At 60.4% G+C, this 57,671-nt stretch carries 48 protein-coding genes and 2 tRNA genes (2 of these 50 running past the window's edge); 33 read left to right on the top strand and 17 right to left on the bottom strand.

Translation table 11 applies throughout. The annotated features are described in order from the left end of the window. The 3 genes from NW851_RS00775 to NW851_RS00765 all read left to right on the top strand — a co-directional run. Positions 1 to 2,075, top strand: the 3' portion of a protein-coding gene (locus NW851_RS00775; protein ID WP_414336578.1) for a spermidine synthase. It extends 88 nt beyond the left edge of the window; the window shows 2,075 of its 2,163 coding nt (coding positions 89–2,163); its start codon lies beyond the left edge, outside the window; it ends in the stop codon at positions 2,073 to 2,075. 136 nt (positions 2,076 to 2,211) lie between these two features. Continuing rightward, positions 2,212 to 2,835: an NADPH-dependent FMN reductase gene (locus NW851_RS00770; RefSeq protein WP_414335151.1), complete on the top strand. Its 624-nt coding sequence runs from the start codon at positions 2,212 to 2,214 to the stop codon at positions 2,833 to 2,835. A 179-nt stretch (positions 2,836 to 3,014) separates the two neighbouring features. After that, on the top strand, positions 3,015 to 5,894 hold the full coding sequence (locus tag NW851_RS00765; protein ID WP_414336577.1) for a GAF domain-containing protein: 2,880 nt from the start codon (positions 3,015 to 3,017) through the stop codon (positions 5,892 to 5,894). Between the two features lie 10 nt (positions 5,895 to 5,904). On the opposite strand, the gene NW851_RS00760 is transcribed toward NW851_RS00765, so the two are convergent. Then, entirely contained in the window at positions 5,905 to 6,876 is a 972-nt protein-coding gene (locus tag NW851_RS00760) for an energy-coupling factor transporter transmembrane component T family protein (protein ID WP_414335149.1), read from the bottom strand. Positions 6,877 to 7,032: 156 nt separating this feature from the next. Here NW851_RS00760 and NW851_RS00755 point away from each other — a divergent pair, with 156 nt between their 5' ends. The 3 genes from NW851_RS00755 to NW851_RS00745 all read left to right on the top strand — a co-directional run bounded on the left by NW851_RS00755 (position 7,033) and on the right by NW851_RS00745 (position 10,169). Continuing rightward, on the top strand, positions 7,033 to 8,196 hold the full coding sequence (locus NW851_RS00755; RefSeq protein ID WP_414335148.1) for a GuaB3 family IMP dehydrogenase-related protein: 1,164 nt from the start codon (positions 7,033 to 7,035) through the stop codon (positions 8,194 to 8,196). Between the two features lie 34 nt (positions 8,197 to 8,230). After that, a tRNA-Val gene (locus NW851_RS00750) sits at positions 8,231 to 8,302 on the top strand. 286 nt (positions 8,303 to 8,588) lie between these two features. Further along, positions 8,589 to 10,169: an iron uptake porin gene (locus tag NW851_RS00745; RefSeq protein ID WP_414336575.1), complete on the top strand. Its 1,581-nt coding sequence runs from the start codon at positions 8,589 to 8,591 to the stop codon at positions 10,167 to 10,169. A 127-nt stretch (positions 10,170 to 10,296) separates the two neighbouring features. On the opposite strand, the gene NW851_RS00740 is transcribed toward NW851_RS00745, so the two are convergent. Next, a complete protein-coding gene (locus tag NW851_RS00740) occupies positions 10,297 to 11,136 on the bottom strand; it encodes a DUF6671 family protein (protein ID WP_414336574.1) in 840 nt (279 codons plus the stop codon). Between the two features lie 67 nt (positions 11,137 to 11,203). Continuing rightward, complete coding sequence (locus NW851_RS00735; protein ID WP_414336572.1) at positions 11,204 to 12,910, bottom strand: SulP family inorganic anion transporter; 1,707 nt, start codon at positions 12,908 to 12,910, stop codon at positions 11,204 to 11,206. Between the two features lie 306 nt (positions 12,911 to 13,216). Here NW851_RS00735 and gyrA point away from each other — a divergent pair, with 306 nt between their 5' ends. The 3 genes from gyrA to NW851_RS00720 all read left to right on the top strand — a co-directional run bounded on the left by gyrA (position 13,217) and on the right by NW851_RS00720 (position 18,401). After that, positions 13,217 to 15,772, top strand: a complete 2,556-nt coding sequence (gyrA, locus tag NW851_RS00730; RefSeq protein WP_414336571.1) for a DNA gyrase subunit A — start codon at positions 13,217 to 13,219, stop codon at positions 15,770 to 15,772. Between the two features lie 238 nt (positions 15,773 to 16,010). After that, a complete protein-coding gene (locus NW851_RS00725; protein WP_414336569.1) occupies positions 16,011 to 16,337 on the top strand; it encodes a DUF760 domain-containing protein in 327 nt (108 codons plus the stop codon). A gap of 63 nt (positions 16,338 to 16,400) precedes the next feature. Beyond that, a complete protein-coding gene (locus NW851_RS00720; RefSeq protein ID WP_414334832.1) occupies positions 16,401 to 18,401 on the top strand; it encodes a hypothetical protein in 2,001 nt (666 codons plus the stop codon). Here NW851_RS00720 and NW851_RS00715 read toward each other — a convergent pair. Both NW851_RS00715 and NW851_RS00710 read right to left on the bottom strand, forming a co-directional pair. Then, positions 18,398 to 19,351 (bottom strand): carboxypeptidase-like regulatory domain-containing protein, encoded by a 954-nt coding sequence (locus NW851_RS00715; protein ID WP_414336567.1) that lies wholly within the window; start codon positions 19,349 to 19,351, stop codon positions 18,398 to 18,400. The genes NW851_RS00720 and NW851_RS00715 overlap by 4 nt on opposite strands. Before the next feature lie 108 nt (positions 19,352 to 19,459). Then, the gene (locus NW851_RS00710) at positions 19,460 to 21,433 is read right to left on the bottom strand and encodes a carboxypeptidase regulatory-like domain-containing protein (protein ID WP_414336565.1); all 1,974 of its coding nucleotides are present in this window, start codon (positions 21,431 to 21,433) and stop codon (positions 19,460 to 19,462) included. A gap of 146 nt (positions 21,434 to 21,579) precedes the next feature. Between NW851_RS00710 and rpmJ the strand changes: the two genes are divergently transcribed. The 15 genes from rpmJ to NW851_RS00635 all read left to right on the top strand — a co-directional run bounded on the left by rpmJ (position 21,580) and on the right by NW851_RS00635 (position 33,944). Beyond that, complete coding sequence (gene rpmJ, locus NW851_RS00705) at positions 21,580 to 21,696, top strand: 50S ribosomal protein L36 (RefSeq protein WP_011433187.1); 117 nt, start codon at positions 21,580 to 21,582, stop codon at positions 21,694 to 21,696. Positions 21,697 to 21,929: 233 nt separating this feature from the next. Continuing rightward, on the top strand, positions 21,930 to 22,313 hold the full coding sequence (rpsM, locus tag NW851_RS00700; RefSeq protein WP_414334835.1) for a 30S ribosomal protein S13: 384 nt from the start codon (positions 21,930 to 21,932) through the stop codon (positions 22,311 to 22,313). Between the two features lie 63 nt (positions 22,314 to 22,376). Next, positions 22,377 to 22,763 (top strand): 30S ribosomal protein S11, encoded by a 387-nt coding sequence (gene rpsK / locus NW851_RS00695; RefSeq protein ID WP_414334836.1) that lies wholly within the window; start codon positions 22,377 to 22,379, stop codon positions 22,761 to 22,763. Between the two features lie 144 nt (positions 22,764 to 22,907). Further along, on the top strand, positions 22,908 to 23,912 hold the full coding sequence (locus tag NW851_RS00690) for a DNA-directed RNA polymerase subunit alpha (protein WP_414334837.1): 1,005 nt from the start codon (positions 22,908 to 22,910) through the stop codon (positions 23,910 to 23,912). A gap of 91 nt (positions 23,913 to 24,003) precedes the next feature. Then, a complete protein-coding gene (gene rplQ, locus NW851_RS00685) occupies positions 24,004 to 24,354 on the top strand; it encodes a 50S ribosomal protein L17 (RefSeq protein WP_414334838.1) in 351 nt (116 codons plus the stop codon). A 9-nt stretch (positions 24,355 to 24,363) separates the two neighbouring features. Continuing rightward, the gene (gene truA / locus NW851_RS00680) at positions 24,364 to 25,206 is read left to right on the top strand and encodes a tRNA pseudouridine(38-40) synthase TruA (protein WP_414336562.1); all 843 of its coding nucleotides are present in this window, start codon (positions 24,364 to 24,366) and stop codon (positions 25,204 to 25,206) included. 44 nt (positions 25,207 to 25,250) lie between these two features. Beyond that, the gene (rplM, locus tag NW851_RS00675) at positions 25,251 to 25,706 is read left to right on the top strand and encodes a 50S ribosomal protein L13 (RefSeq protein ID WP_414334840.1); all 456 of its coding nucleotides are present in this window, start codon (positions 25,251 to 25,253) and stop codon (positions 25,704 to 25,706) included. Next, positions 25,703 to 26,116, top strand: a complete 414-nt coding sequence (gene rpsI / locus NW851_RS00670; RefSeq protein WP_414334841.1) for a 30S ribosomal protein S9 — start codon at positions 25,703 to 25,705, stop codon at positions 26,114 to 26,116. The genes rplM and rpsI overlap by 4 nt, the downstream gene beginning before the upstream one ends. Before the next feature lie 77 nt (positions 26,117 to 26,193). Next, complete coding sequence (gene rpmE / locus NW851_RS00665) at positions 26,194 to 26,418, top strand: 50S ribosomal protein L31 (RefSeq protein ID WP_414334842.1); 225 nt, start codon at positions 26,194 to 26,196, stop codon at positions 26,416 to 26,418. A gap of 64 nt (positions 26,419 to 26,482) precedes the next feature. Then, positions 26,483 to 27,565, top strand: a complete 1,083-nt coding sequence (gene prfA, locus NW851_RS00660; RefSeq protein WP_414334843.1) for a peptide chain release factor 1 — start codon at positions 26,483 to 26,485, stop codon at positions 27,563 to 27,565. Between the two features lie 79 nt (positions 27,566 to 27,644). Further along, positions 27,645 to 30,278, top strand: a complete 2,634-nt coding sequence (gene acnB, locus NW851_RS00655) for a bifunctional aconitate hydratase 2/2-methylisocitrate dehydratase (protein WP_414336558.1) — start codon at positions 27,645 to 27,647, stop codon at positions 30,276 to 30,278. 54 nt (positions 30,279 to 30,332) lie between these two features. Further along, positions 30,333 to 30,626, top strand: coding sequence for a PepSY domain-containing protein (locus NW851_RS00650; protein WP_414334845.1), 294 nt, complete (start codon positions 30,333 to 30,335; stop codon positions 30,624 to 30,626). 179 nt (positions 30,627 to 30,805) lie between these two features. Continuing rightward, positions 30,806 to 31,246 (top strand): Hsp20/alpha crystallin family protein, encoded by a 441-nt coding sequence (locus NW851_RS00645; protein WP_414334846.1) that lies wholly within the window; start codon positions 30,806 to 30,808, stop codon positions 31,244 to 31,246. A gap of 246 nt (positions 31,247 to 31,492) precedes the next feature. Next, a complete protein-coding gene (locus NW851_RS00640; RefSeq protein ID WP_414336555.1) occupies positions 31,493 to 32,614 on the top strand; it encodes an ABC transporter ATP-binding protein in 1,122 nt (373 codons plus the stop codon). 61 nt (positions 32,615 to 32,675) lie between these two features. After that, positions 32,676 to 33,944, top strand: a complete 1,269-nt coding sequence (locus NW851_RS00635; protein WP_414336044.1) for a class I SAM-dependent methyltransferase — start codon at positions 32,676 to 32,678, stop codon at positions 33,942 to 33,944. Between the two features lie 124 nt (positions 33,945 to 34,068). Here NW851_RS00635 and NW851_RS00630 read toward each other — a convergent pair whose 3' ends face one another. Then, positions 34,069 to 34,914 (bottom strand): hypothetical protein, encoded by an 846-nt coding sequence (locus tag NW851_RS00630; RefSeq protein ID WP_414336554.1) that lies wholly within the window; start codon positions 34,912 to 34,914, stop codon positions 34,069 to 34,071. Positions 34,915 to 34,932: 18 nt separating this feature from the next. Then, on the bottom strand, positions 34,933 to 35,520 hold the full coding sequence (locus NW851_RS00625) for a hypothetical protein (protein ID WP_414336553.1): 588 nt from the start codon (positions 35,518 to 35,520) through the stop codon (positions 34,933 to 34,935). A gap of 401 nt (positions 35,521 to 35,921) precedes the next feature. On the opposite strand from NW851_RS00625, the gene NW851_RS00620 reads away from it, so the two are divergent. Together NW851_RS00620 and NW851_RS00615 are read left to right on the top strand one after the other, a co-directional pair. Beyond that, the gene (locus tag NW851_RS00620; protein WP_414336551.1) at positions 35,922 to 37,442 is read left to right on the top strand and encodes an FkbM family methyltransferase; all 1,521 of its coding nucleotides are present in this window, start codon (positions 35,922 to 35,924) and stop codon (positions 37,440 to 37,442) included. Further along, positions 37,439 to 38,548 (top strand): hypothetical protein, encoded by a 1,110-nt coding sequence (locus tag NW851_RS00615; RefSeq protein ID WP_414336550.1) that lies wholly within the window; start codon positions 37,439 to 37,441, stop codon positions 38,546 to 38,548. The genes NW851_RS00620 and NW851_RS00615 overlap by 4 nt, the downstream gene beginning before the upstream one ends. Here the strand turns inward: NW851_RS00615 and NW851_RS00610 are convergent. The 4 genes from NW851_RS00610 to NW851_RS00595 form a co-directional block, all read right to left on the bottom strand. Then, on the bottom strand, positions 38,545 to 39,384 hold the full coding sequence (locus NW851_RS00610; RefSeq protein WP_414336548.1) for an FkbM family methyltransferase: 840 nt from the start codon (positions 39,382 to 39,384) through the stop codon (positions 38,545 to 38,547). The two genes, NW851_RS00615 and NW851_RS00610, sit on opposite strands and share 4 nt — an antisense overlap. 17 nt (positions 39,385 to 39,401) lie before the next feature. Beyond that, a complete protein-coding gene (locus NW851_RS00605; protein ID WP_414336546.1) occupies positions 39,402 to 39,917 on the bottom strand; it encodes a class I SAM-dependent methyltransferase in 516 nt (171 codons plus the stop codon). A 15-nt stretch (positions 39,918 to 39,932) separates the two neighbouring features. Next, the gene (locus tag NW851_RS00600) at positions 39,933 to 42,881 is read right to left on the bottom strand and encodes a tetratricopeptide repeat protein (protein ID WP_414336544.1); all 2,949 of its coding nucleotides are present in this window, start codon (positions 42,879 to 42,881) and stop codon (positions 39,933 to 39,935) included. Positions 42,882 to 43,026: 145 nt separating this feature from the next. Then, a complete protein-coding gene (locus NW851_RS00595; RefSeq protein ID WP_414336542.1) occupies positions 43,027 to 44,781 on the bottom strand; it encodes an Ig-like domain-containing protein in 1,755 nt (584 codons plus the stop codon). 467 nt (positions 44,782 to 45,248) lie between these two features. On the opposite strand from NW851_RS00595, the gene NW851_RS00590 reads away from it, so the two are divergent. The 5 genes from NW851_RS00590 (at position 45,249) to gatA (ending at position 48,625) form a co-directional block, all read left to right on the top strand. Continuing rightward, positions 45,249 to 45,548, top strand: a complete 300-nt coding sequence (locus NW851_RS00590) for a ferredoxin (RefSeq protein ID WP_414336541.1) — start codon at positions 45,249 to 45,251, stop codon at positions 45,546 to 45,548. Between the two features lie 249 nt (positions 45,549 to 45,797). Next, positions 45,798 to 46,466 carry a Uma2 family endonuclease gene (locus tag NW851_RS00585; protein WP_414336539.1) on the top strand — a complete coding sequence of 223 codons (669 nt, stop codon included), beginning with the start codon at positions 45,798 to 45,800 and terminating at the stop codon, positions 46,464 to 46,466. Continuing rightward, a tRNA-Ala gene (locus NW851_RS00580) sits at positions 46,457 to 46,529 on the top strand. Before NW851_RS00585 ends, NW851_RS00580 begins: the two co-directional genes overlap by 10 nt. A gap of 81 nt (positions 46,530 to 46,610) precedes the next feature. Next, on the top strand, positions 46,611 to 46,928 hold the full coding sequence (locus NW851_RS00575; RefSeq protein WP_414336537.1) for a hypothetical protein: 318 nt from the start codon (positions 46,611 to 46,613) through the stop codon (positions 46,926 to 46,928). A gap of 182 nt (positions 46,929 to 47,110) precedes the next feature. Beyond that, a complete protein-coding gene (gatA, locus tag NW851_RS00570) occupies positions 47,111 to 48,625 on the top strand; it encodes an Asp-tRNA(Asn)/Glu-tRNA(Gln) amidotransferase subunit GatA (protein WP_414336535.1) in 1,515 nt (504 codons plus the stop codon). A gap of 11 nt (positions 48,626 to 48,636) precedes the next feature. On the opposite strand, the gene psb28 is transcribed toward gatA, so the two are convergent. From psb28 to NW851_RS00545, 5 genes are all read right to left on the bottom strand, one after another. Next, positions 48,637 to 48,951, bottom strand: coding sequence for a photosystem II reaction center protein Psb28 (gene psb28, locus NW851_RS00565; protein WP_414335669.1), 315 nt, complete (start codon positions 48,949 to 48,951; stop codon positions 48,637 to 48,639). 232 nt (positions 48,952 to 49,183) lie between these two features. Then, positions 49,184 to 50,350 (bottom strand): glycerate kinase, encoded by a 1,167-nt coding sequence (locus tag NW851_RS00560; RefSeq protein WP_414336533.1) that lies wholly within the window; start codon positions 50,348 to 50,350, stop codon positions 49,184 to 49,186. A gap of 35 nt (positions 50,351 to 50,385) precedes the next feature. After that, positions 50,386 to 50,934: a hypothetical protein gene (locus tag NW851_RS00555; RefSeq protein WP_414336531.1), complete on the bottom strand. Its 549-nt coding sequence runs from the start codon at positions 50,932 to 50,934 to the stop codon at positions 50,386 to 50,388. Beyond that, positions 50,921 to 51,307: a thioesterase family protein gene (locus tag NW851_RS00550; protein WP_414335664.1), complete on the bottom strand. Its 387-nt coding sequence runs from the start codon at positions 51,305 to 51,307 to the stop codon at positions 50,921 to 50,923. The genes NW851_RS00555 and NW851_RS00550 overlap by 14 nt, the downstream gene beginning before the upstream one ends. Positions 51,308 to 51,325: 18 nt before the next feature. Continuing rightward, positions 51,326 to 52,840, bottom strand: a complete 1,515-nt coding sequence (locus NW851_RS00545; protein ID WP_414336530.1) for a hypothetical protein — start codon at positions 52,838 to 52,840, stop codon at positions 51,326 to 51,328. A gap of 121 nt (positions 52,841 to 52,961) precedes the next feature. On the opposite strand from NW851_RS00545, the gene NW851_RS00540 reads away from it, so the two are divergent. Continuing rightward, on the top strand, positions 52,962 to 55,097 hold the full coding sequence (locus NW851_RS00540) for a tetratricopeptide repeat protein (protein WP_414336528.1): 2,136 nt from the start codon (positions 52,962 to 52,964) through the stop codon (positions 55,095 to 55,097). A gap of 411 nt (positions 55,098 to 55,508) precedes the next feature. Here the strand turns inward: NW851_RS00540 and pyk are convergent, their stop codons facing one another. Then, positions 55,509 to 57,380: a pyruvate kinase gene (pyk, locus tag NW851_RS00535; protein ID WP_414336145.1), complete on the bottom strand. Its 1,872-nt coding sequence runs from the start codon at positions 57,378 to 57,380 to the stop codon at positions 55,509 to 55,511. Between the two features lie 169 nt (positions 57,381 to 57,549). Between pyk and NW851_RS00530 the strand changes: the two genes are divergently transcribed. Next, a protein-coding gene (locus NW851_RS00530) for a hypothetical protein (protein WP_414336143.1) crosses the window boundary here: on the top strand, positions 57,550 to 57,671 show its 5' portion. The gene runs 121 nt beyond the window's last position; 122 of the gene's 243 nt are visible here — the first part of the coding sequence; it begins with the start codon at positions 57,550 to 57,552; the stop codon falls past the right edge of the window.

Here is a 57,671-nt window from a genome sequence, read left to right as displayed (position 1 = left end):
TGTGGGGAGGATCCCCCCTGGTGTGGAACACCTGCCTGGCTTTTTTCCAGGTCACCCTGCTGTTGGGCTACCTGTGGGCAGACCGGCTGGGGCGTGGGTTGCATCCCAGGATGGGCGTGCTGATCCAGGGGATCTTGCTGCTGATGGGGCTGAGGCTTTTACCCTTTCAATTTGGGCTCTGCCTGCAGCCGGAAGGAGCGTGGCCCCCTCTCGCCCTCTTGGCAGACCTGGCTTTGGGAGCTGGGGTGCCGCTGTTTCTCCTGTCGGCGACGGCGCCATTGCTGCAACGGGGGTTGGCGGCAAGAAAGGTCGCGGAGCAACAGGGGCTGCGGGATCCCTATTTTCTCTATGTGGCCAGCAATGCCGGCAGTTTGGCCGGGCTGCTGGGTTACCCGCTGCTGCTGGAGCCCCGGCTGTCTTTGGCTGGGCAAACTCACCTGTGGACGGGATCCTACGCGCTGGTGGCAGCCCTGGTGCTGCTGAGCGGGGTGGGGCTGTTGGCGTCAGCGGCCCAGAGCACTGTGGGGGATCCCGACCCAGGATCCTTGGCAGTCTCCTGGGGAGAGCGCTGGCGCTGGGCGGGGCTGGCTTTTTTGCCGGCAGGCCTGTTGGTGGCGGTCACCACTTTGCTGACCACCGACGTGGCGGCGGTGCCCCTGTTGTGGGCCATCCCCCTGGGGATTTATCTGCTGACATTCATGCTGGCTTTTGGGGGTATCTACCCCAGGAAGTGGATGTTGGGAACAACGGCTCTTCTGGCCTGCGGGGCAGTGGGGGCCCAGGTCTTGGGCTGGGTGAGGCCCGGTTTTTTGCTGCTGCTGCATCTGGTCACCTTTGGGCTGGTAAGCTGGGGCTGCCACAGCCAGTTGGCCTGCCGGCGCCCGCCGGTGGAGCAGTTGACGCAGTTTTACCTGTGGTTGGCTTTGGGGGGGAGCTTGGGGGGGATGTTCTCTGCCCTCTTGGCCCCGCAGGTGTTTGAGACGGTGCTGGAATATCCTCTGCTCTTGGGGGTGTCGCTGGCCGTGCTGGGGGGGCGGGTGGGCCTGTGGCTGGGGCTGGGGTTGCTCTTGCCCTTGCTGCTGTTGCGCTTTCGCCTGCCGGCGCTGCTTCACCGCGGCTCCGCCGTGGGCTTAGCCTTGGGGTGGGCGGTGCTGGTGTTCACAGGAGAGGGCAAGAGGGGATGGCTGCGGCGGCTGGGGACGATGGCGGGGTTGGTTGTGCTGCTGGGGCAACCCTGGCTGATGCCGGGACTGCAGGTGGTGGCCAGCCAGCGCAGCGCCTTTGGCCTCAACCGAATCGTGGAATACCAGACCGAGCAGGGATCCTTCCGCAGCCTTCTGCACGGCACCACCCTACACGGCAGCCAAAACCTGGATCCCCAAAAGGCCCTGCAGCCGCTGACCTATTTCGCCCGGTCTGGGCCGGTTGGGCAGGTGTTTGCGGCGTTTAGAGCTCAGGCTGCGGCTCTCCGGCCCGCCATTGCGGTGTTGGGGCTGGGGATCGGCACGTTGGCCGCCTACGCCCAGCCGGGGGATGAGTGGACGTTTTTCGAGTTGGATCCCACCGTGGCCGACTGGGCGGGCCGCTACTTCTCCTATCTCGATTGGGCCAGCCAGCAGGCGCAGGTACAGGTCATCCTCGGCGATGCCCGCCTCAGCCTCCAGAGGATCCCAGCGGGCAGCTATGACTTGATGGTGATGGATGCCTTCAGCTCCGACGCCGTGCCGGTGCATTTGCTGACCCTAGAGGCCCTGACCCTCTACCTAAGCAAGCTCAAGCCCCAGGGTTGGCTGCTCTTCAACATCACCAACCGTCACCTCAACTTGGCCCCCGTGTTGGCCGGCCTGGCCGGATCCCTGCAGCTCCAGGCTTGGCAGCAGGCCCACCGGGATCTGTCCTCTGACCAGCAACAAGCAGGGCTGGCCCCCTCCCACTGGGTGCTGATGGCCAACAACCCTGGAGCTCTGCAGGGCTGGCAGCCCCTTCTGCCCCAAGCCGGAGATCCGGTCTGGAGGGATGATTTTTCCAACCTGCTGCAGGTGATCCGTTGGCCCCAGATCCCCAGTTCCGAGTAGGAATCGGACTGTTCGACCCTTGGGCGAATGCACCAGCCTTAGGCAGCCCCGCAGCTCAAACAATCTTTACAACGCAGAGTTGGTATGAGTTATGATTGTTTGAAACGTAACTAATGCCTGCTCAGGAGCTCAGCTCATGTCTCCTTCAACTTTGCAAGCCCTTACTGTCAATTCGCAAGCCGTCATGGCTGAAGCCTCTGGGGCTCGTTTCGTGGCCATCGGCGGCAGCTTGCGGCCCAATTCCTTGACTTATCAAGCGCTGGAGGTGGCGCGGCGCGAGTTTGAGAAGCTGGGGATCCCCTTGCACATTCTCGATCTGCGGCAGATGAAGCTGCCCTTTGCGGATGGCTCGGAATCCTACGCGGACTATCCTGATGTGGCGCTTTTGCAGGCGACCATGAAGCAGGCGGATGGGATCCTCTTGGCCAGCCCGGAGTACCACGGCGGCATCAGCGGCAGCCTGAAAAATGCCCTGGATCTGTTGCGTTTTGAGCACCTGGAGGGCAAGGTCTTCGGGTTGATCAGCGTTTTGGGCGGTGAGAGCAACAGCAACACCCTCAACCAGATGCGCTTAATTGTGCGTTGGGTGCATGGCTGGGCGATCCCGGAGCAAATCGCCATTGGTCGGGCTTGGAGCGCTTTTGACGAGCAGGGCAATCTCAAAGACGAGAAGCTACAACAGCGCTTTCAACACTTTGTCCACAGCTTGGTGACCCACACCCACAAGTTGCGGGGGATCCCAGTAGTAAGGCCTTCCTGAATACCTGCAGGCCCTGGCTGCCCCTGTTGCTACCCAGCCCCTCAGCGGGGGGTTATAGTTATTCCCAGCCAGTGCAAGTCCTTTGCATGGCTCTTTAGCCAACTTTTTGGCAAAGAAGAGGAGGAGTTGAGAAGGTTTTATAGGGCATTGGCTAACCTGCAGAATCAATCCACACGGGTATGGTTCAGTCTGTTCCCCCTTATTCCGATAGAGCTGGATCCCTGTCTCCCTGGGTAGCTCTGCAAGTAACCTTGCAACAGATGCGGGAGCAGAGCGATGCCAACGCCCTCATTCAGCTCACGCTGGAGTATGTCAGGGCGGTGTTTGGGGCGCCGCTGATCTGGCTTGCTCTTTACGACTATGCCAATCACCAGTTGGTGGGCCAAGGGGGGGTGACCCTGCGGGAAGACGATCAAGCGCTCTTGCGAGCTCTGTATCCCCTGCAGCCGGGGGAGATCCTGGAGCAGGTGGTGATCGAACAGCGGCCCATCAGCGTGCCCGATCTTTCCCAGGAGCCGCGCATGGGCCTTTGGCAGCGGGAGGCCAGGCGCCTGGGCGGGATCCAGGGCTGCTTCATCTATCCCTTCTCGGCGGTGGGGCGGCGGCGCTGCCTGGGGATCCTGATGCTGGGATCCCAGATGTGGGGAGTTACCACCCGCGAGGACGAAAAGGCCCTGCTGGGGATTTTGCTGGGGCAGTTGGCGGCCTCGCTGCAAGAGCTAGAAAACGCTTGGCAACAGCAGACCGAAAAGCGCCTTGAGGATCTACTTCTGAGGTTGGGAACGGCGATGCGCCAGGCGGGATCCCTGCAGGAACGGGTCAGCCTGGTGAGGCAGGAGCTGCAGACGTTCCTGGGCGCCGTCCATATTCAGGTGTACTGGCACGAGCGCAGCCAGGGGCGGTTTGTTCCCCATGGAAGCGCCGCTAGGCCCAGCCAGCCACCCACTCCTGCCCCCATGTCCAGAGAGGCCAAAGCGGGAGCAGCGTCGCCAAAAGATGGCGGCCTTTCTCTGCGGGAATTGGGGGACATGTACTACACCCTCACCGATGGCCAGGTGGTGGTGGGCGGCACGGGGACGACCCGCTCTGAGGTTCCCCCCAAGCTGATGCAGCAGTTGCGGGCTCAGGCGGTTTTGGCGGCCCCGATTTTGCTGGAGAGGGATCTGCTGGGGTTTATCTGGGTGCAATCGGAGCTGCCCCGCACCTGGCAAGCGGTGGAGCGACAGTTGGTGGCCGCTGCCGCCAATGGGCTGGCCTTGGCCGCCCCCCTGGAAAATCTGGATCGCCGCATTCGCCAGTTGGCCGACGACCAAGAGTTTGTCCACCAGGTGGGCCGTTCGCTTTACAACCCAGCAGAGCTGCAACAGGCTCTCCAGCAAGCGGTGGTTGGCCTGGGGCAGCGCCTGAAGGCCGCTGTGGTGGCCGTGTTGACGGTGGATCCCGACAGGCCCATCCCCCGCCTCTTCTACGAGCACCGCAGCGAAGGCAAGCAGGCTTTGCCGCCGCAGTTTAGCCCCTTGAGCGAGCAAGACTGGCAGGATCTGCTGCGCAGCGAGGTGGTGGTGGCAGAAAACTACGACCAAGATCTGCGCCTGCTCTCTTGGCGGCAAGAACTGGCCCCTCTGGGGGTGCGCTCCCTCATGCTCACCCATACTCGGGTCGGCGGCGCCGTCAGCAACGCTGTCTTTCCGGAAGGGCTGCTCCTGGTATTACACCCCCAGCTACGGGCCTGGAGCCGGGAAGAACGGCAACTGCTGCGCGGGATCGCCCAACAAGTGGGGTTGCTCCTGCGGCACCTCCAATCGGAACAACAGCGACAACGGCAAGAACAACTGCTCAGGGGCCTGATCGCCACCTGTCTGGCCCTGCAAAACCTGAACATCTCGCCCGTTGGCGACAGCAGTATAGAGTCCTTTCTCTACACCACCACCGCTCAACAGACGGCCCAATTGCTGGGGATCCCGTTGGCTCTCGTAGTCAGTTGGCAGCCGGGGGAGAGCCGGGCCCAGTTACAGCCGCCCTTTGCTGCTGCCCCTGAGTTCTGCCCCAGCGGAGCCACCGAGATCGACCGCCAGGATCCGCTGCTGGCTTATGTGCTGCAGGCGGGGGAGCCCCTTCAGCTTGCCCAAGAAGAGATCCCGGCTGCCAGCCGCACCTGGCTCAATTCTGCCGGCCTGGGATCCTGGCTGCTGGTGCCCTTGGGCGAGACAGATCCCTCTCTGCCGGAGCCTCTGGGGGTTTTGATCCTGGGGGCAGAGGCAGGTAAGGTTTGGGATCCCGACGAGCGGGCGGCTGTGATGTTGATCGCCCAGACCTGCGCTTGGACGCTGCGGCGCTTGCTTTGGATGCAAACTTTGCAAGAGCAGCAGGAGGTGCTCAGGGAGTTGAACTGGTACAAACACCGCCGCCTGCTAGACCTACAGAATGCCCTCCTGGACGGCCTGCGCCGCTTGGGTCAGGTGCCGGAGATCCCCGGCGACGAAGCCACCCGCTGGCAAAAAGTGGTGGAGATCGGCAAGGGGCTGCGAGAGCTGACGGTCTCCACAGAGCCGTTGTTGCAGGCGGAAACCTGGCAGATCCAGCCACAGTTGCAGTCGGTATCTTTGGCTACTTTGGTGCGCAAAAGCCTGCGCCGGGTGGAGGGCCTGACCCAAAAACGCAAGCTGTGGCCGCGGGCCCATGGGGACATGAGTCTGGCCATCCAGGGGGATCCCGGACGCCTGGAGATGGTGCTCTGGGAGCTGCTGGTGGCCGCCGCTTTGCGCAGCCCGGAAGGGGGGCGGCTGGATCTGTGGAGCCAGGCTGGCGAGGGCTATGCAGAGCTGCTGGTGGTGGATCAGGGCAGCTTTGACCCTCACCTGGCAGCGGCACTTCAGTTGGAGCCGGAGCGGGTGATCTACGCGGATCCTTTGCTCAAGTCGCCTTTGGCGGCCAGCCCCGGCCTGGAACTCAGCTTATGCCAACGGGTGGTGCAGCGGATGGGAGGTCAGCTCTCCTTCTATCTGTCTGGGGATGGGCGCTCCGTTTCCCGACTGCTCCTGCCGCTGAGCCCAGCGTAGAGCACAGCCCTCAGGAAGACAAGATCCTCAGCAGCCAAAACAGGGGCAAGAAGGCCAGCACCCCTCGATCCAGCCGCCGCAGTTGTAGGCGGTGCCAGCGCAGGGGATGGTCGGGGCCGGTCAGCCCACGGGCTTGCATGGCCATGGCCATCTGTTCGGCCCGCAGGAGCAAGTTTTCAAAAAAGCGCTCCACCAGGGCCAGCAGGGTTTGCATCCCGCCCCGAAAACTGAGGGATCCCCAGCGCACATCCCGAGTTCGCACCGCCCGCACCAGGTTTTGCACCTCCTCCATCACCAGCGGCAGAAAGCGCAGCGCCAAGGTGAGGGTGAGGATCACCTCCGCAACCGGCCATCCCCAGCGCTGGCAAGGTTGCAACAGTTGGCCGATCCCAGCGGTGATCTCCTCTGGGGCGGTGGTCAGCAAAAACAAGTTGGTGGCATAGAGCAGCGTAAAGATGAGGGTGCCCAGCCGCAAGGCCACCGACAGAGAACGGCGCGACACCTGAAAGGTTCGCCCCAACAGGGACAATTGAACCAAGCGGTAGCGATAGGGCGTTGGCCAGGCACGGGTTTGCTCGCGCCAGGCGCGGTCTGGGGATCCCTGTTCTGCAGCCAGGTGAAGGCTATCGCGAACGCCGGGGATCCCGGTCAGCCCATAGCCCACCACCTGCACATCCTGCCGCTGCGGCTGCGGAAAGACCCCCAACCCATCTGGGGCCAAGCTGGTGATCCCAAAGGTGAGCAGGCTGAGAGCCAACACCAGAGCGAGTTGGCCTGACCAAACCCGGCGCGGCAGACGGGCTGCCACCGTCAAGAGCAAGAGAAGTGCCACCACCGCCAGGCGCCAGCCATTGCCGGCCAAAATGGGACTGAGCAGGAAGCTGAGCAGCCAGGCCAGCTTCACGCGCGGATCCAGGCAATGTAGCCAGGTGCGAGGCTCTTCCAGATAAATCCCCAGCGGGGCATTGCGCAGGATATCCACGATCGGGCAAGCGGGAAACAGCCTATCTATGTAAGCTACCCGACTCCGACCGCTGGGCGGTATTCAAATCACGGCCAAGAGAACACAACCCTCACTAGCCTTGGATCCCCCCTTGGCGGCATGATAAGAACGAGGGATCCGCAGAACAAGGCAAAAATGGACGTGCAACTGGGCCGCAATCGGCAGGCAAGACGCGCTTATGGGCTGGATGAGATCGCGCTGGCACCAGGCAGGCGAACTCTGGATCCCAGCCTGGTAGACACCCACTTCACTCTGGGAGGGATCCAACGGCCCATCCCCATCATCGCCAGCGCCATGGACGGCGTGGTGGATGTCAAGATGGCGATTTTGCTCTCCAAGCTGGGGGCGATGGGCGTGCTGAACCTGGACGGGATCCAAACCCGCTACGCGGATCCCGACGAGGTGCTGGATCAGATTGCTGCGGTCGGCAAAGACGAGTTTGTTCCCCTGATGCAGCGCCTCTACAGCGAGCCCGTCAAGCCGGAGCTGATCCAAGAGCGCATCCGCCAGATCAAAGCCGCCGGCGCCATTGCCGCCGCTAGCTGCGTGCCCGCCCATGCGGCTGAATATGGGCCCCTAGTGGCGGAAGCAGGCGGAGATCTCTTCTTCGTCCAGGCCACCGTGGTTTCCGTCCATCACAAGGTGCCAGAGGGCATGCAAAAGCTGGATCTGGCCGCGTTCTGCCGCTCCATGCCCATTCCCGTGGTGCTGGGCAACTGCGTCACCTACGATGTCGCCCTGGAGCTAATGCAAGCGGGAGCTGCCGGCGTCTTGGTGGGCATCGGCCCCGGCGCTGCCTGCACCTCCCGCGGCGTGCTGGGGGTGGGAGTACCTCAGGCCACCGCCATTGCCGACTGCGCTGCCGCCCGCGACCAGTTCTTGGCCGAAACCAGCACCTACGTTCCCATCATCGCCGACGGCGGCCTGGTGACCGGCGGGGATATCTGCAAGGCCATCGCCTGTGGGGCCGATGCCGTGATGATCGGATCCCCCTTGGCTCGCGCTCAGGAGGCGCCCGGTCGCGGCTTTCACTGGGGCATGGCCACCCCCAGCCCCGTTTTGCCCCGCGGCACCCGCATTCGCGTGGGATCCACCGGCACCCTGGAAGAGATCTTGCGCGGCCCCGCCCGCCTGGATGACGGCACCCACAACCTCTGGGGTGCCCTGCGCACCAGCATGGCCACCCTGGGCGCCGCCAACCTCAAGGAAATGCACCAGGTGGCGATCTGCATTGCCCCTTCCCTTTTGACCGAGGGCAAGGTGTACCAGAAGGCGCAGAGCCTGGGCATGGGGAAATAGCCCCTCAGGAAATGCTAGACTCAGGGAGCCGAGGGGGCGGTTAGCTCAGCGGTAGAGCGCCTGCCTTACAAGCAGGATGTCACTGGTTCGAGTCCGGTACCGCCCATCCCCGCCTTAGCCCGTGGCTCAGCTTCAGGATACACCCGCTAGCCAGGGCCGGATCCCTGAGGTAAAGTAATGGGTATAGGGCCTGGAGCGTCTGCCGCCCTTGAGCCTCGCATTGAGTCTCGCTCAAAAAGTGTGTAAAGTGGTAGACGATGTAAGACAGGGCTGTACTATGTTCTTCTAGAATTCGCAACTGTCAGGCTCGCTCTAGAGTTGGGCAGTTGGGCATCGCTAGGAGACGTTGCCACAGCTAAACAGGTGTGAGGACAAAAAACAAGGAGAGAAACATGCCCGCGAAACACACGAACTACTGGAAAACGCTGCTGGCTGGCACCCTGGGTGCAGCGGCAGTCTTAACCCCTGGAGTGGCCTATGCCCAAGCTACAGGGCCTGTCACCTCCATCTCTGAGCTTTCCGATGTGCAGCCCACCGACTGGGCATTCCAGGCGCTGCAATCGCTGGTCGAGCGCTACGGCTGTATTGCCGGCTACCCTGACCGCACCTTCCGCGGCAACCGGGCCATGACCCGTTTTGAGTTTGCCGCCGGGATGAATGCCTGCTTGGATCGCATCAACGAGCTGATCGCCGCCGGCCTGGCCGACAAGGTTTCTAAGGAGGACTTGGCTACACTGCAGCGGCTGCAGGAGGAGTTTGCCGCCGAGCTGGCAGCCCTGCGGGGACGGGTAGACGCGCTGGAAGCCGACGTAAATGACCTGAAGGGCAAGGTCTTCAACCCGGTCACCAAGCTGAATGCCCAAGTGATCACCGCTGTCCTGGGCAGCGCTCTCACCGACGACCGGGTGGTCAACAACAGGGTGGTGGCCGAGCAGAATCAGGCGAACATGACCCTGCCCTACCGGGTGCGCTTGAACTTCGACGCTTCCTTTGCTGGGCGTGACCGTCTGCGCATTCGTCTGCAGGCTCGCGATGCGGTAACCACCTTCTTCGCAGGGGATCCGGGCGTTGGCTTCCAAGGGGGTGGTGGTGGCACCTTCACGCTGGCCCAGTTGGTCTATCAGTTCCCTGCCTTTAACCGCGCTGCCACCATCTACGCCGGCATCACGGGCACGGGGGTGTCCAGTGTCCTGCAATACAGCGTCCCCTTCGATGCCCTCTCCGACTTTGCCGACCTCCCCAACTCCACGGGAGATGTGCCCAGTGGCACGCTGTTTGGCTTCCGCTATCGCCTCGGCGACCAGTTTCGTCTGGCCTACGCCTACAGCACCCGCGGCGGCCAGACCTTGGGCAGAGGTTTCGGTGACAGCGGTTTGACCGGTAACGACAGCGCCCACACGGTGGAGCTGGGCTTTCTGCCGACGGAAAATCTGGAGCTGTATTTGCAATTTGCTTCCACCTATCTGCAGGACGCTAGCCGCGGTCCCGGTTTCCTGGCTACCGGCAGCAGCCTTTTCCGCGGTCCGCTGCGCCGGAATGACGTCACCCCCTCGGCTCGGGTCAATGCCTTTACAGTGGCTGCCAACTGGGAGCTGAGCCCCCGCATTATCGTGTCCGGCTGGTTTACGGCCGGCAACGTTGACTATAACCTGCCCAACGTGGTGCCGGCTGGCACCATCGATCCGGGCGATGAAGACTTCAACGGGTTCTTGCTGGGTTTTGCCTTCCCGGATCTCTTCATTGAGGGTGCCAAGGGTGGTGTAGTCTTCGGTCAGCCGATCGTGACCACCGACAATGAGGGTGTGTGGGATACCCGGCCCTTCGTCGTGGATGTCTACTACAGCTTCCCGGTCAACGACTACATTACCTTGACGCCCGCTGCCTACTTTGTGAGCAATCCCAATGGGGGCAGGCCAGGGGACAACGACCCGACCATCGGTGTGGGTGCTCTGCGGGCAGTGTTCACCTTCTAACCCCTTGCTCTCCCGCCTAGGTTAAAAACAACGGAGGGATCCGCCGCGGCGGATCCCTTTTTTGATGGGAAGTTTCCCAAGCCTTGCCCTGGAAGACATCGAGCAAGTTGGAGCGGGCGCCGGGAAGCTAGGGGTTACAAAAGGCGCACTGAGCCGGATCTGCCCAGGTCTCTGCCACAGCCTCGGTGTGGGTGTGGGAACAGCGGGCACAGCCATACACCCACGCCTTGGTTACAGGGGTGGGGGCACCACACTGGCCGCAGGGCAGCCCCGAGATGGAACGGATGCGCCAGTAGCCGGGAGTGCCGCAGGCGGGGCAGAGGCTTTGGGCTTTGGCGATGAGGTTTTGGGTGGCTGCCGCAATCACTTGCAGGCGGGTTGGGTTGTACAGGGCCCGCATATCGGTTTCCAGGTGCAGCCCTCCCTGGCGGGCCAGCAGCTCTTCCACCACCTGCTTTAGGGTTGCTTCGTCTTGGATCCCTTTGTGGATAACTTGGGGCTTTTCCGGCCGGTCGAGGGCGATCAGGCCGTGCTGTGGGAACCCCACCTGTCGGGCAAAGTCGAGCGCTTCTGCCCAGCTCTGCACCCAGCGATGGCTGAAATTGGTTTGGGTGCTTTCTGCGTAGCCCACCAGCTCCAAGGGATCCGCGTCAGGTTCAAAAACCTTGAGCATGACCCACTCCTGGTTCCAAGGGATCCAGGGAAGCTGGGGGTGGGGGCCGAAAGATCCCTCGCTGGCCAAAACCAAAGAGGCAGGACAAACTTGGCGGGCTCTCTCAATCTTTAGGCGTAGGGTGTGGATGGGATCCCCCGGCCGGGGCCGCTCCCGTGAGAAGGTGCCCAGTTGGTCGGTGTCGAGAGGTATCACTTGCACCTGGATCCCCAGGTGTTGGGCCAAGAGGGGGCCAATCACTTGCTCCTTGCGATGCAGGGTTGCCAAGTAGGCAACCCGACCTTTCCATTGCATAGACTCAGGCCCGACCCCGATCCGGCAAACGAAGTCTACAGCTTTATTGTTGGGCTCATCGGATGGCTCAAACCAGGGGACTGGGTTCTGCCGCCAAGCCCAACTGGGCGACGGCCTCGGCCAAAGCGGCCTCCCGGCTCTCCACAAACCGCTCTGCCGGCAAGGGCAAACGTAGGCTTTCCAAGCGCTGTCGGATCCGGCCCCTGGCCCCGACAATCCACACCTGCTTGCCGCGATCTAGGGCCTCACGAATGGCATTTTCCAGAGAGAGCGTCGCCGAAACCCCCAGCATCGGCACATCCGACAGATCCACCACCAAAGCCAGACAAGAAGCCACCGCCTGGTGTTGGCGGGAAATGGCCTGGGAAACCCCGAAGATCATCGGGCCGCTCAGGTAAAACAGCAGCACCTGGCCGCGGCCCTGGCGCAGCAATTCCTTTTCCCGCGGCGTGAGATCTACGGCATCGTCGGCATCGGTAATGGCTTTCACCTCTTCCGACTGCAGCTCGCTCAAGCGCTGGATGGTGAGCAAATTGGCCACAAACACCCCCACTCCCACGGCAGCGATGAGATCCACAAACACCGTCATGAACATCACCCCGTACATGATGGCCGCCCCTTTGAGGGAGAGGCGGTGGGCCCGCTTCAGGAAGCTCCAGTCGAGGATATCCACCCCCACCTTAAAGGCGATCCCCGCCAGCACCGCCATCGGGATCCCTTGGGTGAGGGGAGCGGCAAACAGCACCACCATCAAGAGGATGAGGGCGCGGGTGATGCCCGCCAAGGGCGTACGTCCCCCCGACTGAATGTTCACCACCGTGCCCATGGTCGCCCCTGCTCCCGGCAACCCCCCCAGGAAGCCGGAGACCAGGTTGGCGATCCCCTGCCCGATCAGCTCTTGGTCAGAGTCGTGGCGGGTGCGGGTGAGGTTGTCGGCAATCACCGCCGTCAAGAGGGTGTCGATGCAGCCCAGCATGCCCAGCACCACCCCGTCCAACACCAAGCTGGCCAAAGATGAAAAGGGCAACTGCGGCCATTGCACCTGAGGCAGGCCGGTGGGAATGGGGCCAATGCGCCGCAACTCCCAGTCAGCCATGAACCAGTTGGCCACCAGCGTTCCCAGCACCAGGGCCACCAACTGGGGCGGCACCGCCCGTCGCCAGGGCTTGGGATAGAAAAAGAGGATGGCCAGCGTCAGCAGCCCCAACCCCAGTTCCGGCACCTTGAGGTTAAGCAGGTAGGTCGGCAGGTTCTGCACCGACCCGATCACTCCCCCCTGGCTGGCGTGGCCCAACAGCGGCGGGATCTGCAGCAAAATCATGATCCAGCCAATTCCCGACATAAAGCCGGAGATGACGCTGTAGGGCATGAGGGTGATGTACTTGCCCAGCTTCAGGGATCCAAACAAAATTTGAAACAGGCCCCCCAGCATGACCACGGTAAAAGCTGGCCCCAACCCCTGATCCGGATAGCTGGCGGTAACCTTGGCAACCACCGCCGTCATCATCACCGTCATCGGCCCGGTGGGTTCAGAGATAAGGGTGGGGGTACCGCCGAACAGGGCGGCAAAAAAGCCCACACACACCGCCCCGTACAAACCTGCCACCGGCCCCGCCCCGGAAGCCACCCCAAAGGCCAAAGCCATCGGCAAGGAAACAATCGCCGTCGTCAGGCCGCCGAAGAGATCCCCACGCCAGTTTTCTAGGCTTAGCCGCCGCTGCCAATCCAGAAATCTCCTACCGCCGGCCTGCTCTTCTTTCGCTTGCTGCAGCATGCTCCACCGCTCTCGACACTATGTAGGTAGGCTACCATTGAGCGTTACCATAAAGACTAGACTAGAGAATAGATTTCTATCTATAAGTTTCTTCAGGGATCCCCTTTCGGCGCCGAGTTTGGGAAACTCTCTCTGCCAAGCAGAGCTGCCTGCCGACAGCCGCTCTACCCCAGAATGGTAGACTGGAAACACCTGGATTTGGGGTTACTGCCCTAGGTTGCCGACTGTTGGCGGGCAACAACCTTCTGACCTTGCACCCTGCCCGCGCCCAAGCCGGCCGGGATCCCTCACCTCTACCCCCACCCCATGAGCGACAACGAATTGACCGCACGCATCATCTCCACCGATCTGCAGCGGGAGATGGCGCAGTCCTACCTGGAATACGCCATGAGCGTGATTGTCGGGAGGGCTCTGCCGGATGCCCGCGATGGCCTCAAGCCGGTGCATCGCCGCATCCTCTACGCCATGCACGAGCTGGGCCTGACGGCGGATCGGCCTTTTCGCAAGTGTGCCCGCGTCGTCGGGGATGTGATCGGGAAATACCATCCCCACGGGGATCAGGCGGTTTACGATGCCCTGGTGCGCATGGCGCAGGACTTCTCCATGCGGGAGCGCCTGGTGGACGGGCACGGCAACTTCGGCTCCATCGACAACGACCCGCCGGCGGCCATGCGCTACACCGAGTGCCGCCTCACCGCCTTTGCCCAGGAAGCCCTGCTGCAGGATATCGACGCCAACACCGTCGACTTCATCGACAACTACGACGGATCCCAGCAAGAGCCGCTGGTGCTGCCGGCGCGGATCCCGCAGTTGTTGTTGAACGGATCTTCCGGCATTGCCGTGGGCATGGCCACCAACATCCCCCCCCACAACCTGGGAGAGCTGGTGGACGGCCTGATTGCCCTCATCCACAACCCCAACCTGACCAGCCTGGAGTTAATGCAATGGATCCCGGCCCCCGATTTCCCCACTGGCGGGCTGATCATGGGCCAGGAGGGCATCCGCGAAGCCTATACCACCGGGCGCGGCTCCATCACCCTGCGGGGGGTGGCCACCATCGAGACCATTGAGCAGCGGGGCCGACCGGCGCGGGACGCCATCATCATCACCGAGCTGCCCTACCAGACCAACAAGGCAGCCATGATTGAAAAAATTGCCGAGCTGGTCAACGACAAAAAACTGGAAGGCATTGCCGACATTCGCGACGAGAGCGACCGCAGCGGCATGCGGGTGGTGATCGAGCTGAAGCGGGATGCCCAGCCCCAGGTGGTGCTCAACAACCTCTACAAGCAGACCCCCCTGCAGTCTAGTTTCGGGGTCAACATGCTGGCCATCCTCAACGGCGAGCCGCGCACCCTGACCCTGCGGGACGCGCTGCAGGCTTTCTTGGATTTCCGGGAGGCGGTGATCGAGCGGCGCACCCGCTATGAGCTACAAAAGGCGGAGGAGCGGGATCACCTGTTGCAGGGGTACCTGGTGGCTTTGGGGCAGTTGGATCGGGTGATTGCCCTTATCCGCGGAGCTGCTGATACTGCCACAGCCCGCGCTGAGCTGCAGAGCCAACTGGGGCTAAGCGAAGCGCAGGCCGATGGCATCCTACAAATGCAACTGCGCCGCCTTACCGCCCTGGAAGCGGAGAAAATCCAGGCCGAACACGAGGACTTGCTGCGGCAAATTGCCGATTTGCGGGATATTTTGGCCTGTCGGGAGCGGGTGATGCAGATCATCAGCGAAGAGCTGCAGCAGCTCAAGGCCCGCTTTGCCAGCCCGCGCCGCTCCCGCCTCTGTCTGGAAGACTGTGAGCTGCAGACAGCCGATCTGATCGAGAACCGCGAGACGGTCATCTTTCTCACGGAGCAGGGCTACATCAAGCGCATGGACATCAAAGAATTTCAGGTGCAGGGGCGGGCCACCCGCGGCAAGGCCGGCACCCGTATCAAAGACGACGATGCCATCGAGCAATTTTTTGCCTGTCGCAGCCACGACACCATCCTCTTTTTCACAGATCGGGGGATGGTCTATACCCTGCCTGCCTACGAGATCCCGCAGGGAAGCCGCACCGCCCGCGGCAGCGCCATCGTCCAGTTGCTGCCCCTGAGCCGGGAAGAGCGGGTTACCTCGATGGTGCCCGTGAGCAAGTTCAGCGACGACGAATATCTGGTGATGCTGACCCAGGGGGGCTACATCAAAAAAACGGCCCTCAGCGCCTTTGCCAATGTGCGTTCCAACGGCCTAATTGCCATTTCTCTGGAGGAAAACGATGAGCTGCGCTGGGTGCGCCGCGCCCGCTCCAGCGACGATGTAGTGATGGCAACCCGCCAAGGCATGTCCATTCGCTTCCGGGCAGATGACGAGCAACTGCGTCCCCTAGGGCGGCCTGCTCGCGGCGTGCGGGCCATCACCCTCAACCCCGGTGACGACATCGTCAGTATGGACATTATTTTCGCCGAGTCGGTGATGGCTGCTGAGCGAGAGGGGGAGGGGCTGGCCAACCCCTGGGTATTGGTGATCACCAAAGAAGGGCGGGGCAAGCGCTCGGCCATCGACCACTTCCGTCAGCAAAACCGGGGTGGCAAGGGGGTGATCGCCACCAAGTTCCGCCAGGAGTCGGATGAATTGGCTGCCCTGCGCATCGTCAATGCCGAGGACGAGATCCTGTTGGTAACTGCCAGAGGCATTGTTATGCGCCAGTTGGCCAAGGCCATCCCCACTCAGTCTCGTGAGGCAACAGGGGTGCTGGTGCAGCGCTTGGATCCCGAAGACAGCATTGTAGCGGTGACGGTGGTGCCGGCCTCTTTTGTCGGGGATCCCACTGAAGTCGAGGAAGAGCCCGCGGGCGAAACCTCGGAAGACAGCCGTTGATCCTGAGGCCCCAGCTTCAGCTCTGGATCCCAGGTGCGGTATTTGCCACGGCAGAGGGGTAGGATCCCGTACCGAGAGGGGTGAGGATTGGGTGTTAGCGTTGACATAGCCCAAAGCGGCCAACTGCGAAGGCCTGAGGGATCAGGCCAGGCTTCCGAGTTGGGCTGGATCTGCTGTGTTTGGGGAGCTTGGTGACTCCATGTCGAGCCCATTAAATTTCATCCCTGGTTTTGAGGCTATGCAAACTCCGAGCCCCGACAACCGGCTCTGGCAGTATCTGCAAGCTCAGGATCCCAGCATTTTTCAGGATATTGCCCGCAATTCTTCCCCTGAAGTGCTGGAGATCTTGGGCCACAACATCCGCAGCTTGGTGGGGAGCTTGCCCTCCGATCAATTTGGGGTGCAGATCATCACCAACCGCGAGAGCTTGGCGAAAATGCTCTCCGGCGCGATGATGGGCGGCTATTTTCTGCGGGTGATGGAGCAGCGTCTGGCCCTGGAGCAATCCTTGAGCAGCCCGTCCGCTCCTGACACTTCTCCTCATTCGGAGAGCGGCCATTCTTAGCCGCCCAGGCATAACTTCCTGCGGCATGGCGCTAGAGTGGAGCTGTCGGGCTGGGCCAGGAGCATGCAATTTCTCGTCGCTCTTTTGTTAGCACTGGCGTGGCTGTTTGCCCCCAGCCCGGTTCAAGCCCAAGGGGTTGCTTGCCCCTACGCCACCTTGCGCCTGGAGTCCAGGCTGGCGGTGGATGCCAAGCAAGTCTGCGAGGCGGCTGCCCCCTGGGCAGCGAAAGGTTTTCGGGTGCTGGTTTATCTCACCGATGCGCGGGATCCCTCGGAGCAGGCCTGGTTTGCCCGTTTGGATCGTGTGGAGGCAGAGGCCGGCCTGCGGGATCTGTCGCAAGTGGATTTTTACGACCGCAACGGCTTGACGGTAGCCGCCAGCACCGATACTTTCCCGCCCTGGGGGTTCAACATCACCTATGGCGAAACCCTCTACGGCACCCGCCTCGATACCGCCGACCACGAGTACCAACACCTCCGATCCCAGGTGCGCGAGCTGCTTGGCCAAGGGGATCCCTCGCAGGCGCTGGTGGTCGGGCTGCAGCAGAGCTATCGGCTGGCCTATCCGCCTCCGCCTTCCCCCTGGCCACTGCTGGGAGTGGGGGCCGGTGCCGCAGCGGTGATCGGCGGCACGATCTCCTGGCGCAGGCAGCGGCGCCGCCGGCAGTTGCAAAACCAGATCCAAGTCCTGCAAGCTCCGGTGGCCACTCTGCTCTTGGCCCTAGAGGGTCTCTTGCCCAGTGACAAGCCGGAGGAGACTATCTTCTACCGGCTTTATTTGATTTTGGGGGGGGAGCGCTACCCACAGTTGGGATCCCGCCTCCTCGAGACTTTGCAGGCCTGTCGGCAGGCTCTCACGCAGGCCTTTTGGGTGCAAGGGCAGCTCTCCAACCAAACTCCCACCACCCTCAGGGAGCTGGAGCAGCAGGTGGAAGCCTGGGAACGCCTCTACATCAGCCTGGTGGGCAGCCGTGAGCGCCTGCTCAACCTCAGCGAAGAGCAACTGCAAACTCTGCTCAACCCGGTGCAGTTTCTTCCCTCTAACCTGGCCGAGGAAGGGGGATCCCTGCTGCGGCAACTGGAAGACCTGCGCCAACAGTTGGAAGGTCGCCCCCTGAAAGTCGAGCTGCTGCGGGTGGATCCCAACCGCTTGGATGCCGATGGCATTCTCGGCCTGATCGAGCGGGTGCAACGGGAGCTGGATCGCCTGCAGAAGGCCCCTGCTCTGCTCTCCGCCAAGCTGGCTACTCTGGAAAACCGATTGCGCCAAGCCCCTGCGGGGATCCCGACCTCTCTCGGCTCTGGCTTGGCCGGGCTGTTGAACCAAGTGCGCTCCCTGCAGCAAAGGGGTTTGGATCTGGATGGGTTGGAGCTGGCCGAGGCCGGGATCCGCCTGCTGGATCTGCTGGCTCAACTGCAAACTTGGCAAAACCAGGGCTACCGCTTTCCCCGGCAGGCCGACGACCTGGCCCAACTGGCCTCAGCCCTGGGATCCCTGCCCGAGCTGCACAGCGCCATCGACAGCCTAGAAAACCACAGCCGCGCCTACGTCCAGCAACACCAAAAAAACCAGGCCGAGCTCAGCCGCCTGCAAACTCAGCTCCAAAGCCTCAAGCAGCGCCTACCCGACCTGGATCGCCGGGTGTATGGGGGCTTCTTCCGCCACCCGCCGCAGGAAGAGCGCAAAGCGCTGGAAGAAACGAGGCGGCTCCTCCTCTACATCAGCCAAGAGGGGATCCCGGCCATTCAGCGCTGGAACAGCCTCTCCGAGCAGAACTTCGATCAGGCCCAGCAAGAGATCGAGCGGGTTCAAGCCGCTCTGCAGCGCTGTGCAGACAGGCTGGATCGCCTGGAGCGATCCCTGTGGCAGGCGGAGCAAGAAGATGAGCGGCACAGCACCGTTACAGTCTTTACCTCGACTTCCTCTTGGGACAGGGACTTTGGCCGCTCTTCGGGCACGGGATCCTGGGGCGGCTCTTCTGGTTCTTCCGGCTCCTCCTCCCGCCATTCCTCCGGGGGCAGCTCTTCCCGCCACTCTTCGGGCGGCTCCTCCCGTCGTCGCTAGGGGGTGGGGATGACCAGCTCCACAGCCGTATCCAGGCGCGAGGGCGGGGGTGGGGCCTCGCCTGGAGCCAGTTCCAGGTAGGGGGCCAGGGGGTGATTTTCTTTCCAGCGGGATCCGATTTCGCCGGCCATTTGGGTGACCTGGATTTGATAGAGCTGCGCCAGCTCAGCGGCGTTGAGGTTGCCCCGCTCCACCTGATCGCGGCTGGCTTCTGCCAGAACCTCCGCCATGAGGTTGCCCTGCTCGTCAAACCGCCACAGCTCCAGGCGGCTGCGGGAGCGCAGACTCACCTCCGTCGGCGAGGCCGGGCGGGTGAGGACATCGACGCGGGCGATGACAATGGCCTCCAGGCCCAGGTAATCGAAAAACTGGCTCACCGCTTCCGGCTTGCGGCGATCCCACTCAAACAGCTCGTAGACCGGCCAGCCCACCTGGCGCAAAAGGGGCTGAATGCGGCGGTTGTCCAGGGGCACCACCTTCTCGCTGTTGGGGATCAGGCCCAGGCGCACCGCTTCGATGGCCAGGCGCTGGCCCAAAAGCTGGGTATGTTCCAGCCCTCCTACCCCCAAAATGCCGAGGCGACGCCGGGGTTGGGGCCGGATGGGCACCTGCAAAACCACATCCACAGGGGTGGTCAGGCCCGCCTGCAGCAGGATCTCGTGCTCCGCCTTTTCGTAGTCGGGGTGCCATACGGTCAACATCCAACGTCCGGCAGGAGCCTGGTCGAGCTCAAACGCCCCCTGCTCGTCCGTCTGGACGGGCTCCAAGCCCTCCAACTGCACCTGCGCCCCGGCCACCGGCTGCCCCAGGCTGTTGCTCACCTGCCCCACCAGCCGTGCCTGGGATCCCGCCTGGTCTCGATGGGGAAACAGCGGTGTGAAGCGGGGAATGGGGTGGGCCAGCGCTCCCGGAGTCAGGGCCAGCCAGCCGCAGAGAGCCAGACTGCCCAAGCTGACCCTGCACCCGAGAGAATTGAGGGAGAAGAAAAGAGGCATGGCAAGGCTACATCCAGTAGTGGCAGTCGGTTCTATCAGAGCAAAATCCTGCTGCAGGGATCCTCACCCAGAAAAGGGATTGTTGGCCTGCCATTGTTGGATAAAGACGGGCACCATGTTGCGCACCTGCAGCCGAAACAGGCCCGCTGCCGCATCTTCAAACAGCGGATCCCCGCCCACATCATCCCGCCCATAGGCCTCATAGTAGCGAGCCCGATCCCCCGGCCGATCCCGCTGCAAGTCCACCACCACCACCAGGCCGCGGCTGCGCAACTGGTTGGGGGTGAAATTGGGAATTTCCACCGGCACAGCCGGGGCCAGGAAGCGCAGGGCCGTATTCAGCAGCGAGCTGCCCTGGCGGTTGTAGTCCCGCGAAATCTGCAGTTGGGTCAAGAGAATGTAGCGCAAGCCAAGGGCATCGCCGATGGCCTTCAGCTTGGCCAAGTCGGCGGTGTAGCGCTCATCCCGATCCAACAGAGTGAGGCCCTGGATGAGGGGCAAAAGCGGCTCAAAGCGGGGATCCGGCCCCAAAGGCCCGTTCAAAAGCAGCACCGGTCGCTGCGGCTGCAACTCCTTCAGGGCCAGGCTGAGGTGGCGGGCCAGCTCATCCGAGTAAACCGGCTCATCCGGCAAAAGGCCAATGCCCTCCGGCTGGCGGGCCGGCTGCCCCGGCGGCAGGCGAATATCTTGGGTGGATACAAAACCGGCCCGCACCTCCACCTGGGTGCTGGTGGGCGGAAACCCCGGCACCTCCACATCCACCAGGTACAGCCCCGCCGGCAACTCCGGCAATACATAGGTGCCGTCGGCAGCGATGCGAACCGTCTGCGGGGGCTGCGTGGAGGTGGCGGCCAGGCGCAAAACCCCCGTCTGGACGGGTTGGCCGGCAATATCCAGCACCCGCCCCGTCACCACGCCGCGGTTGCCGGAAGAGGGGATCCCATTCTGCTGGCTTGCCCCCCCATTCCAGGGCTCCGCCCGTCCGTCGCCAACTTGAGCCTGAATATCCACCAGACGGCGCAAAGCCGGGATCCCTGCCGCCACCACCCACAGATCCCGCTCCCCCAGCCTCACCAAACCCGTGGGTTGTCCCTCCAGCCGCAGCGAGGCGGCCAATCGCCCCACCTCCAGATCCACCACCTGCAGACGGTCGCTGTTGCGGGAGGTCACGTAGGCCCAGCGGCCATCGGCGGAAAGGGCCAGCCGTGTCGGTCGCCAATCCAGGCCAATCCGCTGCAGGGCCTCGCCGCTGCGGCCCAGATCCAGCACCGTCAGATCCTGGCTGCCCGAGTTGAGCACCACCAGGCGTTGCCGTTGGGCATCCAGAGCCATCGCTTCTGGAGTGTTGCCGCCGCGCCAGCGAGCCAACAGCTCGCCATTGTCGGGGTTGACCACCAGCAGGCTGAGGGGATCCTCGCCGGCCAGGCCCACAAACAGGGCTCCCCGCTCTGGGTCATAGGCCAAAGCCAAGGGTGGCCCCGGCAGCGGCAAGTTGCGGGCCTGCGGAGGCTCCGATCCATTCCGTTGGCGGTTGGGAGCGGGGATCACCGCCAAACTTTGGGCGGCGGGCATGGAGGCGAAAACTCGCCCCCCGGCCGCATCCACGGCCATATCCAAAACCCCCGCCGGCAGCCCGTAGGCCTGCAGCAGCTCCCCCGTCAGCAAATCGAGGGCCACCACCCCGGGAGCATTGGGGCCGGAGGCATAGACCACCTGCTGCACCGCATCCACCCGCACCACGCCGGGGGCAAAGCCCACCGCCACCTGCCACAGGGGATCCCCGCTCGCCCCATCCAGCAGCGTCACTGCCTGCGCTTCCAACAGTCCCACCGCCAGCCAGCCCCGCTCCGGCACCGCATCGAGGCGATCGGCAGAGCTGGGCAAGGGCAAAAGCCAATCCCCCTCCCCCCTCTGCCCGTTTTCCGCCGCCGAGAGGTTCCCCCCAGAAGCGGGAGAGCCTGTTTCAGGCGATTGCCCCAACACCGGGGAGCCCAGCCCCAGCACACCGCCCAGCACGACCAGCCACTGCCACTGCATTGCCCTTCTCCACCCCAGAGCCGCGCCTGCTTGGACCCAGCATAGCCAACCTGCCTGTTCGCTTGCCCTCGGAAGCCCAAACACATTTTGACAGGCTGCCCAGACGAACTTAGAATGGATATTCGCTGGTTTTAGCAGGATCAACCATGAAGGTGCGGCCCTCCGTCCGTCGGATCTGTGAAAAGTGCCGAGTTATCCGCCGCCATGGGCGGGTGATGGTGATTTGCTCTTCCAACCCGAAGCACAAGCAGCGGCAGGGATAAGGGCACGACGGCGGCTGTGTCCAGGAGCGCAGCAGAAGACAAAGACAGCGGAGCCTAGCACAACGGAGCAGAGCCTTGGGCGGCGGTGAGAGCATGGATCCCACGTTTGGCCTTGCTGTGGCACATTCCCCACTTTGGCGATCCCAATCTTAGCAGCCGGCAGGCAACTCAGTTCTTTTGGGCAAGTTTGTTCGAGTTAGTTTGATTGGTCGGATTATAAGGCATCCCAGACTATGGCACGGATTGCGGGAGTTGACATCCCTCGAGAAAAGCGAGTTGAGATCGCCCTCACCTACATTTATGGCATTGGGCTAACCCGCTCGCGTCAAATTTTGGCGAAAACCGGCATTAACCCGGATACTCGTACCCGTGACCTCAGCGACGCCGAGGTGGCCGCCCTACGGACGGTGGTGGAGGGCGAGTACCAGGTGGAAGGGGATCTGCGCCGCCAAGAGGCGATGAACATCAAGCGGCTGATCGACATCGGCACCTATCGAGGCCGCCGCCATCGCCTGGGTCTGCCCGTACGCGGCCAGCGCACCCGCACCAACGCCCGCACCCGCAAGGGGGTGAGGAAAACGGTTGCCGGCAAGAAGAAAGCTCCTGCCAAGAAATAAGACCCTTCGACCATTCCAATCCCAAACAGTTGTCAAACAGTTGATTGCAAGGACGCATGGATCATGGCTCGGCAGCAACGGCGCGGACGTAAAGTCAAAAAGAACGTTCCTAACGGAGTGGCCTATATTCAGTCCACCTTCAACAACACCATCGTCACCATCACCGATCCCAACGGCGATGTAGTGTCTTGGGCTTCGGCAGGTTCTACCGGCTTCAAAGGCGCCAAAAAAGGCACCCCCTTCGCCGCCCAAATGGCCGCAGAAAATGCAGCGCGGCAGGCGATGGAGAACGGCATGCGTCAGATCGAAGTGATGGTGAGCGGTCCAGGAGCCGGCCGGGAAACCGCCATTCGCGCTCTGCAGGCAACGGGCCTGGAGATCACCCTCATTCGGGATGTTACCCCCATTCCCCACAACGGCTGCCGACCCCCCAAGCGGCGGCGTGTCTAAAGGATCCCGCCTTGAGGGCCGGGCGAGCGTCTGGGGGGTTTCTTCCAAGGCTACGCGCCGCGCCAGCGACCGGTTTGCCCGAGATGACCTCTGAAGTTTCATAAGTTCTCCAAGCGGATATCCAGCCAGACGGACGGGGCCATTATGATGATTCAAACCAGCCGAACCCTCCATGCTTTGAGCAGCAAAGCGAGCGCAAGCGCTGTTGCCTACCAGACCGAGTGCGTTGAATCCCATCAGGATGCCACCGGCGTTCACTACGGCAAATTTGCTCTGGGGCCGCTGGAGCGCGGCCAAGGGATCACCGTGGGCAACGCCCTGCGGCGGGTGTTGCTCTCCAATCTGGAAGGGACGGCAGTAACCGCTGTCCGCATCGCCGGCGTGAGCCACGAGTTCTCCACGGTGCCGGGAGTGCGGGAAGACGTGATGGAGATCCTGCTCAACATGAAGGAGCTGGTGCTGCGCTCCACGGCTCCTGACACGCAGGTGGGCCGTTTGGTGGCGCAAGGGCCGGGGGAAGTTACCGCCGAGAAGCTGCAATTGCCCAGCGAAGTGGAGGTGATCAACCCCCGCCACCACATTGCCACTTTGGCGGAAGGGGCGATTTTGGAAATGGAGTTTATGATTGGCCGGGGACATGGCTACCGCGCCGTCGATTACTCCGACAGCAAATCGACGGCCATCGATTTTCTGCAGATCGACTCCGTCTTCATGCCGGTGCGCAAGGTGAACTACACGGTGGAAGCAGCCCGGGTCGGCCAGTCCCTGGAAAAAGATCGTCTAATATTAGAGATCTGGACCAACGGCAGCCTCACTCCGCAAGAGGCCCTCAGTCAAGCGGCCCGCATTTTGGTGAGCTTGTTCTCGCCCCTGCAGGAGGTCAGCTTCGATGCGCCGGTAGCGCCTCAGCAAACCGAAGATAACCAAAAGAACCAGATCCCCATCGAGGAGCTGCAGCTATCGGTACGGGCCTACAACTGCCTGAAGCGAGCCCAGATCAATACGGTGGCGGATCTGTTGGTCTACACCGAGGAGGATCTGCTGGAGATCAAAAACTTCGGCCAGAAATCTGCCGAAGAGGTGATCCAGGCCCTCAAGAATCGCTTTGGCCTAACGCTGCCCCGCGCCCGCGAAAAGGGTAAGGCCTAGAGCCCCAAGCAACCCTCCAAGGTGCTTGGCGCCGCCGGCGTCACCGCAAAACTCAGTCAGGATCCCCGAAGAGCCCAGGATAGAGGTTACCATGCGTCACCGTCGTCGTACCCCCCACCTCAACAAGCCTGCCGACCAGCGCAAAGCCCTGCTGCGGGCGCTGACCACAGCTCTGCTGCGGGAAGGGCGGATCACCACCACCAAAGCCCGCGCCAAGGCCATTCGCGCCACCACCGAGAAAATGATCACCCTGGCCAAAGAGGGATCTTTGGCGGCGCGGCGGCAGGCCCTGGCCTACGTCTACGACAAGGAGCTGGTGCGCTCTCTGTTTGAGCAAGCGCCGGAGCGCTACCGCGATCGGGCCGGTGGCTACACCCGCATCCTGCGCACCGTGCGTCGGCGGGGGGACGGAGCGGAAATGGCGGTCATCGAGCTGGTGTGAAGGGATCCCATGCAAAGCCGTCGCATTGCCCTGAAAATTCAGTACCTCGGCAGCGGCTTTCGCGGCTGGCAGCGTCAAGCGGGCCACCGCACCGTACAGGGGGTGCTGGAGGAGGCGATTGCGTCGCGGGCCGGGCACCCGGTGGCCCTCTACGGGGCAGGGCGCACCGATACGGGGGTTCATGCCTCAGGCCAGGTGGCCCACTTCGACACCACCTCTGGCATCCCACCCACGGAGTGGGCGCGGGTGCTGAACGACTGTCTGCCGGAAGATGTGGTGGTACTGGCTTCCGCTCAGGTGGCTGACTTCTGGCATGCCCGCTTTTCGGCCCGCTGGCGCCGCTATCGCTACTTGATCCTGAACCGGGAGCTGCCGGATGTGTTCTGGCGCCTCTTTAGCTGGCAGGTGCGTTGGCCTTTGCAGGTGGAGCCGATGGCGGAGGCCCTCCACTCCCTGCTGGGCGAGCACAGCTTGGAAGCGTTCCGGCGGCGCGGATCCGACCGGCCCCACTCGCGGGTGCAGGTGCAGGAGGTGCTCTGCCGGCGGCTGGGGGATCTGGTGAGCATCGAGGTGCAGGCCAGCGGCTTCCTCTACCGGATGATGCGGCTGCTGGTGGGATCCCTGGAGGTGGTGGGCCGCGGCGAGCTCAGCCCGCAACAATTTGTCCACCTCTGGCAGCACAACGACTGGAGCCAGATGCGCACCCGCTACAGCGCCCCTCCGCAAGGGTTGTGTTTGCTGGATGTGGGCTACGCTGCGGATCCTTTTGGGCGGCAGTTTGCCCACTTGTTGCCCTTTTTGGGGCCCCCTGAAGCCCGCCATCTGGCTGTGGGTGTCCCTTCCTTGGTCTGAGCGTTTTCTTGTCCAATCCTGCAGTTCTGTCCTCCTTAGCTGCCATGAACAAAACTCCCCTTCCCACTCCCGAAACTGCGGCGCCCCGCTGGTACCTGGTGGATGCTGCCGACCAGCGGCTGGGGCGCCTGGCCGCGGCCGTGGCCACCCTCTTGCGGGGTAAGCACAAGCCCGACTTCACCCCCCATCTGGATACGGGGGACTATGTAATCGTGATCAATGCCGAAAAAGTGGTGGTCACCGGCAAAAAGCGCACCCAAAAGCTTTACCATCGCCACTCTGGCCGCCCTGGCGGCATGAAAGTCGAGACCTTTGCCCAACTGCAAGCTCGCCTGCCGGAGCGGGTGGTGGAAAAGGCGGTCAAGGGGATGTTGCCCCACACCCGTTTGGGCCGGCGGCAATTTACCAAGCTGAAGGTGTACGCCGGCCCCCACCACCCCCACGAGGCCCAGCAGCCGCAGGTGTATCCTGTTCACACGATCCCAGGAGCCAAAGCATGACGCAAGCAGCCAGCAGCCATCGAGCCGTTTATTGGGGAACCGGGCGCCGCAAAACCGCTGTTGCCCGCGTGCGCTTGGTGCCCGGCACCGGCAAGATCCTCATCAACGACAGGCCGGGAGACCAGTATCTGCAGTATCAAGAAGCGCTATTGGCCAACGTAAAAGCGCCGCTGGAGATCCTTGGTTTGGAGAACGCCTACGACATCCTGGTGCGAGCCCATGGGGGCGGCGTCCACGGCCAGGCCGATGCCATCAAGTTGGGGGTGGCACGCGCCCTCTGCGAGGTGGATCCGGCCAATCGCGGCCCCTTGAAGGTAGAGGGCTACCTAAAACGGGATCCGCGCGCCGTGGAACGGAAGAAATACGGCCTGCGCAAGGCCCGCAAGGCTCCCCAGTACTCGAAGCGCTAGGGATCCCCGCCATTGCTTTTTCAAGGTCGATGTTGGTAGACAAGGGTATAGAAACAAGCCCAGAGGAGGAGATTGCCATGCCCAAAAAAGGAATACACCCACAGTGGTATCCCGAAGCCAAAGTCATCTGCAACGGCGAAGTGGTGATGACGGTGGGATCCACCCAGCCGGAGCTGAAGGTCGACGTTTGGTCCGGCAACCATCCCTTTTTCACCGGCAGCCAGAAGATCATCGACAGCGAAGGACGGGTGGAGAAGTTCATGCGCAAGTACGGCATGGGCGGCAGCAAGAAAGCCAAGTAGCCGAGTTTCTGCACCAAGGTTCCCCATTTGGGCCCTGCTTAGACTTCTCGGTGAGGCTAGACCCATGGCTTCTGCTCAACTGATCGAGCAGCTTAAGAACGTCGAGGCCACTTTTCAGGAGCTGACGGTGCGCCTGGCCGATCCTGATGTGGCGACGGATCCGGCGGAGCTGCAGCGGATCGCCAAGGCCCGCTCCTCCCTGGAAGCCACCGTGCAGGCTTTTCACGATTGGCAGAAGCTGACTCGCGACCTGAAGCAGACGGAAGAGCTGCTGCGCGAGGCGGCCTCCGATCCGGAGCTGGAGGCGATGGCCAGGTCGGAACTCGAGCAACTGCGCGCCCGCCAAGAGCAACTGGAGCAACAGCTCACCCTGCTGCTGCTGCCCCGGGATCCCAACGACGAAAAAAACATCATGTTGGAGATCCGCGCCGGCACCGGGGGCGAGGAAGCGGCGCTGTGGGCGGCTGATTTGGCCCGCATGTACACCCGCTACGCCGAGAAGATGGGTTGGTCGGTGCGCCTGGCCAGCCTCTCGGAAGGAGAGATGGGGGGCTACAAAGAGGCCATCCTGGAAATCCGCGGCGACCAGGTCTATAGCAAGCTGAAGTTTGAGGCCGGCGTGCACCGGGTGCAGCGGGTGCCCGTGACAGAGGCGCAGGGGCGCGTCCACACCTCGACGGCCACGGTGGCGGTGATGCCGGAGGTGGACGAGGTGGAGGTGGTGATCGACCCCAAGGACATCGAGATCAAGACGGCGCGCTCCGGCGGGGCGGGCGGCCAAAACGTGAACAAGGTGGAAACGGCGGTGGATCTCCTCCACAAGCCCACCGGCATCCGCGTCTTCTGCACCGAGGAGCGATCCCAGTTGCAAAACCGGCAGCGGGCGATGCAGATTTTGCGGGCCAAGCTCTACGAGATGAAGCTGCAGGAGCAACAGGCCTCCATCAGCTCCGCCCGTCGCATGCAGGTGGGAACGGGATCCCGCTCGGAAAAAATTCGCACCTACAACTACAAGGACAACCGCGTCACCGACCACCGCCTCAACCAGAACTTCCTGCTCGAGCCGATTTTGGAAGGGGAGCTGGACGAGTTAATCCAAGCTTGTATCGGCCTATACCAAAAAGAGCTGCTGGCGGAGCTATCCTAAGCGCTGCTGGGATCCCTTCCTGCTGCCGACCTGGCGGTAGAATAAATACCCATGTCGAGTGACCCGAGGAATCCTCCCCATGCTGGCCGAGTACCGCCAACATGTTGCTGCCCGCGCGGATCAAGGGATCCCGCCGCTGCCCTTGAGCGCTGCCCAGACCAGCCAGGTGTGCGAGCTGCTCAAGGATCCCCCTGCCGGCGAGGAAGCTTTTTTGTTGCATCTGCTCGCAGAGCGGGTGCCGCCGGGGGTGGATGAGGCGGCCTATGTGAAGGCGGGCTTTTTGGCGGCTGTGGCCAAGGAAGAAGCGCGCTCACCTCTGATTACCCCCCTGCGGGCGGTGGAGCTCTTGGGGACGATGCTGGGGGGCTATAACGTCCAGGTGCTGCTGGAGCTGCTGCAAGATGAACGACCGGAGATTGCCGCCGCGGCGGCCCGCGCCCTCAGCCACACGCTGCTGGTTTTCGATGCCTTCCACGACGTGCTGGAACTCAGCCAGGCCGGCAACGCCCGCGCCCGGCAGGTGCTGCAGTCCTGGGCTGAAGGAGAGTGGTTCACTGCCAGGCCGCCCCTGGCCGAGGCCATCACCGTAACGGTGTTCAAAATTGCCGGCGAGATCAACACCGACGACCTCTCCCCCGCCGCCCACGCCACCACCCGCCCAGACATCCCCCTGCACGCCCAGAGCATGCTGGAGTCGCGCGCGCCGGGATCCCTGGCTGCTATTGCCGAGCTGAAGCGCCGCGGCTATCCCGTGGCCTTTGTGGGGGATGTGGTGGGCACGGGATCTTCCCGCAAGTCCGCCCTCAACTCCCTGCTCTGGCACATTGGCCACGACATTCCTTATGTGCCCAACAAGCGGGCCGGCGGGGTGATTCTGGGAGGCACGATCGCGCCTATCTTCTTCAACACCGCCGAAGATGCCGGCGCCCTGCCCATCCAGTGCGAGGTCTCACGGCTGGAGACGGGCATGGTGGTCACCATCTATCCCTACGAAGGCGTCATCCGCTCTGAGGATGGCCAAGTCCTCTCCACCTTTTCCCTGCGGCCTGTGACCCTGCCGGACGAGGTGCGGGCGGGGGGCCGCATCCCCCTCTTGATTGGCCGGGCCCTCACCGACAAAACCCGCCAGGCCCTGGGGCTGGATCCCTCTCCCCTATTTATCCGTCCCACCCCGCCCGCCGACACCGGCAAAGGCTATACCCTGGCCCAGAAAATTGTCGGCAAAGCCTGTGGGCTGCCGGGGGTGCGCCCGGGCACCAGTTGTGAGCCGCTGATCACCACGGTGGGATCCCAGGACACCACCGGCCCCATGACCCGCGACGAGCTGAAGGAGCTGGCCTGCCTGGGGTTTAGTGCCGACCTGGTGCTGCAGAGCTTCTGCCACACCGCCGCCTATCCCAAGCCGGTGGACATCCAGATCCATAAAGAGCTGCCCGACTTTTTTGCCTCGCGGGGGGGCGTTGTCCTGCGGCCCGGCGACGGCATCATCCACTCCTGGCTCAACCGCATGCTGCTGCCGGATACCGTCGGCACCGGGGGCGACTCCCACACCCGCTTCCCCCTGGGCATCTCCTTCCCGGCGGGATCGGGGCTGGTGGCCTTTGCTGCTGCTATGGGGGTGATGCCCCTCAATATGCCGGAGTCGGTGCTGGTGCGCTTCCGGGGGGAATTGCAACCCGGGATCACCCTGCGGGACATCGTCCACGCCATCCCCTACGTGGCCATCCAGCGGGGGCTGCTCACCGTCGAGAAGCAGGGCAAGAAAAACGTCTTTGCCGGGCGAATTATGGAGATCGAGGGCCTGCCCCATCTCAAGGTGGAGCAAGCCTTCGAGTTTACCGACGCCTCGGCAGAGCGCAACTGCGCCGGCTGCACCATCAAGCTAAGCGTCGAGACGGTCGCCGAGTACCTGCGCTCCAACGTGGTGCTGCTGAAAAACATGATCGCCCGCGGCTATCAGGATGCGAGAACTCTGCTGCGGCGCATCGCCAAGATGGAAGCCTGGCTGGCCAACCCCACCCTGATGGAGGCGGATCCCGACGCCGAATACGCTGCCGTGATCGAGATTGATCTCAGCAGCATCACCGAGCCGATCGTCTGTGCCCCCAACGATCCCGACAAGGTGATGACTCTAAGCGAAGTCCACGCCCAGCACGCGGCAGGCAACCCCGACACACCCATCCAAATTGACGAGGTGTTCATCGGCTCCTGCATGACCAACATTGGCCACTACCGGGCTGCCGCCAAGATCTTGGAAGGGCAAGGTCGGGCCAAGGTACGCCAATTTTGGATCTGCCCACCCACCCGCATGGACGAGGCGCAACTGCGCGCCGAAGGGGTGTACGGCACCTTTGCCGCTGTCGGCGCGAGGACGGAAATGCCGGGCTGCAGCTTGTGCATGGGCAACCAGGCCCGCGTGGCAGATGGGGCCACCGTCATGTCCACCTCCACCCGCAACTTCAACAACCGCATGGGCAAGGACGCGCGGGTCTATCTGGGATCCGCCGAGCTGGCGGCTGCCTGCGCCCTCCTGGGGCGGATCCCTACCCCTGAGGAATACCGGGAGATCGTGGCCACCAAGATCCAGCCCTTTGCCGGCGAGCTGTACCGCTACCTCAACTTCCACGAGATCCCCGGCTTTGAGGACGAAGGGCGGATCATCCCCCGCGAGCAAATGCCCAAGCTGGAGGAAGTCCTCGGGATCCGTTCCTAAAGGGGCCACCCTGATACCATGGCAGCATGGTTTGCTAGCCTTGGAGAAATCCTGATGGCCCTGTCCAGAAAACTCACCCGCCAGATCCACCGCGCCCTCGCTCCCATCCTGGCCCTGCCCTTGGTGGTGACGGTGGTGACGGGATCCCTCTACCAAATTGCCCGCCTCAACGACAACTTGGACTACTACTGGCTAATCCAAATCCACAAAGGGCAGTGGGGGCCGCTGGATCTGCAGGCCATCTACCCCTTCTTAAACGGCCTGGGGCTGTTGGTGATGGTGGCTACCGGCCTGAGTTTATGGTTGCAAACGAGATCCCATCGCCCGCCCCAGCGCAGCGATTCCTGAGAGCTTTCTCCTGATTCTTGGGTGAGAAAATACCCCAACCGATTTCCAGAAAACTCGACCTCTGGAGCCAGCCAGAAAGCTTATTTTAATGTACAGAGGCTAGGCTAAAGCCTTGTGAGTAAAGCTTAAAGAGAAGCTAACCAAAAGTTAACCAAAATCTGATCAGGAGGTGGATAGATATGGCTCTGGTTCGCTGGGATCCCTTTCGGGAAATTGACGAAATTCAACGGGAAATGAACCGGATGTTTGACCGGCTGATGACCCGTCCCGCCGAGACCGATGCCTTTGCCTTCGTGCCGGCGGTGGAAATGCACGACGATCCAGAGACCATTACCCTCAAGCTGGAGCTGCCCGGCTTGAACCCCAACGATCTGGACATCCAAGCGACGGCGGAAGCGGTCTCCATCAGCGGTGAGCGGCGCTTTGAAAAACGCTCCGAAGACAAAGGCGTAACCCGCACCGAGTTCCGCTACGGGCGCTTCCAACGGGTGATCCCGCTGCCCAACCGGATCAAGCACGATCAGGTGAAAGCGGAATACAAAGATGGCATCCTCACCCTGACTCTGCCCAAAGCGGACTCTGAAAAAGCCCAAGTGGTCAAAGTGAACGTTGTCTCCTAATTGCCTGAGACAAGCGCCACTTTCGGCTTAAGCAAAATCCAGATCCCAGAGGGTAGGCCATGAGCCTACCTTTTTTGCTTTTTGGCTTGTCCATCCTCAACTCCCCTCTCCCTGAGGGAGAGGGGCTGGGGGTGAGGGCTGGGAGAGGGGCCGGGGGTGAGGGAATACTCCCTCCCAGGGATCCGATTTGACCTCTGCCCCTGGGGTTGGATAAGGTTGAGGGCGAAGTGGCTGGGGAGCGAGAGCATGGCCAGCGTGACCTACGAACACGTTACCAAGCGCTACGGCGACACCACGGCCGTCCACGATCTGAACATCGCCATCGAAGATGGGGAATTTCTCGTCTTCGTCGGCCCCTCCGGCTGTGGCAAGACCACCTCCTTGCGCATGCTGGCCGGCCTGGAAGAGGTGAGCACCGGCTCCATCTACATCGGCGACCGCCGCGTGAACGACGTTCCCCCCAAGGATCGGGACATCGCCATGGTCTTCCAGTCCTACGCCCTCTACCCCCACATGACCGTGGCCGAGAACATGGCCTTTGGCCTTAAGCTGCGCGGCCTGCCCAAAGCAGAGATCGAAAGCCGCGTCCGGGGGGTGGCCAAGCGGCTGGGGATCGAACACCTGCTCCACCGCAAGCCCAAGGAACTTTCCGGTGGACAGCGGCAGCGGGTTGCCGTCGGGCGGGCCATTGTGCGCAACCCGGCGGTGTTTTTGATGGATGAGCCCCTCTCCAACCTCGACGCCAAGCTGCGGGTGCAGGCGCGGGCCGAGATCAGCAAGTTGCACATGCAACTGGGCACCACCTTCATCTACGTCACCCACGACCAGGTGGAAGCCATGACCATGGGCAACCGCATCGCCGTCATGAAGGATGGCCGCCTGCAGCAGGTGGATACTCCCCAGGCCCTCTACAGCCGCCCCGCCAACCTGTTTGTGGCCGGCTTCATCGGCAGCCCTTCCATGAACTTCTTCTCAGCCAAGCTGCGGGAGCAAGAGGGCACCCTCTGGGTGGATAGCGGCGCCTTCCGTGTGCCCATCCCCCCCCACCAGGCGGATTCCTATCGGCCCCGCGCCGGCCAGCCGGTCATCTTCGGCATCCGCCCGGAAAACATCCACGATCCCCAGTACCAACCCCCAGGGATCCAACCCGCCCGCGTGCGCGCCAAAGTCTCGGTCGCCGAGCTGATGGGCCACGAGGTCATCCTCCACCTCAGCACCACCGACGCCGAAGGGATCCTCCCCGAGCAGGAGTTTGTGGCCCGCGTGGATCCCCGTACCCAGCTTCGCGTCAACCAATGGGCAGAAGTGGTCTTTGACATGGATCACTTCCACCTCTTTGACCCGCAAACCGAGGAGCGGCTGGAATAAACAAGAGGCGCTGTCAAGCTAAAGATTGGCTACCATAGGCTCCAGAGAAAAAAGGATCCCTATGCCGGAGCAATCTGCCTCGAAGTTGGTGCAGGCGCAGTTCGATGAATTTCCCTATCCCAACGTCCCCATCGAGCAGACGGTTACGGATACCTTTGCCCTGTTTGCCAACAGCTACACCACCGCCTGCTACGTGCGAGATCGCAAGGTGGTCAAGCCCGAAGGCAAAGTGATGCTCAACGCCGGCTGCGGCTCCGGCTGGGAAACCCTGGTTCTGGCCACGGCCAACCCAGGTGCCTCTTTGGTCGGGGTGGATATCTCGCCGAAATCGCTGGAGATGGCCCGGCAGCGCTTCGAGTTCCACCAGATCCCAGATGTGCGCTTTGAAGTAGCAGACATCACCGACATGGGAGCGCTAGGGGAGCAGTTTGATTTCATCGCCTGCAACGACGTGCTCTACCTGCTGGAAGATCCGGTGGCCGGACTCAAAGGCATGCGCCAGGTGCTCAAACCCGAGGGCATTATCCGCACCAACGTCCACAGCCTCTATCAGCGGCAGTTTATTTTCAACATGCAGGATGCCATGGAGCTGCTGGGGGTGATGGACGAGCCGGCTGCCAAAGCTGTTCCCATTCTCCGAGAGCTGATGGATGCCCTCCATGAAGGCAGCTTCGTCAAAAGCCACTGGCAGGGAGACGCCATCAAAACCACCAACGGGATCCTGGCCAACTTTCTGCTGCGCAGCGACAAAGGCTTTACGGTGCCCCAGGTGTTCGAGATGCTGCGCCAGGCCGGGCTGGAGTTCATTAGCATGGTGAACTGGCAGCAGTGGAAGCTGGAGCGAGTCCTCACCAAGCCGGTTCCCTACGCCCTGCGCCACCTTAAAAAGCTCAGCCAAGAGGAGCTGCTGCACTTTATCGAGCTGATTTTTCCCAACCTGACCCGGCTGATTGATTTTTGGTGTGGCCACCCTCGCCCCGCTCCACCAGCCCCTTTTACCCTGGAAGAATGGCGAAACGGCTCCGTGCAGGCCCATCCTCTGCTGCTGCGTCTCAACGCCAAGGTTGCCTTCGAGAATGCCATCCGCGACAACGGCCCGGTCAACATCAACGGCTGGCCGGGATCCGAAGGCAACATTGTCATCGATCCCTTCTCGGTACGCTGGCTGATTGATGTTTTTGGGGAAGAGCCTGTGCCCGTACAGGCGCTGGCGGCCAAGGCCCTAGATCTCATGGACTGGACCCCCGAAGAGGCCTTTAACCAAGTGGTGGCCAACCTCAAGTTCCTGGAAGAGCGGCTGGTGGTGCTGCTGCACTCGCCCCTGCGCTAAGTTCAGGGATCCCGCGTCAGCTCCCCTCCCACCCACGATGGAACACTACCCCCCTCTCCCTGAGGGAGAGGGGCCGGGGGTGAGGGCGATCCCTCAGGGAGAGGGGCCGGGGGTGAGGGATCCCTCAGGGAGAGGGGCTGGGGATCTGCAGCACCCGGATGCGCTCGGCCCGAATCGCCGCCGGGATCCGCCCTTCGGCGTCGGCATTGACGGCAAAACGCACCTTGCCCTCCATCTCCACCTCGTCCCCTGGGCGCAGCTCCAGCCAACTGGCGGGGCGGCCAAGGCGGATGACCTGGACATCTTCCGCAGGAACCACCGAGACCCAGGTGCCGGCGTAGCGCTGCAGGTTGGGGCTGACCTCGTCCAAATTGACCCCGATCCAGCCTTCCTCGCGGTTGAGGAGCCGCACCGTTCCTGTCAGTCGAAAAGGTTGCGCTTCTTCTGCTAGCTGGATCGGCTCGTAGAGAACTCTCGTGTTTAGAGGCTGCAGACGGGCCAGCTCCACCCGCCATCCCTGGGCCTGGCGGTAGAGAGTAACTTCCATCGCCGCCCGCAGACGCCCGTCCGGCAGCGGCTCGTAGAAACCCAACTGGGAGCGAAAAGGGCGAAACCGCGGATCCTCCCGATCCGGCTCGGTTAAGAATTGCTGCAGCTCCGCGGCGGTGAACTGGAAGTACAAAGTGGGCACCACTGCCTCCGGCCTCAGGATTGCGTCTACCTGAAAGATGGCCGTGTTGCCCACCTCCTGGATAGGAGTGAGGGTGAACTCCTCTGCCGAGGGCCAGGAGCGATCCAGGGCGCCCGGCGGGATCCCCCTCAGCAGCCGCGGGGTGAGCAGCGCTTCTGCCGTGGCAAAATCCCGAGCGTTGGCCGCCTGCACAAAGGCTTGCAGCGTCTCTTTGGCCGTTTGCGTCTGCCCGCAGCCATTGAGCAAAACCAGGGCCAGCAAGAACCAAGCTTTCTTCAACACCTTTCCCCCGCCACTTCACTGCTGATTTTCGGCAGGTTGCTCAGTTTCTGCCGGAGAGGGAGAGGGCTCAGGGTTCTCCGGCTGGGATCCCTCTGCGGGCGGCTTATCCGGTTGCCACACCTCGATTCGCCAGCCGCCCTCCTGTCGGTAAAGGGTGATCTTGAGGCGGGAAGTCACCGTGTCTCCCTCCAGGCGCAGGCCCACCAATTGCGGGGCCAACTGCTGATAGGTGGGATCGGCAAGATCCGGCTCGGTCAGGTACTTGCGCAAAGTCAAGGGATCCAGCCCCAGGCGCTGCGCCGCCTCTTCCAGAGAGGACTCGCCCTCCACCCACACGTAGGCCGTCTTGCCGCTCACCTCTTGGTTGCGCACCTGCACATTCTCTCCCGCTGCCCCCCAAATCGAAGGCAGGGATCCCGGCCTGAGGGCATTGCTGAAGCGCTCGGTCAGGTAGCCGTCGGCGGTGCCCCAATCCCCCTTTTCGGTGGCAGCGATAAAGGTGCTCACCACCTGGTCGGGGGTTTGCGCTGGTGTGGCCTGCGTACAGGCGATCGTGCTACCCAAGCTGAGAAGAAGAGTACAGGTGCTGATGTGACGTAGCATAGGAACAACCTTGTTTAAGATGCGCTGTCTCGAGACAAACCTCGGCAGACGTTGGCTCGAAAGTTGAGAACAATAGCAGATGCAGATTGGGCCTGGAAGCTTAAGAGATGTAACAGGTAGATGGAGTCTGCCGTACTTGCGTCAGGCCTGCCTGAGGTAACTGTCCAATTCAAAATGACGATCTCCGAAAATCAGAACTATGATACCATTCCAGGAAGCAGTGACAACAAACGTACAGCTTTGATGCTATGGTTAACCGGCAGCCTCTCGTGACACTACCCTCCATGGCTGCTGCTTGTGTAGAGTTATGCACTGAGTCTACTGCTCAGCAATATGCAAAAGGCTACGTCAGCTAGGATAAATCGGTAGGTCATAATACAAGTTTAAGCTTAGGTAAGGAAATGGCAGTCCCATTGTCTGAATCAGGCTCAACCTGGAATGCTCGCGGGATCAGTCAAGCCCGTGTAGCAGAAACGGCTCCTACTGCAAAGGAAAGAAGAAACGCTTGGTCAGTATCACTCTACTACTGGGATCAAGGGATCAGTACTGAGCCAAATCATCTGCCCTGCTTATTGAATAGACTCCATGCACTTTGGGTTCTAGGTGTCTCATTTACTTTTTTAGAAGAAGCACTTAAACTCTTGAACCAGTTAGAGTTAAACCCAGAGAGATGGAAAGATATTCCCCCTCCAAACATAGAAGGTTATGAGTTGGCATGGAAAGTTGATTCCCCTGACTTTGAGCCACTTGATCCGGATCTACCATCTATAGATCAGTACCTGTATTACTTAGCTCGCTGGATAGCAGAAAGAATAGGGCTGCCTTACCAAACACAAGTAATTCCTTTTTGGCGCATTGCTGCCTCAATTCACCCCAAAGATCTAAGAGCTAAAGCAATCCTAGGCCTTGGTCTATCTAAAAACCTGCAGATCGAAGGTATAAGGCATCTGAGGCAAATTCAGGCTATGACGGCCACACAAACAGCCAAAAGATGGGCTCAAGCCTGTTATCAAACTTCTGTAAGCTTTCTTCAAAGAAAGATGGGTGAATCAAACTCGATAAATTTGAGAAGCAAAAGAGAATTTGTTGATATATGCTACGAGGGTTACACAATGAGGCTAGAAGATAGTTTAAACTCACTAGTTACTCATTGTTATCTGGCCCAAGGAAGATGGTTTGAGTCAGGGATAGACTTTGTTAGGTCCTACCTGAAGCCGGGAATGATGTTTATAGATGTAGGGGCAAATGTAGGCTTATACACTCTTGTTGCTGCCCAGGCCGTAGGAACCAAAGGCAAAGTAATTGCGTTTGAGCCAACTCAATCTTGTGTGGAAATATTAAAACACAATGTCAGCGTTAATAGATTATCGCAAGTTACGATAAACCCATATGCAGTGGGTAGCGAGTCAGGGCAGACATATTTTCTAGAAACAGACGATAGTGTGTACAATAGAGTGGTAACTAACCTTTCAGGAGTAGTCCACCCTGTAAAGATCATCCGGCAAATTACGCTAGATGATTGGTGGCGCTCTTACAGAAAGCCTTTGGTCGATATGGTCAAGATAGATGTAGTTGTAGATCCCTTAGGTGTTATACAGGGAGGTCGAGAACTTATAAAAAGCTGTCTCCCACTCATTCAGCTAGAAGCAAAAGATGGTGGGGGATTTGTGTCGAGGGAAACATCCTCTTACCTGTCAGATCTGGGGTACACTTTTTTTGCATACAACTCCACCTTGAACGAATTATCGAGAGCTCGGGAACAAGCTCGCAGCCTCTCTGCGACAAACTTAATTGCAGTTCCCGAAGCGCGCTACGCTAGTCTTATAGAGGACGGCGTCCTCCAGAAAGACCTATCTCCATCTAAGAAGCTTGATTCAAGCCTGTTGTCTTTACTTAAAGATTTGCTCGAGGAAAGCCAATGATTGTTGTTGATGGTGTTGCTTTGCAGAGTAACTTAGAAACCCCACCGTCTATTATAACCTTTTGGCAAAATGTTGTAGGTGAATGGTTAAAGCTTGGCCACAGTCGAGACTTTGTGGTACTGGTGAGAGAAAGCCAACGTATTGCTCTTCCAGGCGATACAGTCATAGCGGTGATTCCTGACTATAGTTACGAAGACGCTGAATCCGATCACGTAGGTCTGCAGAGCGCCTGTGACCAGCTTAAGTCAACGCTCTTTATCTCAACTTTGTACACATATCCTCTTAGAACACCTAGTGTGGCAATGATTTATAGTGTGGATGAAAGCCAAGAGTTTCTGTCAAACTTGGCAGCTCAAGAGAAACATAACTCCATTTTGAATGCATCGGCATTTATATGTCCGTCTGAGTGGGTGGCATCAAACTTGATGGCAAAATATCCTGGTATTTCTAAAGAAGATATTGAAGTTATCTACCCAGGCTTGCATGGTGACCTAGGGCCATCTCCTCCTCTAAAGCTACGGAAGTTTCGAGAAGAGCGAGATCTGACTCGTCCCTACATCATTTACAGGGCGGGAGCAGGGGAACGAAGAAAGATAGCCTTCCGCGCTATCCTAGATAGCCTGAGCGAGATAGCTTCCGGGCAAGTTCCGGAAGTTGTTTACCTATCAGTTGATGGAAGTAGGACTGACTCACCTTTGGAATCTTTCGTGGACCTATCTAAACCAATTCGAGCTCGAATCCACAACCTCAAACTTTCGCCTGACGAGTTACCGCTACTCTATACAGGAGCTACGGGGTTACTTGAGGTTGAACCCGAGCTTGGAATGGGCAATTATGTTCTCGAGGCGATGCGATGTGGCTGTCCAGTTATCATTCTCAGAGAATCTCAAAGAAAAGTGGAACATGCCAATGCGCCTGAACCGTGGATTGAGATACCTCTGGAGCCACATGCCATATCGCAGGCAATCGATCAATTGAGAGATACAAAGTATAGAAGTTCTGTACTCTCGCAAGGGTTGATCTACACAAAAAACATGACGTGGGAAGAAGCGGCCAAGCGAATGTGGTCTTTCCTTGACCTGAAGGCGAAAAACATAACATCTTAAAGCTTCGAAAGGTAAATATCATAGAATGAGGTGCCCTCTATCTCGTCGTGAATTTTGAGCACATGAGAGCATAAGTCGTATGAGCGATAGGCCTCGTGAAGAATTACGGCAAGTGCTAGCCGCTTTCTGGAGGGAAGCTCTCCCACTCGCATAAAGTCTTTGGCATAGATAAAGTCAGTCCAGGAGGCTTGGGTGCACAAAGAAGTCAGATTCTTGGGAAAGGACTTCATAACTGGGCAGGCAATCCCAGTAAGGCTATGGATAAGAAAGCCATGCTTCCTCAGAGCAATATCTATGTCGGAAAACAAGGGCTGGCCAATGTAGTGGGGGACAAACAGGACCTCAGTTTGAACCACTACAATGCTCTCGCTGAGGAGACGAGCGGCGCCGTGGATAATGCTAAGCTCACTTCCTTGAGTATCCATGACAAGCCAGTCTGCATCTGAAGCCTCTTCCAGGTCATCGAGGCGAACCGTCTTGACTTTTTCCTCTGAGACGACTTGGTAAAGCTCAGCTAGATCGTGGAACCTCTCCAGCAGTTGATGGTTGGGCTGGAACAGAGATGAGGTCATCCCGGTGTTGGTTAGATAAAGAGTCGATTCAGAGCCATCGCCAACAGCCATAGGAAGGTATAAAACATTAGAGCTGCTAAAACTTTTCTCTTTTAACCGCTCGTATGCTTCTCGATCGGGCTCAAATGCAACTAAGTCTCCAAAGCCCTTGTGAATCATTTCAGTATAGATCTCAGGAGTCCCAAGATCAGATGCTCCTGCAGCAATTACTTTAATGCGAGGCATTGAGGTTCCCAAGACAGAGGCTATAGATAGCTCAGACATGACTTCCTTTCTTCACTTCACTCCTTGTGAGCGATTACATTTAGACTGATAAGCTCATTGCAGTAAACAATTGTGCTTGCGTCATTAAACATACCGAACTGATCTACTTGGACGATGAAGTCAAAGCCAACAGTTTTGAGTAAATGAGTTAAATTCTCAATGGTATATCCATATTTATGAAAGTCATACTGATCGACCTGGCCACCATAGAACATACTAATGATGTACACCAGTTGATCATAGGAAAGATCGTCCTTTAGAAGAACTCTAGATAGCGCTTTTAGGTTGGGCACAGAGATATATAATCTTCCTCCTTTCTTCAGTACCCGATACCACTCTGTCAAAGCTACCTTTGCCTCTCGATAATCAAAGTGCTCAAGAACATGTGAGGCGTATATCTGATCTACGCTTTCACTTCCAAATAAGCTGAGGTCAATTGCGTTTGCGACGTAGTCGACTTCAGGCGAGGGCAAAACGTCAAGTATTTTCCAGTCAGGATGTGGCTCTCTACCACCAATATGTAGATTAAACATGCTTACCCATTGCTCCTAGCTAACCATCTTAGTAAGTTTAGCCAAGTTTGGATGCTTGCGAAACTTAAATGGCAAATCTGTGAACCTAATTCTACCTTTCCTATCTTGGCAGTACTGTTCCCATATCTGGGTATATGCCTTCTCTAAAAAAGCTGTAAATCTCTTTCCGTCAAGAAGGGGAGACAAATAGAGACGCTCTCGCATAGTCCTTCTCATCCAGACCAGAAGCTCTGTATCTTCGGACAGCGTTGAGGCAATACGAACATAATCTTCCTCTGTCTGTGCAATTAGCTCTGGCAAGTCTACTGTTTTTAAGATTGACACACCAACTCTGGAGACATGTGCTGAGCCCTCCAGCGTTATTACCGGAACTCCCATCCATAATGTCTCACAGGTTGTCGTTGTTCCGTTGTAGGGGAACGGATCTAGGGCAATGTCCACCTCTCCATAGGCTGCGTAGTGCTCAGCAAAGCCCTGTCTACCATATTCAAGCTTGACTCGCTCTTCCGAAATGCCGTGGCTTCCAATTCTTTGCAGGAAGATCTTACAGGTGCTCTCATCTCTATACCGCTGATTCTTTAAGTGTAAAACTGAGTTGGGTACCGCCTTTAGTATCGTTGCCCACAACTTAATTACTCGGGGGGTAATTTTGGAAGGGTTGTTGCAGCACCCAAAGGTGATAAAGCCATTCTTAACCACAGGTGGATCCGTGACCTCAGGTGCCTCCCGAGAAGGCTTATAGCAGAGAAAGCTATGGGGCATTCTTATCAGCTTCTCGGTATTCAAGCCATCAGTTACGTCATAGGGATCTGCGAAGCTGTCCGTTATTCTATAGTCCACGACGGTCATACCGGTGGTGTCAGGATAGCCGAGGTAGGTAACTTGTACAGGTGCAGGACGGAGAGCCATTACGTGTACTCTTGTACCGCCAGTGTGCCCGCTTAGATCCACCAGAATATCAATTTGATCTTCTCTGATTAGCGTTGCAACTTTCTCGTCGCTTAGTTTACTGATATCTCTCCATCCTGTCGCCCATGCAGAGAGCTGCTCAGTTACCATGTCAGGTTGATCAACATTTGAGTAGCAATAAATCTGGTAGTTTTCTTGATTGTGGTTATCATAGATTGAACTCATGAAAAAGTGTACCGAATGCAATCGAAAATCACCTGACAGGTAGCCGATCTTAAGTGGCCTTTGAGTGGTTCGCGAGTTTGTGTAGGGCTTCCAGTAACTTTGATATCGGCTTTGGTAGCGAATACCCCACCGTTGATGCTCCAAGAATGTTTCTAGAGGATCAAAGTTCTCTGAGTAATGCGAGACCATAAGGATATTTGACATCGCACCCGCAAAGTCAGGAGCGATCTCGAGAGCTTTCCTATAGCTAGCCAGTGCTTCACGTAATCTGCATTGCTCTAGATAAGCACCGCCTAGATTTTGGTAAGCCACGGCGAAGTTTGGCTTTCTTTCAATGGCCAGTAGATAATTATCTATGGCCTCCTGAGTTCGGGATAGCTTGGCCAGGGTCAAGCCTTTGTAGAAGTATGCATCAGCTAATTCAGGCTTGAGCCTTATGGCCTCCTGTAGATGTTCTAAAGCATCATCGTACTTTTTCTGCTCAAAGAGTCTAGCTCCGATGTTGCAGTAAACTTCTGCAAAGTCTGGGGAAAGCTCCGCAGCTCTATGAAAAGCAAACTCTGCTTCCTCTTTCTTCCCCAATAACTGGTAGGCAAGACCCAAGTTATTGTAGGCTCGGGCAGATGTTGGATCTAGGTTAATTGCTTGTTCAAGGCATCGAACTGCCTTTTCACCCATAGCAAGATCTAAGTAGTAGCATCCCAGGCTATGCCAATACTCTGATTCCCCTGGATTTAGCTCAATAGCAAGACATATATGATGCTTGGCTAGGTGCAACCGCTTTTCTGTCCTGTAAAGAACACCCAGATTGTGGTGAGCTTCGGCGTACCCTGGATCCAAAGAAATGGCGACTTGAAAGCAATCTCTTGCAGCTTGAATAGCTTGGTATCGATCCTCAAGATTTTTTCTGCTTTCTAGATTTAGCTCCTGAACGGCTATCTCTGTTGCAGCTTGGGGTTGGATCTTTCGGCTCAGAGCTGCCCCTAGATTGTTATAAGCCTTTGCATAGTTCGGATTGATCTCTATAGCCTTCTTATAGTGCTCCATCTCTTTATCTTCTTGGCCGACCTCACCGTATACTCTACCCAGGTTCAAGTGAGTGACAGCAGAGGGCTCGATCATCAAAGCTTTCTGAAAAGCAGTGATTGAGTCTTCATAGTGTCCCAGTTCTACTAGCAATAAACCTAGTTTGTTTTGCAAGTCGGCACTAGTCGAAAATAGGGGCTCTATTTGCTTTGCGTGTCGAATGGCTTGATCCTTATCTCCAGATAGAGAAAAGGCATCAATTAACTGAAGATGAGCTTCAAGGTAGTCTGGCTGATCCTTTACTGCTTTCTTTAGGATGCCGATAGCACTATTTACCTGGCCTAACTTTAGCAGTACCTGTCCAAGAAAGTATGCTGCCTCAAACTGTTGCGGATCCAGCTCCAGAACCTTCAGAAAAGCTTTCTCTGCTTCATCCCAGCGCTCAAGCTGGATAAGGGCCAGACCTAAGTTAAAGTTTGCATTAAGGCTTTCTGGATCTATTTGGATGGCTTGTTGATAGCACTCTATTGCCCTTTCGGGTCGGTTTAGCTTCTCGTAAGCCACACCCAAGTTAGTGTAAAGCGATGCCGACCTTTGACCAAGGCTGACACACCTTTCCAGCCATTCCACAGATTTGACGTATTGTTCCTGCTGATAGGCCAGTATGCCCAAATACTGAATGGCATCAGGCTGGTTAGGCTCTAAGCTTAAGATCTCCAGGTAGCATTTCTCAGCTTGATCCAGCTCACCCGAGCGATGATGGCGAAATGCTCGCTCTAGGAGCTCTTGAATCTCGGTTCTCATATCTCCAAGCCTTGACTGCAACGATTCTATCAGATGAATTTGTAGATTTAGCGGCCTAGGAAAATGGGCAGGCTCTCAAGACCTGCCCACTTCCTGTATTTGGCCGCTCCTGGACTACAGAGGCAGCCTAGATTTAGAGGCGCCGCTAGCGCGGGATGGAGAAAGTGATATCCAGACGCGGACCACGAGCAGTGGTGATGGGCGAACCACCCGTGCCCGTAGCCGGCTCGCGGTCGAACTCGGCGCGGCAGACCCCGTTGGCTCCCTGGCTGATTTCGAAGCCAGCATTGGGAGCAGTGCGGGTGAAGGGCGTCACCGTAGTGGTGGCAGAGGCCGTGACCGAGCCGGTGACCGTCACCGTTTCGGAGCGGGTTTCAGAGCCAACGACCGTGCCTGTGGCCGCAAAGGTCACCGTTGCGCTGGCTACCGAGGTAAAGCCAAGGCCCGCTGTAATAAATTGAGAGGCAGTGAAGGTAGCAGTGCCAGTGACACTAAAGGTAAAGGATTCAGTGTCAGTTGCAGTTCGAGTTTGAGTACCCTCTCCTTGTGTTACTATTACTGTCCTTGATGCCGTAGCCACGCCAGAGACAGTGCCAGTGGCCGAGAAGGACTGTGTAAACGGCGTCGTCACCGCACCGGTGATGGTGTTGGATACCGTGGCACTCGCTGCACCCGTAACGACAAACGTCTGCGTCGCCGTCACGTTGAAACGCTGCGTCGCCGTCACAATCCCCGTCGTCGTCACCGACGTCGTTCCCGTAGTCACCAAAAAGACCGGAGCTGCCTGGTTGTTCCACACTTCCTTGGCGCACTGCAGCCGCACCTGGTAGAAGCGCGTGCCCGACACCGACCGCTGCACACCCGGCTGCACATCCGCCGTCCGCGGCCCCGCCGACACATCCCCACCCAACACGTTGCCGTTGATGCTCAACGCAATGAAGCTGGGCGTGGAAGCCGGCGCAAAAAAGTCGCTGGAAACCACGTTGTCGCGCGCACCCAGGTTGACTTCCTGGAACACCACGTTGTTGGCCGGCAGGTTGTGCGGCGTCGGATCCAGGAAGAAAAAGCCGCGCCCCCTATCGCCAAAGTTTCCAATCTCCGCCGAGTCGTTGGAGGGCAACTGCACCAGCGTCAACTGCGCAGATTGCACCGCGGCGTTGGACGGAATGCTGTCGGGAATCGAGAAGGAGAGCACCGCACGGTAGTCGGTGTAAACCCCCACCGGCAGGTTCTCCGCTACCCCACTGCGGCGAATGCCATACCCCACCGGCACCACGTTCGGGCTGGAGAATACCTGCCCGTTGGGCGTCACCGCCGCCAGTTGTGTCGGCAGCAAGCTAACCGGGCCGCCAGTAGCCGCCACGTTGCCGGTGGTGAAGGTGGCCACAAAGTCTTCGGCCAGGCTGCGGCCCGAAGCAAACAGATCCGGCACCGCCCGCGAAATGGTGACCCGATAGACAGAGTCGTTGCTCAGGGGTGTGCGGAAGGTGACGGTGACTTGGGTGCGGTCGGAGTTGAAGGCCAGATCCCGAGGCGGGACAGCTCCGGCTTGGGGCGCCACCGAGGTGATGCTCAGGGCTTGAGCCAAGGGAGCCTCGCGCACCGGCTCGCTGAAGCGAATGGTAATCGAGGTGGTGATGGCAACGTTGGTGGAGCCATCCGAGGGGCTGATGCTGATAACACGTCCCACCGGCGTAGGCGTGGGAGTAGGGGTGGGAGGTGCTGGCGGCGGAGCCGGGGGAGCCGGAGGAGCCGGCGGGGGCGGGGGCGGTACGGGCACCGACGTGCCGGAGCTATCTTCGCCGCAACCGGTGAGCAGCATGGGCAGCAGCACCACCGTCGATGCCAGAGACAGAGACCCCAGTGACTTGAGCAGCCACTTGTGCATTGTTCCGTTCATGTTTCTCCTCTTAACCAAAAAGTAGGGTTCGGCTGAACACTTCCCTCACATTACCCGATCGGCTCGCTCAGGGCAACCTAAGCCTTCTGAGAAATGGCCAATCGAGGGGAGACGCAGACACGCCAGTTTGGTGGCTAGCCTGTTTACTCTGCTAATCATACAGGCAGATGCGGCAGCTTTGGCAAGAGTTATCGACTTTTTCCGGGCCAATGGGGAGTGATCTGGGTCACAGACGATAGCATGAGCTTGCCTGTGGCTACTGCTTCGTACAACTCTGCTCCATAGGCTGGGTTGAGGCTTGGCCGAGGGAGGTGAGACGTGGCCGGAATCTTTGCCCAGCAAGGTTTTCTCGGATCCAACTCTAAAAAACCGGGAGATCTACCTATTTCTCTGAAAAATGGTGCTTGATCCGGGGCAGAAGGGTGGCAGGATGAGGAGTGGATGTTTTTTCTGGAGACCCAACCAGGATGGCTACCTACAAGGTCACTCTGATCAACGAAGAGCGAGGCTTGAACGTCACCATCGATGTGCCGGATGACGAGTACATTTTGGATGTGGCGGAGGAGCAAGGGATCGAGCTGCCCTATTCCTGCCGCGCCGGGGCCTGTTCGACCTGTGCCGGCAAGCTGGTGAGCGGCACGGTGGATCAAAGCGATCAATCCTTCCTGGATGACGATCAGATCGAGCAGGGCTATGTGTTAACCTGCGTGGCCTACCCTACTTCTGACTGCACCATCATCACCCATCAAGAAGAGGCGCTGTACTGAGTGAGGCCCTCACCCCCGATCCCTCACCCCCATCCCCTCTCCCTGGGGGGACGACCCTCACCCCCATCCCCTCTCCCTGGGGGAGAGGGGTTTTTTGTTTTGGGTGCTCCTTTCCGGCAGCCTCAAGCGCTCCGCGCCACCGCAGGCGACTACTCCCGACTCCTCTCCCAGCCCTCACCCCCGGCCCCTCTCCCTCAGGGAGCAGCCCCTCACCCCCATCCCCTCTCCCTCAGGGAGAGGGGGGTTAGGATGGCAGCAGAGTGGCTTTTGGAGGCGGCTGTGGCTTTGACAATAGGATCCGTTCCTGGATCGACAACGGCTCGCCTGAGTTTGGCAGAGTACCTTCAGTATTCCGATGGCGGCGATACCCGCTATGAGCTGGTGGCGGGGGAGTTGGTGCCGATGGCCCTTCCAACCGGACGGCACGGTCAGATTGTGGATTTCCTCAATACCGCTTTTCGATCTGAGATCCGGCGCCAGGGGCTGCCGTGGACTTCTCAGCCGATGGCTATCGGGATCCAGTCGCCGCGGGGCAACCGCTGGGATACGGTGCGGATCCCGGATGTGGTGGTGCTGCTTCTGCAGCAGTGGCAGGAGATGGGATCCCGAGAGGCTCTGATTCGGCTGGAGGATCCGCCGCCGCTGCTGGTGGTGGAGGTGGTGAGCGAATCGAGCCGAGCGGCGGACTACCGGGCCAAACGGGCGGAATACTGCGTTTTGGGCATCGGTGAGTATTGGATTGTGGATCCTTTGGAAGAGAAGGTGAGCCTGCTGCTGTTGCACGAGGGCTGGTACGACCTGCTGGAGCTGAAGGGATCCGAGCGGGTGCCCTCGAAGGTTTTTGCAGGGCTGGAGCTGCAGGCGGGGGAGATCTTGGCGGCGGACTTGGGTTATTCTGGTAAAGCTACGGGGAGTTAGCTCAGTTGGTAGAGCGCTGCGATCGCACCGCAGAGGTCAGGGATTCGAGTTCCCTACTCTCCATTGCCCTCACCCCCGGCCCCTCTCCCTGAGGGAGAGGGGAGTTGGTGGTAGGATCTTGGCATCCTCTCGCTCTAGTTGATAATGACTCCGGAACAAGAAGAGTGGCTGATCCGCGCTGTTCAAGAGCTGCAAGCGGCCCAGCAGGAGCTACGTCTTGTCCAACAAAATCAGCAGCTTCTGATTCAAGAACTGCGAGAAGGGCAGGCAATGCTGGCTCAGTTTTTTCGCGAGTCCATGGATCGCTTTGATGCGCGCACTCGAGCTATTGAGCGCCGCACGGATGCCCTGGAACGGCGCACCGAGGCCTTGGAACGCCGCACCGACGAGATGGCTCAAGAGATGAGGGAGATGCGGCAGGAGATTCGAGATCTGCGCCGCGATTTTTTGGAACGGCGGTAGGCCCAAGCGCTCCGCACCGCTCACGCGACCACCCCCGGCCCCTCTCCCTGAGGGAGCAGCCCCTCACCCCCGGCCCCTCTCCCTGAGGGAGAGGGGAGTTAGTAGGGATCCGTGCTGGATTAATCTGGAGAGAACTTTGACGTTGCTCGATCGGCCTTTCCCTTCCTTAGCGAGTTTGCCATATGTCTGTTATCCGTGCCCTGCACCGCCAGTTGGTGAGCAAAGAGCGCTCGGCCGAGGAGATCGCGCGCGAATACCTGGAGCGCCTGCACCAACTGGAGCCGCAGCTTAAGAGCTTTATTACTGTCACCGAGGAGCTGGCGCTGCAACAGGCTAGGGCGGTGGATGCCCGCATTCGCGCCGGGGAGGCGATTGGTCCGCTGGCCGGGATCCCGTTGGCTGTGAAAGATAACCTCTGCACCCAAGGGATCCGCACCACCTGCGCTTCTCGGATGCTGGAGGGGTTTGTGCCGCCCTATGAATCGACGGTGACGGCGCGGCTGGCGGCAGCCGGCATGGTGATGGTGGGCAAGACCAACCTGGACGAGTTTGCCATGGGCAGCTCCACGGAAAACTCGGCCTTCCAGCGCACCGCCAACCCCTGGGATCTGACGCGGGTGCCAGGGGGATCCTCAGGCGGATCGGCGGCGGCGGTGGCGGCAGACCAGGCGGTGGTGGCCTTGGGATCGGATACAGGAGGATCCATCCGCCAGCCGGCGGCCTTCTGTGGCGTGGTTGGCCTCAAGCCCACCTACGGGCTGGTGTCGCGCTATGGGCTGGTGGCCTTTGCCTCTTCTCTGGATCAGGTGGGGCCGTTTGGGCGCACCGTGGAGGATGTGGCCCTGCTGCTGCAGGGGATTGCCGGCCACGACCCCATGGACTCCACCAGCCTTAGGGTGGAGATCCCGGACTATAGCCAGGCTTTGATCCCCGATATCAAAGGCTTCAAGATTGGCGTGATCCGCGACCTGCTGGGGGAAGGGTGTGGGGAAGAGACCCGCGCGGCTGTGCAAGCGGCCATCCAACACCTGCAGGAGCTGGGGGCGGAGATCCTGGAGATCGACTGCCCCAGCTTTCGCTACGGCCTGGCCACCTACTACATCATTGCCCCTTCGGAAGCTTCTTCCAATCTGGCCCGCTACGACGGCGTCAAGTACGGCCTGCGGGAACCTGCCGACTCGCTCTTGGCTATGTATGGCAAGACCCGCGCCCGCGGCTTTGGGCCGGAGGTGAAGCGGCGCATCATGATCGGCACTTATGCCCTCTCTGCCGGCTACTACGATGCCTACTACCTCAAGGCCCAGAAGGTGCGCACCTTGATCAAGCAAGATTTTCTGCGGGCCTTCGAGAAGGTGGATGTGTTGGTCAGCCCTACCACCCCCACGCCGGCCTTCAAAAGCGGCGAGCGGGAGAATCCCTTGAGCATGTACCTGTGCGACCTGATGACGATCCCAGTCAATCTGGCGGGCTTGCCGGGGCTAAGCCTGCCCTGTGGCTTTGCCGATGGGCTGCCGATTGGCTTGCAAATCGTGGGCAACGCCCTGCAAGAGAGCAAGGTGCTGCGGGTGGCCTATGCCTACGAGCAAAGCACCGACTGGCACCAGCGACGGCCCCCACTGGAGCAGCCTTCGATTGAAAAGACCCAGGGATCTGCCCCCGTCCAGCCCGGCAAAGGGAGCAAAAAAGCCAAAAGCTGAGGATCCAGCAGCTAGGCAATGCCCATCTGGTTGGCCGCCGAGAAGCGCTCCATAAAGCGCAGGAAGCGATCCCACTCGGCTTCTGTTTCCATGTCGTAGATCACTTCCAGGGCCTTGAATTCTCCGTTTAGGAACTTGGCCTTGATGTTGCGGGTGGTCAGCTCCCCTTCTTCGTCGATCATCCGCATGCCGAGGATGTTTTGCGTGTCGGACTTCAGCTCCTCGAAGCGAAAAATGGCGGATCCCCGCTTGCCGGTTTTGGATTTCAGCAGCCGTACTTGGGTGGGCACTTCTGGAATGCCGGGAGAAAATTCGATACTGACCATGATGCTTAAAAAAATAACCGATTCAGGCCATTATAGTTGTTCCAGATACGATTAAGACACTTTGCCGCTAGCGGCCCAAACGCTCCGCGCCGCTCACGCGACCACCCCCAGCCCCTCTCCCTGGGGGAGCAGCCCCTCACCCCCAGCCCCTCTCCCTGGGGGAGAGGGGAGCTGGAGAGCAACGGACAGGCTGTTCCATAATCTTTTGCAATGACTATGTGATGAGCGGATCCTAGGCTAGAAACTTTTTCAACTCGCAAGCGGCCATCTGTTCCAAGTGGTGGCTGGCCTGACGCTGGGCTTCGGTCACATCCGGGATCCGGTCGCAGAGGGCAGCAACTCCAATTGGCAAAGGTCGGGCGGCCAAGTCGGCCCGGGCTGCCGGGGTGGCCTGGCCACAGAGAATCAGCAGGGGCTTCTGGGCTGCCATGGCCAGCTCCAGCACCACTCCTACCACTTTGCCCATGCTGCTCTGTTCGTCAAGGCGGCCCTCGCCGGTCACCACCAGGTCACAGCGGTGGATGCGCTCCGCCAGAGCCAAGTGCTGGGCCAGCAAGTGGATCCCCGACTCCAGGGTGGCGCCTAAAAAAGCCACCAATCCTGCCCCTAGCCCGCCGGCGGCGCCGGCCCCTGGGATCCCGTCCACAGTCCGGCCCAGGTCGCGCTCCACCACTCTGGCCCACTGCTGCAGTGCCTGCTCCAACTGCCTTACTTGCTGGGGAGTGGCGCCCTTCTGGGGGGCGAAGACGGCAGCCGCCCCCAACGGGCCGGTGAGGGGGTTCTGCACATCGCAGAGGCCGCGGATGCACTTGCCCAGCCAGACAGGCTGCTCGGGCGGCTCGATGCGCGCCAGGCGGGCCAGCTCCCCTCCCCCCCAGCCAATGGGATCCCCGGCCTCATCCAGGAGGCGATAGCCCAAGGCCTGCGCCATCCCTGCGCCCGCATCGACGGTGGCGGATCCGCCCAGCCCTATCCAGATCTCGGCAATGGGATCCCGGCAGACGGCCCGCAACAGCTCCCCCAAGCCATAGGTGGTGGTGCGGGTGGGATCCCGCCGCTGTGGGGGCACCAAGGTCAGGCCGGCCACCTGGGCTACTTCCAGCAGCGCCCGCTCGCCCGCCACCCCGTATTCGGCCCAGACGGGATACCCCAGCGGGCCGGTGACCCACAGCCCTCGTTTTTCTCCCCCCAGCGCCGGCAGCAGCACCTCTAGGGTGCCCTCGCCCCCATCGGCCAGAGGGAGCAGCTCCACCGCGGCCTGGGGCAACACTTGTTGGATCCCGCGGGCCATGCTCGCTGCCGCTTCCGTGGCCGTCAGGGATCCCTTGAAGCTATCCGGGCAGACCAAAATCCGCCGGGGCGCGCGCGGATCCCATTCCTTTTGTCCCCAATTCGACATAACCCAAAGTTTGGCTCGGCGAGGCTGTTCCAGCGCTAATTGTCCGGGATCCTTTCCCAGAGGGCCAGCCGCCCCAGTTTCAAGGCCGGCCCCAGCACCCGCCAGGGACGAAAGCGAACCACCAGGGATCCCTGTCCGCGCCAGCCGCTGCGGGCGAAGGTAAGGCGCAGATGTTGGGCCAACGGGGGGGGCAGAGCGGCGATCAACCCTAGGCATTGCCCCGTCAAGGCCGGGTCGGCAAAGCCGATTTCTAGGCCACCTTGCCAGGACTGGATCTGGATCCCCTTGGCCAACTGCTTCAGAAGGGGCCAGAAGCGAGGCCAGTCGGCAAAGGAGAGACGGCAGCCCACCCGGGCCGGCCAATGCCCGCGAACGCAGAGGGATCCGCAGCGCCATTCCCACCCCCGACGGCTGCCCCGCAGAGCCAAGCCCCCCCACCCGCGCCATTTCCAGCTCCAGGCGAGGGGGCCTTGCCAAGGCTTGCGGTAGCGTAGCAGGAGCTGTTGTGGCCAGAACAGAAACAGCCCCAACCCAGTGACCAGCAGCAGCCCTGCCAGGTACTTGATGATCTCAAGCCAGCCCATAGCGGGCCAGAAAATGGGGCAAATCGACTACCTGACAGGTGTAGGATCCCTGCATCACCAGCCGCCCCTGCTGCGTGATCTCCACCTGAAACTGAACGCGCCTTCCCACCACTTGCACAACCTCAACCTGAAGGTGTAGAGGATCCCCCACCACAGCTGCTGAGCAGTGTTCTAGGACAAAGCGGATCCCGACTGCCGCTTCTTCCCCCTCGTAAAAAGGCTGCAAGGTGTTGTGGCCACATCGCTCGATCAGCGCCAACAGAGCTGGGGATCCGATCACCCTCACGCCGGGGTTGCCCAGGGCCTCAGCCGTCTGCTCGGGGCCGGGGATCCCTTGCCAGGTGCCACGGGTGCCGAGGGGAAGGAGTTTCACAACCCTAGAACCTCAACGCTAGCGGGACGCTGTTCTGGACTGCCACCAGCGCCAGCCCTGCCCAAGCAAAAGGAACAGAGCCAGGATCCCAACGCTGGCCGCCAGCACCAGGGCCCGCTCCAGGCGGGTGGCATAGAACCCCGTCACCGTCCAGTTGCGGCTGAGGTTGGATCCGAGGATGGCGAGCGTGGCCAGGCCCAAAGCTTGGATCCCCGTCCAAGTCGCCCTTCTCCCTTCTTGGTTCAAGGCTATGGGCCGCAGCGCCGCCAAGATCAAGGCGGTGATCAAGGCTGCCAGCAAGAAAGCTGCTTGCGGCTGGGCATGGACGAAATAGCCCACCCCCAGCGGCAGGAGCAGGCTGCCCAGCGTCAGGCCGACCCCGGTTTGCAGGGGTTTGTCCAGCCCGTGCAGCCAGTAAAGAAGCGCAGCCAAGGCCATGGCCGCCATGCCCAAGTAGAGCGCCGCCGATACGTAGGGCTGGGTGAGGTCGATCCCGGCCACCTGCAGGTTGAACTGGTGCAGCAGGTTTTGCAGCAGGGGTCGGGCCGACAAAAACAGGGCGGCCATCGCCCCCCAGCGGCTGGGAAAAGCCAGACACCCCAGCCCCAGCAGCGCCGCCCCGTAGGATCCCCCCAGCCGCAACGCCAGCAGCGCCCCACCGCCTACCAGCGTCAGGCTCACACAGGCCCGCCAGAGCAAGGCCTCTTTCCCCTCGGGTGCCGGGATCCTGCTCTCCAAAGCCAGTAGAGCCCACGAGAGCAACACCCCCGCCCCGTACAGCAGCGCCCAAAAGGGATCCTGGTACAGCCCGTTGCGCACCAGAGCCAGGGCCAGCGCCGTCGCCACCAGCCATCCCACACCGTGCCCCAGGGCCGACAGCAGCCGGTTGGATTCCACCTCGCTGTCGGGTGAGGACTCTGTCCCGCTGGCGCGAACGGGAACAGTCAACAGGGGCAGGGTGCCCGCCACTAGGCTGAGGGCGGCCAGACCAACAGGTAACAACACCGGCCAAGGGAGATCTGGCAGAGATTCCGCTCCCATCTCCATAAGGCGGGATCCCCAGGTGAGGGCAGCGATGCCGCTCCAGCCCTGGGCCAGGCCCATCAGCACAGACAGCATCTCTTCTTCAGCCAAGCAGCCCAGCAACGGGATCCCCACCAAGCCCATCCCCAGGCCGCAGCCCCACAACAGCAGGGAAAAAGCAGCTCCCGCCTCAGATCCCTCGAAGGCGCCGCCGGCTACACCCTGCCAGGTGGCCAAGCTGAGCAGCAGCACCGCCAGCCCCTGCCCGGCCCGCCCACAGCCGCCCAAGCCCAGCAGCCCCAGTCCCACCAGCCCTCCCAACAGCAGGGCCAGCGGAACCGGTTCCGGCAACTGTCCCAGCCCCGCCCCCAGCGCCGCCAAGGCCGCCAGGCCCAGTCCCATTGCCGGCTGCCAACGGCGCAGGGATCCCCAGCGGCGATAGCGAATCGCTTCCAACAGCAGAACCACCAAGCCAATCGCTGCGGCAATCGCCAGCACTCCGCTTGCCATCTCCCCCTCCTGACCAACCCTTCCTCAACTATCGCCGATCTTGCAGCCGGGGAAGAGGCAGTGCTCGGGCCGCCGAGGCGATGGCAAAGATAAGCTGGAAAAGAGCAGCGAGCAGGCGTTCATGTCTTCCGAGCATTACAAGTTTGACCTTTTCTTGCGCTACCACCGAGAGCAGGCGCGGTGGGCGCGGCAACTGGCCGAGCGGCTGGATCGGGAGGGGTTCAAGGTCTGGTTTGACCGCTGGATGCTGCAGCCGGGAGACGACCGCCGGCTGGAGCTGCAACTGGCCATCGAACAATGCCGCTGGATCGGGGTGGTGGCCTCGCCGGAGTTTGTTGCCGATCCCTGGCCTAGAGATGAGCTCTACAGCGGCTTCTCCCACGCTCCGCCCCGACAGAACCAGCGCCTGCTGACGCTGCTCCACACGCCCGCCGAGCTGCCCCGCCCCCTGGCAGAAGCACCGCTGCTGGATTTTAGCGGCTCTGAGGAAGATCCGGTGCTGTTTGAGTACCGGGCCCGGGAGCTGATGCACTTTTTGGATCCCAGCTTCCCCACCCCTGGAGATCTGCAGCGATTTCGGCTGCAATACCGCCGCCGCGAGGAACCTCCTGAAGATGAGGAAGTGCGGGGGTTCCAAGCTTTCCTACGAGCCATTCAGCTAGCCATCCTGCGCATTGCCACCGGCGAAATGCCCTCTGCCACACCGGAGGAAGGAGCACGCAAGATTGCCATTTTGCAATTTCTTCAGCGCCTGTTCCAGTGGAACAGCGCCGATATTCAATTCGATCGGGCCGAGGAGTGGCGCAAGCGGGGCAACCTAACCGAAGCCCTGGCCGCCTACGACCGCGCTTTGAACATGGATCCCAACTTCGCCCTGGCCTGGAGCCGCCGCGGCGATGTGCTGGTGCAGTTGGCCCGCTACCGCGAGGCGGTGGATAGCTACAACGGATCCCTGAGCATCAACCCCTACGACGAGGAGACGCGGCTGCGCCTGGCCCTGATTCTGGGGCGCCTGGGCCAGTACAAAGCGGCGGTGGTCAACTACGACAAGGTGCTGGAGAGCAACCCGGAGGACGCCCTGGCCTGGCACAACCGCGGCATTCGCCTCATGCAACTGAAGCGGCCCAAGCTGGCCCTCAACAGCCTGAACAAGGCGCTGCGCTACAACCCCCAACAGCCCCGCACCTGGCTGGCGCGTGGGATCGTGTTGCGGCGGCTGCGGCGGCCCAGCTCGGCGGCGGCCAGCTTTGCTCGGGTTTTGAAGCTCAACCCCAGAAGTGGCCGGGTCTGGCGCTACCAAGGTAATGCCCTGTTCCACTGCCAGCGGCTGCGCTCGGCCATCGAGTGTTACAAGCGCTCGCTGCGGCTGCGCCGCCGGGATCCCATTACGCTCCACAACCTAGGGGTGGCTCTGCTGCGCCTGGGGCAGTATCGGCTGGCCAGCAAAGCCCTGGAACGTGCCCTGCGCTACGACGCCGACAACCCCAAAAGCTGGTACGCCCGCGGCGTGGCCTTCCAGAAATTGGGCTACCTAAAGGAGGCTTGCATCCACTTCGAGGAAGCCCTGAAAATCCGGCCAAAGGACTTCCCGGCTCGCTATGCCCTGGCGGTGGCCCAGCAGGAGCTGGGGCAATACGAGGCCAGCCTGGAGCAGTTCCGGAGCTTGGTGCAGCAGCGTCCTGGCAGCTTTGCCTGCTGGTTTGGCCAGATCACCAGCCTGCGCCGCCTGGGCCGATTGGAAGAAGCCCTTGCCGCCGCCCAAGAGATGACCCGCCTCAACGAACGGGATCCCTGGGGCTGGTTTGCCTTGGGCCTGGTCTATGGCGACCTGGGGGATGCAGAGAAAGCGGCGCAAGCCTACTCGCGCGTCCTGGAGCTCACCCCAGAAGACGCGGTGGCCCTCAACAACCGCGCCTGGGAAGCCCTGAAGCTGGGAAAGTTAGAGCTGGCCCTGGCCGACGCCCAACGGGCTACGCAACTGGAGCCGCAGCGGCCCGCCTTTTGGCATACCTTGGGGTTGATCCAACTACAGGCCGGCCAGCGGGAAGCGGCCCAGGCCAGTTTGCAGCGCTGCCTGGAGCTGGATCCCCAGTTTCAGCCGGCCCAAGCTGCATCCGGCTTGCCGACGGGCATGCCCACCGAAGATAGGGGGACAAAGTCCTTGGAAAGCCCCGCCGCCGAGATGGGATCCCCCTTGCCGGAGCTGGAAACCCTCACCCCTCAACCAGAGCCCCAGCCGCTAGACCGCAGCTCCTGAGCGGATCCCCTTGGCCTGCTCCCATCAGCGCGGCGCGGGCTTCCCAACCTACTTAGAGACAACCCGCACCTGCCCACCACAAAACCGTCAGGAATATAGTCGTTTCAGACAAGATTAAGACACTTTGCCGCTGCCCAAGCGCTCCGCGCCGCTCACGCGACCACCCCCAGCCCCTCTCCCACCCTCACCCCCGGCCCCTCTCCCTGAGGTACCCTCACCCCCGGCCCCTCTCCCTGAGGGAGAGGGGAGTTAGGGATAGCGATCGGCGCTGTTGGTGTGAAGGCGCCGGCGTTGCGTAGCAATAACGATGTAGAGAAACGTTTCGTTGCTATGGCGTAGCCTGCTTTTGAGAACCGCCAGAGGGATCCCGACGCTCACTTTTGGGTAGAGCGCGGGACTGATGGCTCTCCCTCAAAAGCCCAGGCCATCTGCTCCCGAAGTCACGATGCCTTTTTCTGCGTCCAGAGTGACGATGGATCCATCCCGGATGAGGCGTGTGGCATCCTTGACCCCCACCAGCACCGGCACCCCCAGCCGCAGGCCGATGACCGCCGCATGGGAGGAAGCTCCCTCTTCTTCGGTGATCACTCCGGCTGCCTGTTTGATGGCCTCCACATAGTTGGCGTCGGTAGACTGCGCAACCAAGATGTCGCCGGCGGTGATTTTGCCGGCATCGAGGCTGGATCTCAAGATGCGGGCCGGGCCGCTGACGGTGCCTTTGCCAAACCCTTTGCCCTGGGCCACCACCGCTTTCACCACATCGACCTTGATCAGATCGGTGGATCCCGCAACACCGGGCAGGGTTCCTGCGCTGAGCACCACCAAGTCGCCATCTTTGAGCAAGCCATCTTCCTGGGCCAAGCTAATGGCCGCTTGAAAGGTCTGGCGGGTTGTGGCCAAATCCATCACCAACAGCGGATGTACCCCCCAAACCAACTGCAGCCGCCGTGCTACTTCCACGTGGGGAGTTACGGCCAGGATGGGAGTGCGCGGGCGAAACTTGGAGACATTGCGAGCAGTGGCCCCCGTTTTGGTCAGGGTCATCACGGCTACGGCATCCAGCTCCTGGGCGATCTCCCCCACGGCGCGGCTGATCGAGTCGGTGATCAGGGTTTTGGGCCGCGTTCCAGCAGGACTGGCGCCATTGCTGTTGCCGTTGTTTTGGCTCAGCTCCTGCAGGGCAAGGGCGCGAATGCGTTGCCGTCGGTCGGCGTAGGTCAAGTCAAAGTAATCTCGCTCGGTGCGCACGGCAATGCGGGCCATGGTTGCTACTGCCTCGACGGGGTATTTGCCCACCGCCGTCTCGTTGGAGAGCATGACGGCATCGGTACCATCCAAGATGGCGTTGGCCACATCGGAGATCTCGGCACGGGTAGGTCGGGGGCTGTGAACCATGCTGTCCAGCATTTGGGTGGCAGTGATCACCGGGATCCCCAGAGAGTTGGCCAGGGCGATCACCCGCTTCTGTAGGATCGGCACCTCTTCCGCGGGCAGTTCCACCCCCAGATCGCCCCGCGCCACCATCACACCGTCGCTGAGAGCCAAAATCTGGGGCAGTTGCTGGATGGCCTCATGTTTCTCGATCTTGACGATGATGGGTACCCGCTTGTCGGCTGAGCCCGCAGAAGGCCTCTTGGCCGAGGCGATGAGCTCGCGCAACTCCAGCACGTCAGAGGGATCCCGCACAAAACTGAGGGCCACCCAATCCACGCCTTGGTTGAGGCCGAAGTAGAGATCTTCTTTGTCCTTTTGGGTCACGGCGCGGATGCTCAGGCGCACGCCGGGAAAGTTGACCCCTTTGCTGTTGGAGAGAGTCCCCCCGACAATGGTGCGGCAGAAGAGTTCTCCCGCCGCAGGATCCACGGCTTCCACCCGCATCTCCACTCGACCGTCATCGATGAGGATCGTCGCTCCTTCGGGCACTTCTTGGGCCAGCTTGTCGTAGGTGACCCAACTGCGCTCTTGGGATCCCAAGACAGGCTTGCTGGTCAACACAAAGGGATCCCCGGCTTTGAGGGTGATGGAGCCTTCGGCGAACTTGCCCAAGCGGATTTTCGGCCCCTGCAGGTCTTGCAAAATGGCGACCTGGATGCCCAGATCCATCGCGGTTTGGCGGATGAGGCGAATGCTGCGGCGGTGTAGCTCGTGATCCCCATGGGAAAAGTTGAGGCGAAGGGTGGTTGCCCCTTGCAGGATCATCTCCCTGAGAATGGCCGGATTTGAGCTGGCAGGGCCGATGGTGGCGACAATTTTGGTGCGTCGAAAAGAATCGCTCAAATGCATAGCAATCTTTCCAAGGGAGAGCAGCCCGGATCCTTTCCCCACACAGGGATCTGTCTGATACGATAACCCGTTCTGTCTTTTTTGAGGCCCCGCTTTTTTGAAGTTCCCGACGAGAGAGGATGGGAAAATAGGCAAAGCACAGTGTAGAGACCCGATCTGGAGTCGAGCGATGCCGGTTGCCCCTGAATATGCTTTCCCCTTCGAGCACCATCAGAAGTTCTCTCTGGATAACCCCACCATCTCTAGCCCAGGGGTTTCTAAGCGCGAATACATAGCCAGCAAGGTGTTACA

The sequence above is a fragment of the Synechococcus sp. H55.7 genome (assembly GCF_047462395.1).
Lineage (GTDB): Bacteria > Cyanobacteriota > Cyanobacteriia > Thermostichales > Thermostichaceae > Thermostichus.
This window is presented reverse-complemented; position numbering and strand designations above follow the sequence as displayed.

Coding starts and splice junctions, on each gene's coding strand:
- NW851_RS00770 (WP_414335151.1), top strand. CDS start 2,212: ATGTCTCCTTCAACTTTGCAAGCCCTTACTGTCAATTCGCAAGCCGTC.
- NW851_RS00765 (WP_414336577.1), top strand. CDS start 3,015: ATGGTTCAGTCTGTTCCCCCTTATTCCGATAGAGCTGGATCCCTGTCT.
- NW851_RS00755 (WP_414335148.1), top strand. CDS start 7,033: ATGGACGTGCAACTGGGCCGCAATCGGCAGGCAAGACGCGCTTATGGG.
- NW851_RS00745 (WP_414336575.1), top strand. CDS start 8,589: ATGCCCGCGAAACACACGAACTACTGGAAAACGCTGCTGGCTGGCACC.
- NW851_RS00740 (WP_414336574.1), bottom strand. CDS start 11,136: ATGCAATGGAAAGGTCGGGTTGCCTACTTGGCAACCCTGCATCGCAAG.
- NW851_RS00735 (WP_414336572.1), bottom strand. CDS start 12,910: ATGCTGCAGCAAGCGAAAGAAGAGCAGGCCGGCGGTAGGAGATTTCTG.
- gyrA (WP_414336571.1), top strand. CDS start 13,217: ATGAGCGACAACGAATTGACCGCACGCATCATCTCCACCGATCTGCAG.
- NW851_RS00725 (WP_414336569.1), top strand. CDS start 16,011: ATGCAAACTCCGAGCCCCGACAACCGGCTCTGGCAGTATCTGCAAGCT.
- NW851_RS00720 (WP_414334832.1), top strand. CDS start 16,401: ATGCAATTTCTCGTCGCTCTTTTGTTAGCACTGGCGTGGCTGTTTGCC.
- NW851_RS00710 (WP_414336565.1), bottom strand. CDS start 21,433: ATGCAGTGGCAGTGGCTGGTCGTGCTGGGCGGTGTGCTGGGGCTGGGC.
- rpmJ (WP_011433187.1), top strand. CDS start 21,580: ATGAAGGTGCGGCCCTCCGTCCGTCGGATCTGTGAAAAGTGCCGAGTT.
- rpsM (WP_414334835.1), top strand. CDS start 21,930: ATGGCACGGATTGCGGGAGTTGACATCCCTCGAGAAAAGCGAGTTGAG.
- rpsK (WP_414334836.1), top strand. CDS start 22,377: ATGGCTCGGCAGCAACGGCGCGGACGTAAAGTCAAAAAGAACGTTCCT.
- NW851_RS00690 (WP_414334837.1), top strand. CDS start 22,908: ATGATGATTCAAACCAGCCGAACCCTCCATGCTTTGAGCAGCAAAGCG.
- rplQ (WP_414334838.1), top strand. CDS start 24,004: ATGCGTCACCGTCGTCGTACCCCCCACCTCAACAAGCCTGCCGACCAG.
- truA (WP_414336562.1), top strand. CDS start 24,364: ATGCAAAGCCGTCGCATTGCCCTGAAAATTCAGTACCTCGGCAGCGGC.
- rplM (WP_414334840.1), top strand. CDS start 25,251: ATGAACAAAACTCCCCTTCCCACTCCCGAAACTGCGGCGCCCCGCTGG.
- rpsI (WP_414334841.1), top strand. CDS start 25,703: ATGACGCAAGCAGCCAGCAGCCATCGAGCCGTTTATTGGGGAACCGGG.
- rpmE (WP_414334842.1), top strand. CDS start 26,194: ATGCCCAAAAAAGGAATACACCCACAGTGGTATCCCGAAGCCAAAGTC.
- prfA (WP_414334843.1), top strand. CDS start 26,483: ATGGCTTCTGCTCAACTGATCGAGCAGCTTAAGAACGTCGAGGCCACT.
- acnB (WP_414336558.1), top strand. CDS start 27,645: ATGCTGGCCGAGTACCGCCAACATGTTGCTGCCCGCGCGGATCAAGGG.
- NW851_RS00650 (WP_414334845.1), top strand. CDS start 30,333: ATGGCCCTGTCCAGAAAACTCACCCGCCAGATCCACCGCGCCCTCGCT.
- NW851_RS00645 (WP_414334846.1), top strand. CDS start 30,806: ATGGCTCTGGTTCGCTGGGATCCCTTTCGGGAAATTGACGAAATTCAA.
- NW851_RS00640 (WP_414336555.1), top strand. CDS start 31,493: ATGGCCAGCGTGACCTACGAACACGTTACCAAGCGCTACGGCGACACC.
- NW851_RS00635 (WP_414336044.1), top strand. CDS start 32,676: ATGCCGGAGCAATCTGCCTCGAAGTTGGTGCAGGCGCAGTTCGATGAA.
- NW851_RS00625 (WP_414336553.1), bottom strand. CDS start 35,520: ATGCTACGTCACATCAGCACCTGTACTCTTCTTCTCAGCTTGGGTAGC.
- NW851_RS00620 (WP_414336551.1), top strand. CDS start 35,922: ATGGCAGTCCCATTGTCTGAATCAGGCTCAACCTGGAATGCTCGCGGG.
- NW851_RS00615 (WP_414336550.1), top strand. CDS start 37,439: ATGATTGTTGTTGATGGTGTTGCTTTGCAGAGTAACTTAGAAACCCCA.
- NW851_RS00610 (WP_414336548.1), bottom strand. CDS start 39,384: ATGTCTGAGCTATCTATAGCCTCTGTCTTGGGAACCTCAATGCCTCGC.
- NW851_RS00605 (WP_414336546.1), bottom strand. CDS start 39,917: ATGTTTAATCTACATATTGGTGGTAGAGAGCCACATCCTGACTGGAAA.
- NW851_RS00600 (WP_414336544.1), bottom strand. CDS start 42,881: ATGAGAACCGAGATTCAAGAGCTCCTAGAGCGAGCATTTCGCCATCAT.
- NW851_RS00595 (WP_414336542.1), bottom strand. CDS start 44,781: ATGAACGGAACAATGCACAAGTGGCTGCTCAAGTCACTGGGGTCTCTG.
- NW851_RS00590 (WP_414336541.1), top strand. CDS start 45,249: ATGGCTACCTACAAGGTCACTCTGATCAACGAAGAGCGAGGCTTGAAC.
- NW851_RS00585 (WP_414336539.1), top strand. CDS start 45,798: ATGGCAGCAGAGTGGCTTTTGGAGGCGGCTGTGGCTTTGACAATAGGA.
- NW851_RS00575 (WP_414336537.1), top strand. CDS start 46,611: ATGACTCCGGAACAAGAAGAGTGGCTGATCCGCGCTGTTCAAGAGCTG.
- gatA (WP_414336535.1), top strand. CDS start 47,111: ATGTCTGTTATCCGTGCCCTGCACCGCCAGTTGGTGAGCAAAGAGCGC.
- psb28 (WP_414335669.1), bottom strand. CDS start 48,951: ATGGTCAGTATCGAATTTTCTCCCGGCATTCCAGAAGTGCCCACCCAA.
- NW851_RS00560 (WP_414336533.1), bottom strand. CDS start 50,350: ATGTCGAATTGGGGACAAAAGGAATGGGATCCGCGCGCGCCCCGGCGG.
- NW851_RS00555 (WP_414336531.1), bottom strand. CDS start 50,934: ATGGGCTGGCTTGAGATCATCAAGTACCTGGCAGGGCTGCTGCTGGTC.
- NW851_RS00545 (WP_414336530.1), bottom strand. CDS start 52,840: ATGGCAAGCGGAGTGCTGGCGATTGCCGCAGCGATTGGCTTGGTGGTT.
- NW851_RS00540 (WP_414336528.1), top strand. CDS start 52,962: ATGTCTTCCGAGCATTACAAGTTTGACCTTTTCTTGCGCTACCACCGA.
- pyk (WP_414336145.1), bottom strand. CDS start 57,380: ATGCATTTGAGCGATTCTTTTCGACGCACCAAAATTGTCGCCACCATC.